This window comes from Streptomyces sp. NPDC058697, from assembly GCF_042715345.1.
GTDB classification, from domain to species: Bacteria; Actinomycetota; Actinomycetes; order Streptomycetales; family Streptomycetaceae; genus Streptomyces; species Streptomyces liliifuscus.
This window is the reverse complement of the sequence record NZ_JBHXSU010000015.1, coordinates 1-57671: the sequence shown is the minus strand read 5'-3', so window position 1 is coordinate 57671 and position 57671 is coordinate 1. Positions and strand designations below refer to the sequence as shown.

At 70.1% G+C, this 57671-nt stretch carries 48 protein-coding genes, 1 tRNA gene and 1 riboswitch (1 of these 50 running past the window's edge); of the genes, 22 read left to right on the top strand and 27 right to left on the bottom strand.

The window, feature by feature from the left end; all coding sequences use genetic code 11:
* Positions 1-831 carry the 5' portion of a MurR/RpiR family transcriptional regulator gene (locus tag ACFWXQ_RS30230; RefSeq protein ID WP_383946111.1) on the bottom strand. The gene continues 51 nt to the left of window position 1, outside the view, so the window shows 831 of its 882 coding nt (coding positions 1-831); the start codon lies at positions 829-831; its stop codon lies off the left edge, out of view.
* Between the two features lie 74 nt (positions 832-905).
* Positions 906-2540 carry an aromatic amino acid ammonia-lyase gene (locus ACFWXQ_RS30225; RefSeq protein ID WP_383946079.1) on the bottom strand — a complete coding sequence of 545 codons (1635 nt, stop codon included), beginning with the start codon at positions 2538-2540 and terminating at the stop codon, positions 906-908.
* Between the two features lie 141 nt (positions 2541-2681).
* Between ACFWXQ_RS30225 and ACFWXQ_RS30220 the strand changes: the two genes are divergently transcribed.
* The 5 genes from ACFWXQ_RS30220 to ACFWXQ_RS30200 all read left to right on the top strand — a co-directional run bounded on the left by ACFWXQ_RS30220 (position 2682) and on the right by ACFWXQ_RS30200 (position 6615).
* On the top strand, positions 2682-3725 hold the full coding sequence (locus tag ACFWXQ_RS30220; protein WP_383946082.1) for an ABC transporter ATP-binding protein: 1044 nt from the start codon (positions 2682-2684) through the stop codon (positions 3723-3725).
* Positions 3722-4363 carry an ABC transporter permease gene (locus ACFWXQ_RS30215; protein ID WP_383946084.1) on the top strand — a complete coding sequence of 214 codons (642 nt, stop codon included), beginning with the start codon at positions 3722-3724 and terminating at the stop codon, positions 4361-4363. The genes ACFWXQ_RS30220 and ACFWXQ_RS30215 overlap by 4 nt, the downstream gene beginning before the upstream one ends.
* 1 nt (position 4364) lies before the next feature.
* Entirely contained in the window at positions 4365-5027 is a 663-nt protein-coding gene (locus tag ACFWXQ_RS30210) for an ABC transporter permease (RefSeq protein ID WP_055617529.1), read from the top strand.
* Positions 5028-5145: 118 nt separating this feature from the next.
* On the top strand, positions 5146-6084 hold the full coding sequence (locus ACFWXQ_RS30205; protein ID WP_383946087.1) for an ABC transporter substrate-binding protein: 939 nt from the start codon (positions 5146-5148) through the stop codon (positions 6082-6084).
* Positions 6085-6186: 102 nt separating this feature from the next.
* A complete protein-coding gene (locus ACFWXQ_RS30200; RefSeq protein ID WP_383946114.1) occupies positions 6187-6615 on the top strand; it encodes a hypothetical protein in 429 nt (142 codons plus the stop codon).
* Positions 6616-7114: 499 nt separating this feature from the next.
* On the opposite strand, the gene ACFWXQ_RS30195 is transcribed toward ACFWXQ_RS30200, so the two are convergent.
* Entirely contained in the window at positions 7115-8506 is a 1392-nt protein-coding gene (locus ACFWXQ_RS30195) for a cystathionine beta-synthase (protein WP_383946089.1), read from the bottom strand.
* 147 nt (positions 8507-8653) lie between these two features.
* On the opposite strand from ACFWXQ_RS30195, the gene ACFWXQ_RS30190 reads away from it, so the two are divergent.
* The 3 genes from ACFWXQ_RS30190 to ACFWXQ_RS30180 all read left to right on the top strand — a co-directional run bounded on the left by ACFWXQ_RS30190 (position 8654) and on the right by ACFWXQ_RS30180 (position 12364).
* Complete coding sequence (locus ACFWXQ_RS30190) at positions 8654-9685, top strand: SGNH/GDSL hydrolase family protein (protein WP_383946093.1); 1032 nt, start codon at positions 8654-8656, stop codon at positions 9683-9685.
* Positions 9686-10025: 340 nt separating this feature from the next.
* On the top strand, positions 10026-11246 hold the full coding sequence (locus tag ACFWXQ_RS30185; RefSeq protein ID WP_383954097.1) for an acetyl-CoA C-acetyltransferase: 1221 nt from the start codon (positions 10026-10028) through the stop codon (positions 11244-11246).
* A 326-nt stretch (positions 11247-11572) separates the two neighbouring features.
* Positions 11573-12364, top strand: a complete 792-nt coding sequence (locus ACFWXQ_RS30180) for a hypothetical protein (RefSeq protein WP_383954099.1) — start codon at positions 11573-11575, stop codon at positions 12362-12364.
* Positions 12365-12448: 84 nt separating this feature from the next.
* Here the strand turns inward: ACFWXQ_RS30180 and ACFWXQ_RS30175 are convergent, their stop codons facing one another.
* Complete coding sequence (locus ACFWXQ_RS30175; protein ID WP_266497275.1) at positions 12449-12760, bottom strand: hypothetical protein; 312 nt, start codon at positions 12758-12760, stop codon at positions 12449-12451.
* 102 nt (positions 12761-12862) lie between these two features.
* Between ACFWXQ_RS30175 and ACFWXQ_RS30170 the strand changes: the two genes are divergently transcribed.
* Positions 12863-13093: a DUF4287 domain-containing protein gene (locus ACFWXQ_RS30170; RefSeq protein ID WP_200396381.1), complete on the top strand. Its 231-nt coding sequence runs from the start codon at positions 12863-12865 to the stop codon at positions 13091-13093.
* Positions 13094-13188: 95 nt separating this feature from the next.
* Here the strand turns inward: ACFWXQ_RS30170 and ACFWXQ_RS30165 are convergent, their stop codons facing one another.
* From ACFWXQ_RS30165 to ACFWXQ_RS30155, 3 genes are all read right to left on the bottom strand, one after another.
* Positions 13189-14085, bottom strand: a complete 897-nt coding sequence (locus ACFWXQ_RS30165; protein ID WP_383954101.1) for a Bax inhibitor-1/YccA family protein — start codon at positions 14083-14085, stop codon at positions 13189-13191.
* Positions 14086-14270: 185 nt separating this feature from the next.
* The gene (locus ACFWXQ_RS30160) at positions 14271-15446 is read right to left on the bottom strand and encodes a 4-hydroxybenzoate 3-monooxygenase (protein ID WP_383954103.1); all 1176 of its coding nucleotides are present in this window, start codon (positions 15444-15446) and stop codon (positions 14271-14273) included.
* A 156-nt stretch (positions 15447-15602) separates the two neighbouring features.
* Positions 15603-15685 (bottom strand) — tRNA-Leu (locus ACFWXQ_RS30155).
* Between the two features lie 393 nt (positions 15686-16078).
* On the opposite strand from ACFWXQ_RS30155, the gene ACFWXQ_RS30150 reads away from it, so the two are divergent.
* The gene (locus ACFWXQ_RS30150) at positions 16079-16849 is read left to right on the top strand and encodes an ABC transporter ATP-binding protein (RefSeq protein ID WP_383954104.1); all 771 of its coding nucleotides are present in this window, start codon (positions 16079-16081) and stop codon (positions 16847-16849) included.
* A gap of 365 nt (positions 16850-17214) precedes the next feature.
* Positions 17215-19752, top strand: coding sequence for an ABC transporter permease (locus tag ACFWXQ_RS30145; protein WP_383954106.1), 2538 nt, complete (start codon positions 17215-17217; stop codon positions 19750-19752).
* An 83-nt stretch (positions 19753-19835) separates the two neighbouring features.
* Here ACFWXQ_RS30145 and ACFWXQ_RS30140 read toward each other — a convergent pair whose 3' ends face one another.
* The 3 genes from ACFWXQ_RS30140 to ACFWXQ_RS30130 all read right to left on the bottom strand — a co-directional run bounded on the left by ACFWXQ_RS30140 (position 19836) and on the right by ACFWXQ_RS30130 (position 24644).
* Positions 19836-21125, bottom strand: a complete 1290-nt coding sequence (locus tag ACFWXQ_RS30140) for a class I SAM-dependent methyltransferase (RefSeq protein ID WP_383954108.1) — start codon at positions 21123-21125, stop codon at positions 19836-19838.
* A gap of 342 nt (positions 21126-21467) precedes the next feature.
* A complete protein-coding gene (locus tag ACFWXQ_RS30135) occupies positions 21468-22901 on the bottom strand; it encodes an NAD(P)/FAD-dependent oxidoreductase (protein WP_383943929.1) in 1434 nt (477 codons plus the stop codon).
* A gap of 435 nt (positions 22902-23336) precedes the next feature.
* A complete protein-coding gene (locus ACFWXQ_RS30130) occupies positions 23337-24644 on the bottom strand; it encodes a recombinase family protein (protein ID WP_383943932.1) in 1308 nt (435 codons plus the stop codon).
* Between ACFWXQ_RS30130 and ACFWXQ_RS30125 the strand changes: the two genes are divergently transcribed.
* From ACFWXQ_RS30125 to ACFWXQ_RS30095, 7 genes are all read left to right on the top strand, one after another.
* Positions 24643-24846 carry a hypothetical protein gene (locus ACFWXQ_RS30125; protein ID WP_383943935.1) on the top strand — a complete coding sequence of 68 codons (204 nt, stop codon included), beginning with the start codon at positions 24643-24645 and terminating at the stop codon, positions 24844-24846. The genes ACFWXQ_RS30130 and ACFWXQ_RS30125 overlap by 2 nt on opposite strands.
* 16 nt (positions 24847-24862) lie before the next feature.
* Positions 24863-25291: a hypothetical protein gene (locus ACFWXQ_RS30120; protein WP_383943938.1), complete on the top strand. Its 429-nt coding sequence runs from the start codon at positions 24863-24865 to the stop codon at positions 25289-25291.
* A 1035-nt stretch (positions 25292-26326) separates the two neighbouring features.
* On the top strand, positions 26327-26554 hold the full coding sequence (locus tag ACFWXQ_RS30115) for a hypothetical protein (RefSeq protein WP_383943941.1): 228 nt from the start codon (positions 26327-26329) through the stop codon (positions 26552-26554).
* A gap of 714 nt (positions 26555-27268) precedes the next feature.
* Positions 27269-28069: a hypothetical protein gene (locus ACFWXQ_RS30110; protein ID WP_383943944.1), complete on the top strand. Its 801-nt coding sequence runs from the start codon at positions 27269-27271 to the stop codon at positions 28067-28069.
* A 10-nt stretch (positions 28070-28079) separates the two neighbouring features.
* A complete protein-coding gene (locus tag ACFWXQ_RS30105; protein WP_383943946.1) occupies positions 28080-29180 on the top strand; it encodes a radical SAM protein in 1101 nt (366 codons plus the stop codon).
* 16 nt (positions 29181-29196) lie between these two features.
* Positions 29197-29325, top strand: a complete 129-nt coding sequence (locus ACFWXQ_RS30100; protein WP_383943949.1) for a hypothetical protein — start codon at positions 29197-29199, stop codon at positions 29323-29325.
* An 86-nt stretch (positions 29326-29411) separates the two neighbouring features.
* Positions 29412-30212 carry an aminoglycoside phosphotransferase gene (locus tag ACFWXQ_RS30095; protein WP_383944001.1) on the top strand — a complete coding sequence of 267 codons (801 nt, stop codon included), beginning with the start codon at positions 29412-29414 and terminating at the stop codon, positions 30210-30212.
* Between the two features lie 253 nt (positions 30213-30465).
* On the opposite strand, the gene ACFWXQ_RS30090 is transcribed toward ACFWXQ_RS30095, so the two are convergent.
* The 7 genes from ACFWXQ_RS30090 to ACFWXQ_RS30060 form a co-directional block, all read right to left on the bottom strand.
* A complete protein-coding gene (locus ACFWXQ_RS30090) occupies positions 30466-31428 on the bottom strand; it encodes an exopolyphosphatase (RefSeq protein WP_383943952.1) in 963 nt (320 codons plus the stop codon).
* Positions 31425-31955, bottom strand: a complete 531-nt coding sequence (locus ACFWXQ_RS30085) for a DUF501 domain-containing protein (RefSeq protein WP_383943954.1) — start codon at positions 31953-31955, stop codon at positions 31425-31427. The genes ACFWXQ_RS30090 and ACFWXQ_RS30085 overlap by 4 nt, the downstream gene beginning before the upstream one ends.
* A 110-nt stretch (positions 31956-32065) precedes the next feature.
* A complete protein-coding gene (locus tag ACFWXQ_RS30080) occupies positions 32066-32542 on the bottom strand; it encodes a septum formation initiator family protein (protein WP_383943957.1) in 477 nt (158 codons plus the stop codon).
* 142 nt (positions 32543-32684) lie between these two features.
* Positions 32685-33965, bottom strand: coding sequence for a phosphopyruvate hydratase (eno, locus tag ACFWXQ_RS30075; RefSeq protein WP_186001238.1), 1281 nt, complete (start codon positions 33963-33965; stop codon positions 32685-32687).
* Between the two features lie 468 nt (positions 33966-34433).
* On the bottom strand, positions 34434-35135 hold the full coding sequence (locus ACFWXQ_RS30070) for a transglycosylase family protein (protein ID WP_383943961.1): 702 nt from the start codon (positions 35133-35135) through the stop codon (positions 34434-34436).
* Positions 35136-35139: 4 nt separating this feature from the next.
* A riboswitch (cyclic di-AMP (ydaO/yuaA leader) is annotated at positions 35140-35310 on the bottom strand.
* A gap of 225 nt (positions 35311-35535) precedes the next feature.
* Complete coding sequence (locus ACFWXQ_RS30065; RefSeq protein ID WP_383943963.1) at positions 35536-36468, bottom strand: transglycosylase family protein; 933 nt, start codon at positions 36466-36468, stop codon at positions 35536-35538.
* Between the two features lie 212 nt (positions 36469-36680).
* On the bottom strand, positions 36681-37976 hold the full coding sequence (locus tag ACFWXQ_RS30060; protein ID WP_383943965.1) for a cytochrome P450: 1296 nt from the start codon (positions 37974-37976) through the stop codon (positions 36681-36683).
* 508 nt (positions 37977-38484) lie between these two features.
* Here ACFWXQ_RS30060 and ACFWXQ_RS30055 point away from each other — a divergent pair.
* The gene (locus ACFWXQ_RS30055) at positions 38485-39705 is read left to right on the top strand and encodes a globin domain-containing protein (RefSeq protein ID WP_383943968.1); all 1221 of its coding nucleotides are present in this window, start codon (positions 38485-38487) and stop codon (positions 39703-39705) included.
* A gap of 103 nt (positions 39706-39808) precedes the next feature.
* Here the strand turns inward: ACFWXQ_RS30055 and ACFWXQ_RS30050 are convergent, their stop codons facing one another.
* The 5 genes from ACFWXQ_RS30050 to ACFWXQ_RS30030 all read right to left on the bottom strand — a co-directional run bounded on the left by ACFWXQ_RS30050 (position 39809) and on the right by ACFWXQ_RS30030 (position 46016).
* Entirely contained in the window at positions 39809-40801 is a 993-nt protein-coding gene (locus ACFWXQ_RS30050; RefSeq protein WP_383943971.1) for a nucleoside triphosphate pyrophosphohydrolase, read from the bottom strand.
* Positions 40802-40856: 55 nt separating this feature from the next.
* Positions 40857-41504, bottom strand: a complete 648-nt coding sequence (locus ACFWXQ_RS30045) for a SurA N-terminal domain-containing protein (protein WP_383943974.1) — start codon at positions 41502-41504, stop codon at positions 40857-40859.
* A 184-nt stretch (positions 41505-41688) separates the two neighbouring features.
* On the bottom strand, positions 41689-43170 hold the full coding sequence (locus tag ACFWXQ_RS30040) for a protein kinase (RefSeq protein ID WP_383944004.1): 1482 nt from the start codon (positions 43168-43170) through the stop codon (positions 41689-41691).
* A gap of 38 nt (positions 43171-43208) precedes the next feature.
* Positions 43209-43799, bottom strand: coding sequence for a hypothetical protein (locus ACFWXQ_RS30035; RefSeq protein WP_383943977.1), 591 nt, complete (start codon positions 43797-43799; stop codon positions 43209-43211).
* Between the two features lie 153 nt (positions 43800-43952).
* On the bottom strand, positions 43953-46016 hold the full coding sequence (locus ACFWXQ_RS30030) for an N-6 DNA methylase (RefSeq protein WP_383944008.1): 2064 nt from the start codon (positions 46014-46016) through the stop codon (positions 43953-43955).
* Between the two features lie 190 nt (positions 46017-46206).
* Here ACFWXQ_RS30030 and ACFWXQ_RS30025 point away from each other — a divergent pair, with 190 nt between their 5' ends.
* Both ACFWXQ_RS30025 and ACFWXQ_RS30020 read left to right on the top strand, forming a co-directional pair.
* Positions 46207-46929 (top strand): hypothetical protein, encoded by a 723-nt coding sequence (locus tag ACFWXQ_RS30025; RefSeq protein WP_383943980.1) that lies wholly within the window; start codon positions 46207-46209, stop codon positions 46927-46929.
* Between the two features lie 177 nt (positions 46930-47106).
* Positions 47107-47853 (top strand): hypothetical protein, encoded by a 747-nt coding sequence (locus ACFWXQ_RS30020; RefSeq protein ID WP_383943983.1) that lies wholly within the window; start codon positions 47107-47109, stop codon positions 47851-47853.
* Between the two features lie 188 nt (positions 47854-48041).
* On the opposite strand, the gene ACFWXQ_RS30015 is transcribed toward ACFWXQ_RS30020, so the two are convergent.
* From ACFWXQ_RS30015 to ACFWXQ_RS30005, 3 genes are all read right to left on the bottom strand, one after another.
* Entirely contained in the window at positions 48042-48785 is a 744-nt protein-coding gene (locus ACFWXQ_RS30015; protein WP_383943986.1) for an N-acetyltransferase, read from the bottom strand.
* A 170-nt stretch (positions 48786-48955) separates the two neighbouring features.
* Positions 48956-49696 (bottom strand): HNH endonuclease family protein, encoded by a 741-nt coding sequence (locus tag ACFWXQ_RS30010; RefSeq protein WP_383943988.1) that lies wholly within the window; start codon positions 49694-49696, stop codon positions 48956-48958.
* A 296-nt stretch (positions 49697-49992) separates the two neighbouring features.
* Positions 49993-50895 carry a hypothetical protein gene (locus tag ACFWXQ_RS30005; RefSeq protein ID WP_383943990.1) on the bottom strand — a complete coding sequence of 301 codons (903 nt, stop codon included), beginning with the start codon at positions 50893-50895 and terminating at the stop codon, positions 49993-49995.
* Positions 50896-51002: 107 nt separating this feature from the next.
* On the opposite strand from ACFWXQ_RS30005, the gene ACFWXQ_RS30000 reads away from it, so the two are divergent.
* Positions 51003-51710: a TetR/AcrR family transcriptional regulator gene (locus ACFWXQ_RS30000; RefSeq protein WP_383943993.1), complete on the top strand. Its 708-nt coding sequence runs from the start codon at positions 51003-51005 to the stop codon at positions 51708-51710.
* A gap of 38 nt (positions 51711-51748) precedes the next feature.
* Here the strand turns inward: ACFWXQ_RS30000 and ACFWXQ_RS29995 are convergent, their stop codons facing one another.
* Together ACFWXQ_RS29995 and mfd are read right to left on the bottom strand one after the other, a co-directional pair.
* Positions 51749-53833 (bottom strand): NACHT domain-containing protein, encoded by a 2085-nt coding sequence (locus ACFWXQ_RS29995; RefSeq protein WP_383943996.1) that lies wholly within the window; start codon positions 53831-53833, stop codon positions 51749-51751.
* Positions 53834-53869: 36 nt separating this feature from the next.
* A complete protein-coding gene (mfd, locus tag ACFWXQ_RS29990; RefSeq protein WP_383943999.1) occupies positions 53870-57424 on the bottom strand; it encodes a transcription-repair coupling factor in 3555 nt (1184 codons plus the stop codon).
* Positions 57425-57671: the final 247 nt, after the last annotated feature.

Genomic DNA, 57671 nt, shown 5'->3' with positions numbered 1-57671 from the left:
GCGTGCCTGCGCCTGGGGCAGCCCGTCGCACATCGCCTCCAGGAGCACCCGCCCGAGCAGCATCGGCGCGCACGCCGTGTCGAAGGCGAGCCCGGTCCCGACAGCGGCGGGCAGCAGCAGGTCGGACACCTTGGCGACCGGCGCGAACGCCGAGTCCGCCACCGTGACGACGGTCAGCCCGGCCTCCTTCGCGTAGGCCAGCGTGTCCACGACCTCCCGCGGGTGCCGGGGCAGCGCGAAGCACAGCAGGGTCGTGGCCCCGGCCCGTACGGCCGAGTCGATCCGGTCGTGGACCATCGTGCCGCCCTCGTGCAGCAGCCGTACGTCCGGATGGACCTTGGCGGCGAAGTACGCGAAGCCGTAGGCCTGGGAGGCGGCCGCCCGCAGTCCGAGGACGGGCAGCGGCCGTGAGGCGGCGAGCAGCCGTCCCGCCCGCTCCACGGGACGCGGGTCCGCGAGCACGGACGCGAGATGGCGCAGGTTCTCAATCTCGGCCTCGACGGCCTGCTGGTACTCGTTGTACGAGCCCGTGTCCGCCGCGGGTTCGGCGGGCGTGACCTCGCGCAGGTGCTTGCGGAGCGCCGGATAGCCGTCGAAGCCGAGGGCCACGGCGAAACGGGTGACGGACGGCTGGCTGACCCCGGCCAGCTCCGCGAGCTCCACACTCGACAGGAACGGCACGTCGGCGGCCCGCCGCACCATGCTGTGCGCGATCCGCCGCTGCGTGGGGGTGAGCCGGTGGCCCTCGAAGAGCGTCTGCAGACGCCCGGCAGGACTGTCCGTCACACCCGCGCTCCCGTCGCCCGCACCCGCCCCGCCGGCCGGGCCCATCTCCATGTCCGCGCCCATGCCCGTGTCCATGTCACTGTCCATGCCCATATTCACGCTCATGCTCCCGTCCACGCTCATGCCGTGCTCCCCCTCCAGATGTCCGTGAACCGGTCGAGCAGCGCGGCCGCCGCCGTCACGTCGTCCGTGAGCGGGCGGTCGGTCGGGTCCGCGTCGAGCACCGACTCGGCGAGTTCCAGCGCCCGCGCCACCGGCAGCTCCGGGTCGGGACGCAGCTCGCGCTGACGCAACGCCCGTACGGCCGCGACGAGTTCGCAGCCCACGACGAGCCGGTACGCATCGCACGCGCGCAGCGTCTGACGGGCGGCGAGCGAGGCGAAGCTGGCCTGCTCCTCGACGCCCCGGGAGAGTACAGCGTGGCCGAGCGAGGCGGGCGCGGAGAAGGCCCGCAGATCACCGAGGGCGGCCCCGGCGGCGTACTCCAGGATCATCACGCCGGAGGAGGCGGGCTCGTGGTCGGCGAGGAAGGGCCGCAGCCGGGTGTAGGCGGGTTCGTTGAGGGTCGACAGGCGGGAGGTCGACAGCCGGGCCACCTGGGTGAGGGAGAGCCTGAAGTGGTCCAGGGCGAGGGCGAGTTGGGCCTGGTAGAAGCCGCCGTGGTGGTAGGCGGCCATGTCCTCGGCACAGATCAGCGGGTTCTCGGCGGCCGCGTTGATCTCGACGGCGAGCACCTCCTCCAGGGCGTCGGCCGCGTCGTGCGCGGGCCCGTGGATCTGCGGCAGACACCGGAATCCGTACGGGTCCTGGATCCGGCCGAGCGGCGGCGTCGGGTGGTCGGCGGCGCCGATCAACTGCCGCATGCGGCGGGCCACTTCACTCGAACCGCGGTGCGGACGCGCGGCGTGCACGGGCGCGGCGTACGCCTCGTACGAGCCGTCCACCGCGACCAGTGACAGCGCGGCGACGACCTGCGTGGCCCCGATGAGCCCGCGCAGTTCGTGCAGCGCGAGGGCCGCCTGTCCGAGAGTGAGGGCGTTGCTGCTGATCAGTGCGAGGGCGTCGTTGTTGTCCAGCGGCTGGGGCTCGGGCGCGCCCACGGACTCCGGCGTACCGGTCAGCGCACCCGTGGCCGCTCCCGCGATCGCCCCGCCGAGCACACCGCCGCCCACACTTCCCGAGGCGCCGGCGCCGACGACCGCGCGCACACCGGTCGACGCGTCCGCGCCCCGCCAGGGGTGCTCCCCGGCCAGCGCCAGCCCGAGCTGCGCGAGCGCCGCGATGTCCCCGGTCCCCACCGAGCCGAACTCGTTCACGACGGGATACGCACCGGCCTCCAGCGCCTCGCACAGTGCCGTGACGACGGTGGGCCGCAGGCCCGCGCCGCCCGCGAGGAGCTGGTTCGCGCGGACGGCGAGCATCGCCCTGACCTGCCGGGCGGGCAGTTCCTCGCCGATGGCGCCGGCGTGGCTGCGCAGCAGGCGCAGACCGTGCTCGGCGGCCGCCTCGGTCGGCACGTCCTCGTTCCGGTTGGCGCCGACCCCGGTGGAGCGGCCGTACACGCGCCCGGTCGCGGCGATCCGCCGGGCGGCGTCCCAGGATTCCTCGACGCGTTTCATCGCCTCGGTACCCGCGACCGGCCGTGCGGTCCCGTCGGCGAGCCGTACGACGTCGGCCACTCCGGTGCTGCAACCGTCCAGCACCACGAGGCCGGTGGTCACCACACCAGGTGTGTCCACATCCCGAGACGACATAGAGCGCGAACTCCCCTCAATCCGGACGTTGGATCTTGCCTGACGGTCATAAGTAACCGGCGATTAACACCGAACCGTTGACAACCTATTCAGATACAGAGAACTCTGCATGACGATATGCAGCCGGGCAAGGGACACCTCATGATCCAGTTCGACGCGGTCCACAAGCGCTTCCCGAACGGCACCACAGCGGTCCACGACCTCTCCCTGGAGATGCCAGAAGGCGGCGTGACCGTCCTCGTGGGATCTTCCGGTTGCGGCAAGACGACCACCCTGCGAATGATCAACCGAATGGTCGATCCGACCTCCGGGACCATCCGGGTCGGCGGCCGTGACGTACTGGACCAGGACGCCGCCGACCTGCGCCGTTCCATCGGTTACGTCATCCAGCAGTCGGGCCTCTTCCCGCACCGCACGGTCCTCGACAACATCGCGACCGTGCCACTGCTCCTCGGCCACGGCCGCCGCAAGGCACGGGCCCGGGCCGCCGAGCTCCTGGAGACGGTCGGCCTGACCGCCGAGTCCGGGAAGCGCTATCCGCACCAGCTCTCCGGCGGCCAGCAGCAGCGCGTGGGCGTGGCCCGAGCGCTCGCCGCCGACCCGCCGGTACTCCTGATGGACGAGCCCTTCGGCGCGGTCGACCCGGTCGTGCGCACCCAGCTCCAGGACGAACTGCTGCGGCTCCAGAAGGAGTTGAGCAAGACGATCGTCTTCGTCACGCACGACATCGACGAGGCGGTACGGCTCGGCGACCAGATCGCGATCTTCCGCACCGGTGGCCACCTCGTCCAGTGCGCGACCCCCTCCGAGCTGCTGGCCCGCCCGGCGGACGACTTCGTCGCGGACTTCCTGGGCGCCGAACGCGGCCTGAAGCTCCTCTCCCTGACGCCCCTCAAGGGCATACCGCAGGCGCCGGCCCCCGAGGGCGGCACCTGGGAACTGACCCTCGACGAGGCCCGCAGGCCCCTGCACTGGCGCACCAAGGACACCGGGGACACCGAACTCCCCGTACGCCCGCTGCGCGACACCGACTCGCTGCTGGCCGCCCTCAACGAGTCCATCGCCTCCCCGACCGGACTCGTGGCCCGCGTCGACGCCGACGGCATCCTCACCGGCGTGACCTCGCGCGACGAGATCCACCAGCACGCGGGCCAGGCCCACGCGGAAGCCCGGGTGGCCTCGTGACCGTCGACTGGTCGTGGATAGGCGACCACACCGACGACCTCACCACCCTGACGCTCTCGCACCTCCAGGCGGCCCTGTCGGCGGTCTTCTTCGGCCTGCTGATCTCCCTGCCGCTGGCCGTGGTCGCCCACCGGATCCGCCCCCTGCGCGGCGTGCTGCTGGGCCTCTCGAACATCCTCTTCACGATCCCGTCGATCGCGGTCTTCGTACTGCTCCTCCCGGTCTCCGGCCTGACCCGCACCACCACGGTCATCGGCCTGACGATCTACACCCTCGTCGTCCTGCTGCGGAACACGGTCGAAGGCCTCGACTCGGTCCCCACGAAGACGAAGGAGGCCGCGAAGGCCATGGGCACGCGCCCCCTGCGCGCCCTCCTCACGGTCGAGCTCCCCCTCGCGCTCCCCGTGATCATGGCGGGAGTCCGTATCGCCACCGTCATGTCGATCTCACTGGTCTCCGTGGCCACGTACATCGGCGACGGCGGCCTCGGCCAGCTCTTCACGGACGGCTTCCAGCGCAACTTCCCGACCCCGGTCATCGTCGGCGTCGTCCTGACGCTCCTGCTGGCCCTGGTCGCCGACGCGCTGCTGGTGGCCGTCCAGTACGTACTCACCCCGTGGACGAGGCGGCGAGCCTGACATGTACGAACTCTTCAAGGACCTCGGCGACTGGCTGGTCAGCGGCGAGCAGTGGACCGGCCCCGACGGCATCGGCCACCGCCTCGCCGAACACCTCCAGTACTCCCTCCTCGCCACCCTCGTGGCCGCCGCGATCGCCCTCCCCGTCGGCCTGCTGATCGGCCACACGGGCAAGGGCGCGTTCCTCGCGATCAACCTCGCGTCCTTCGGCCGCGCCCTGCCCACCGTCGGCCTGGTCGTCCTCGTCTTCCTGGCGAGCGGCCTGTCGATGTGGCCGGTGTACGTGGCACTGGTCGCCCTCGCCGTCCCCTCCATCGTGACCAACACGTACGCGGGCATGACCGCGGTCGACCCGGACGTGAAGGACGCGGCGCGCGGCCAGGGCATGCGCTGGCACCAGGTCCTCTTCCAGGTCGAACTGCCCCTCGCACTCCCGCTGATCATGACGGGCCTGCGGCTGGCGCTGATCCAGGTGGTGGCCACGGCAACGATCGCGGCGTACGTCTCTTTCGGCGGGCTGGGGCGGTACGTGTTCGACGGGCTCGCCCAGCGGGACCTTGTGCAGGTGCTGGGCGGGGCGGTGCTGGTGGCTCTGGTCGCCGTTGTGCTCGACCTGGGGCTTAGCGGGCTGCAGCGGGTGCTGTTCCGGCATCGCCCGGCGTAGACGCGCCCTGGCTGCCGCCGGCTGCCGTTCTCGATCTGCGGGTCCGTCGTGGCTGGTCGCGCAGTTCCCCGCGCCCCTGAAGGCATGAAGGGGCACCCCATGCTTAAGGAGTCACCCAATGAATCGTCGTACTCTCCTCGGTGGGCTTTTTGCCGCCGCGTCCGTTCCCGCTCTCGCCGCTTGCAGCAGCGGGATCACCTCGCTCGACGGCGGGGGCAGTTCCGGTGGTGGGGGCGGGTCCAGCAAGGACGGTGTCACCATCGGCACCGCCAACTTCACCGAGAACCAGGTGCTCGGCTTCCTCTACGCGGCCGTACTGGAGGCCGCCGGTGTGAAGACGAAGGTCCGCCCGAACCTCGGCACCCGCGAGATCCTCATCCCCGCTCTCAAGGGCGGCGACATCGACCTGCTCCCCGAGTACCAGGGGGCCCTCCTGCACTACCTCTCCCCCAAGGCGGAGGCGACGGAGGAGGGTGAGATGCAGAACGCCCTCGCGATGGCCCTGCCCGCCGGGCTCCAGGTGCTGCCGTACGGCATGGCCGAGGACTCGGACGCGTTCGTCGTCACCCGGGAGACGGCCGACAAGTACGGGCTGTCGTCCCTCGCCGACCTGAAGAAGGAGAACGGCAAGCTCGTCATCGGCGCCGCCCCCGAGGTGAAGAAGCGCGAGGTGGGCTCGGTGGGCCTGAAGGACGTCTACGGCGTCGAGTTCAAGGAGTTCAAGTCCCTCGACTCCTCCGGGCCACTGGTGAAGGGCGCCCTGAAGAAGGGCGACGTGGACGTGGCGAACCTCTTCACCACCGACACCGACATCGTGGCCAACAAGTGGGTCGTCCTCACCGACCCCAAGAACCTCATCCCCGGCCAGCACATCGTCCCTCTCATAGCCGACCGCAAGGCCGACTCGACGGTCCGCAAGGCCCTCGCCGAACTGGGCAACGTCCTCACCACCGCGGATCTCACCGAGCTGAACCGCCAGGTCGACAAGGACAAGAAGGACCCGGAGGACGTGGCGAACGCGTACGCGAAGGAGAAGGGCCTGACGAAACAGGCCTGACGCAGCAGGGCCCGGCCTGGTGGGGAACAGCCCAGCGAGGACAGGGGGGCTAACCCCCGTGCCAACCCGGCTCCGGCTCTCTACCGTTGAGATATGACCGGTATGGAAGCCCGCGACGCCGAACTCAAGAAGGAACTCGACGCCACCTTGCACGCACGCAAGGAACTGGGCGAGGAGTACGAGTCCGCGCTGGTCGACTCGTTCCTGGAAAAGGTCGAGCAGCGCCTGGACGGCGCGGTCGACCGCCGGGTGCGGCGTCAGCTCGCGGAACAGCAGATGGTGGTGGCCCGGGGCTCGCGCTCCCCGCAGGGATCCTCCGATTCCTTCGGCGAGCGCTTCGGCTTCGGCATCGTCTCGATGGTCCTCGCGATCCCCCTGTCCGCGATCGGCGGCGGGGTCGCGGACCTGCCCGGCCTCCTCGTCGCCTGGGCGGGCATCGTCGGCGTCAACGTGGTCCAGGCCGCACGCAACTCACCGAACTTCTTCACCCGCCGCCGCAAGTCCTCCCAGGACAGCGACTGGGAAGAGTGAGCCACCGCCCCACAAGGGGCGCGGGGAACTGCGCAACCAGCCCCCACCGACCCGCACACAAGGGGCGCGGGGAACTGCGCGCCCAGCCCCCACCGGCCCGCAGCAGGCAAACGACGCAAGCGGAACCCACACGCAAAAGGGGCCCGGTACCGCCAGGTACCGGGCCCTTCGCGGGCTTGCGCGGGGACCGCCGCACCCCCGTTGCCGGGGGGCGGGACGACGGCGGTCCCCGCGAGGGACGCGGGCCGGGTCAGGGCCTGGCTTACGCGTCCGTGGCGTCCATGGAGGTCCGGGAGCCGCTCCGGAGGTCCTTGGCGCCGTTTCGGTGCCGGCCGGGGCGGGGAGCCGCTCCCGCCCTTGCCGACATCCACCAATGTGCCGGACGCGTGTTAAGCGTGTGCTGCGCGGACGTGACGCGCTCGTACCACTTCCACGAAGTTCCGCCGTGATCGCTCACACCGGAAGTTCCCCTCCGGGGCGCGCAGTTCACCGGACGTTCCTACTGCCGTCCACCTTTGGCCAGGAAGGACAACAGGTCCTGCCGGCTGACGACACCGGTGGGCTTGCCCTCGACCAGGACGATCGCCGCGTCGGCGGCACCGAGCACGGTCATCAGGTCGCCCACGGGCTCACCGGAGCCGACCTGGGGCAGCGGGGCCGACATGTGCTTCTCCAGCGGGTCGGAGAGCGAGGCCCGCTGGGTGAACAGCGCGTCGAGCAGCTCGCGTTCGACGACGGACCCGACGACCTCGGCGGCCATCACGTCGGGGTGACCCGCGCCCGGCTTCACGATGGGCATCTGCGAGACGCCGTACTCCCGCAGCACCTCGATGGCCTCGCCGACCGTCTCGTCCGGGTGCATGTGGACGAGGGACGGGATGGCCCCGTGCACCTTGTCGCTCAGGACGTCGGCGACGCGGGCGCTGGGCCCCTCGTCCTCCAGGAACCCGTAGTCGGCCATCCACTCGTCGTTGAAGATCTTGCTGAGGTATCCGCGCCCGCTGTCGGGCAGCAGCACGACCACCACGTCGTCCGGCCCGAGCCGCTCGGCGACACGCAGCGCGGCCACGACGGCCATGCCGCAGGAGCCGCCGACGAGCAGCCCCTCCTCCTTGGCGAGCCGCCGGGTCATCTGGAAGGAGTCCTTGTCGGACACGGCGACGATCTCGTCGGCGACGGTCCGGTCGTACGCGGTCGGCCAGAAGTCCTCGCCGACGCCCTCGACGAGGTACGGGCGCCCGGAGCCGCCGGAGTACACGGACCCCTCGGGGTCGGCGCCGACGACCTGGACCCTGCCGTCGCTGGCGTCCTTGAGGTACCGCCCGGTCCCGGAGATGGTGCCGCCGGTCCCCACGCCCGTCACGAAGTGGGTGATGCGCCCCTCCGTCTGCTCCCACAGCTCGGGGCCGGTGGAGTGATAGTGCGAGAGGGGATTGTCGGGGTTGGAGTACTGGTCGGGCTTCCAGGCTCCCGGGGTCTCCCGCACGAGCCGGTCCGAGACGTTGTAGTACGAGTCGGGGTGCTCGGGATCAACGGCGGTGGGGCAGACGACGACGTCGGCGCCGTACGCCCGCAGGACGTTGATCTTGTCTGTGCTCACCTTGTCGGGGCACACGAAGATGCACTTGTAGCCCTTCTGCTGAGCCACGATGGCAAGGCCCACACCGGTGTTTCCACTGGTCGGCTCGACGATCGTGCCGCCCGGCTGCAGCGCGCCGCTCTTCTCGGCGGCCTCGATCATGCGCAGGGCGATGCGGTCCTTCACGGAACCGCCGGGGTTGAAGTACTCGACCTTCGCGAGGACGGTCGCCTGGATGCCGGCGGTCACGCTGTTGAGCCTCACCAGCGGGGTGTTGCCGACGAGACTGATCATCGAGTCGTGGAATTGCACCGTTGTCTCCGGAGCTGAAAAAGAAGTGATTGAGGTGGTGTCGTCAGCCTAAGCCCCGTGTCGGGCGTTCACGTCTCGTTGAGATTGGCCGACGGTCTGTACGGGGCAAGCAGTGGGTGTACGGCAAAGAGGAGGTGGCGGCTACGCATGACGAGCTTGTCGAGAGCGAGGGTGGCACGCCGGATCGCCGCGGGCGCCGCGTACGGCGGCGGCGGGATCGGTCTGCTGGGCGCGGCGACGGTCGGAGTGGTGCTGGCCGAGGTCCAGCTGGCGAAGCGCCAGGTGGGGAACGGCCACAGCCCCCGTCCGCCGAGCGCGGACGGGCTGTACGGGTATGTGTACGCCGGCTCCGAGGAACCACTGCGCCTGACGATGCTGGGTGACTCCACGGCGGCGGGGCAGGGCGTGCACCGGGCCCGTCAGACACCGGGGGCGCTGCTCGCCTCCGGGCTCGCGGCGGTCGCGGAGCGGCCGGTGCGCCTACGGAACGTGGCGCTGCCCGGCGCCCAGTCCGACGACCTGGACCGCCAGGTCGCGGTGGTTCTCGGGGAACCGGACGGGATCCCCGACGTATGCGTGATCATGGTCGGTGCGAACGACGTGACGCATCGGATGCCGGCGACGCGCTCGGTCCGTCACCTCTCGGCTGCGGTACGCCGGCTGCGTACCGCCGGTGCCGAGGTGGTCGTGGGCACGTGCCCCGACCTGGGCACCATCGAGCCGGTCCAGCAGCCGCTGCGGTGGCTGGCACGGCGGGCCTCGCGGCAGCTCGCGGCCGCCCAGACCATCGGGACGGTGGAGCAGGGCGGGCGGACGGTGTCGCTGGGCGACCTGCTGGGGCCGGAGTTCGCGGCGAATCCGCGTGAGCTCTTCGGGCCCGACAACTACCACCCCTCCGCCGAGGGCTACGCGACTGCGGCGATGGCGATGCTGCCCACGCTGTGCGCCGCGCTGGGCCTTTGGCCGGCGGAGGAGGAGCGGCCGGACGTCTCCCGCCGGGAGGGGTTCCTGCCGGTGGCCCGGGCTGCCGCGGAGGCCGCGTCCGAGGCGGGTACGGAGGTCACTGCGGCCATGCCCACGGGTCCGCGTGCCCCTTGGGCCCTCCTCAAACGCCGCCGCCGCCACCGCGTCCCGGCCACGGACCCGTCCCCAACGACGACCCGAGAACCGTCCGCCTGACCGGGCCTTTCTCGCCCCCGCCGCCCCTACCCATTCCCGTCCCTTTCGGGGGCCAGCCCCCGAACCCCCGCTCCTCAAACGCCGGAGGGGCTGAAGATTTCGCGGCCCGGGCCGACACATTCAGCCCGTCCGGCGTTTGAGGACGAGGCCGTTCAGGCCGATAGCGGGGGTCTGGGGGCGGAGCCCCCAGGGACGGGACGGGTAGGGGCGGCGGGGGCGAGGAAAGCAAGCGCTTAGACAAATGCGGCCCGAGTCACACGCCAACACCCGTGACCTCGCCCATACGTACGGGTAACTTCCCAACCAGGTCCGCCTACCCCCGTACGCCAATGGAGCCGTCATGCCGGAAGCCGTAATCGTCTCGACCGCCCGCTCCCCCATCGGCCGCGCTTTCAAGGGCTCCCTCAAGGACCTGCGCCCCGACGACATTACCGCCACGATCATCCAGGCGGCCCTGGCCAAGGTCCCGGAGCTCGACCCCAGGGACATCGAGGACCTGATGCTCGGCTGCGGCCTCCCCGGCGGCGAGCAGGGCAGCAACCTCGGCCGCATCGTCGCCGTACAGATGGGCATGGACCACCTCCCGGGCACCACCATCACCCGTTACTGCTCCTCCTCGCTCCAGACGACCCGCATGGCCCTGCACGCCATCAAGGCGGGCGAGGGCGACGTCTTCATCTCGGCGGGCGTCGAGATGGTCTCCCGGTTCGTGAAGGGCAACTCCGACAGCCTCCCGGACACGCACAACCCCCTCTTCGCGGACGCGGAGACCCGCACCGCCGAGGTCGCCGCCAGCGAGGGCGCGAGCTGGCACGACCCGCGCGAGGACGGCATCGTGCCCGACCCGTACATCGCGATGGGCCAGACCGCGGAGAACCTCGCCCGCATCAAGGGCGTCACCCGCCAGGACATGGACGAGTTCGGCGTCCGCTCGCAGAACCTCGCCGAGGAAGCCATCAAGAACGGCTTCTGGGAGCGCGAGATCACCCCGGTCACGACCCCGGACGGCACGGTCGTCTCCAAGGACGACGGCCCCCGCGCCGGCGTCACCCTCGAAGGCGTCCAGGGCCTCAAGCCGGTCTTCCGCCCGGACGGACTCGTCACGGCGGGCAACTGCTGCCCGCTGAACGACGGCGCCGCCGCCGTGGTGATCATGTCCGACACGAAGGCCCGCGACCTCGGCCTGACCCCCCTCGCCCGGGTCGTCTCGACCGGCGTCACCGGCCTCTCCCCCGAAATCATGGGCCTCGGCCCGGTCGAGGCGTCGAAGCAGGCCCTGGGCCGCGCCGGCCTGACCGTCGACGACATCGACCTGTTCGAGATCAACGAGGCGTTCGCCGCCCAGGTGATCCCCTCCTACCGCGACTTGAACATCCCGCTGGAGAAGCTGAACGTGAACGGCGGCGCGATCGCGGTCGGCCACCCCTTCGGCATGACCGGCGCCCGCATCACCGGCACGCTCATCAACTCCCTCCAGTTCCACGACAAGCAGTTCGGCCTGGAGACGATGTGCGTCGGCGGCGGCCAGGGCATGGCGATGGTCATCGAGCGCCTGAGCTAGCACCGGGAGCCACCACGGCAGCCACCGCAGGAACCGGCGCCCGAACCGAAGCGCCGCACCTGTAACAGCCGTTGAACTCAGCGTGACCGAATCGGCCCGGAACCCCGCAACCACCGGGACTACGGGCCGATTTGTGATCCAATCTCCCCCAGGATGTGACCTATCTCCCTCTGGAGAGGGATTTACGCAGGTCAGAGCCGTTACGCAACCAAACATCAGGGCTAAAGTCCTGTCCCTTTCGTGACGTTACGCACTGACAGCTGGTTAGTCCGCCCTTCAAGCTGATGTAGGAAGTCGGGGGTCGACTTTGAACCGGGAGTACGTCAGTGAGCACCACGTCTCTTGCTCTGCTGCTCGCCACAGCCACCACCACGGCCGTGGGCGTCGCCGTTCTGCGCACCCTGCTGGCGCTGCGCCGACAGGTGGCAGCCCTGCACACCCAGCTCGCCGAGAACCGCGCCACGGCCGTCCGCGGTCTCGTGCCGTCCGCGCGCTCGACCACGGACACGGACGAGATACGTGCCGCAGTGGCCGAGGCGCTCGCCGAGGAGCGGGAGCGGGAGCTTGCCGAGGCCCGGGCCTTCTGGGCCGCCCAGGAGGCGCGTGACGCCTCGGACTCGCCCACTCTGCTCGGACTCCCGGACAGCGATCTGTTCCTGCCGCGCCAGTCGGACTTCGCGGGCCTCGAACACCTGGAGCCGGTGACCGAGCCGGCCGCCGACGCCGACGAGTTCGCCGGGGACTCCCCCGAACTGGCCGCGGCCCGCCGCCGTCACCCCTCGCACCCGGACTTCGTACCGGTCCAGTCACCGGTCGTGAACGACCACGAACGCACGGTGTCCTGCCTGGAGGAACTGGCCGAGTCCCGCACGGAACTCACCGACATCCGCCCCGGCCCCCTCGGCACCCTCGACGTCTACGTCTTCGCCGACGGCACCACCCTCTGCATGACCCCGGGCCACCGCGAAACCGCCGAACGCCTCGCCGACTCCCTCCGCACCGGCCACCCCCCGGTCCTCCTGGGCGGCTCCGGAGTCTCAGGCGCCTACGCCCTGACCTTCGAATGCGCGAACGAAAACGTCTACGTCCTGGCGGACAGGGTCATAGCTTCCCTGTAAAGCACGCCCCGACATTGAGCGCCCCGTCAGGGGCGCGGGGAACTGCGCGACCAGCCACATCCGGCCGACAGTCGCCAACGAACCTCAAACCCCCGCCCTCTTCTGCGCCTCCTCAACAACCCGCACAGCCTCCACGACCTCATCCACCGTGGTCAGTACAACCGCCAAGTCATTCCCAGCCAGAGTGATCTGATCCGCCGCGGCGAACATCCCCGCATCCGGCATCTCCAGAGGCTCCCGCAAGGGATCCTCCAACCGCTGGGCACGCAGTGCCAACTCCCTGGCCAGCCCCAGCGCTTCCGCGGCGGCCCCCCGTTGCAACCGGCTCTGCGGAGCGGCCCGCAACCGGTCGGCGAAATGTTCCACGGCCCGCGTCAAAGGCGTCGTATCAAGCACGCGCCGACCCTACGCGCCTCATCTGGACTGTTGCCAACAGGCCAACGCTCAGGCACGGTGACTTGAAGGACCGGCTTACATCCCATGCGTCCGGAGGCGCCGATGTCCCAAGTCTTCTCCGAGGAGACCCATCGCAATCTGCTCGCCCGCATCCCCCATTGCACCGGTCGTGAGATCTCCGACTGGCTGCGCACCGTCGACGAAGGCCCCGCCCTCTTCCGCTTCGAGGAGAAGGTCAGCTGGCTCCGTGCCGAGCACGACCTCGCGTACGGCCACGCCAAGGCGATCATTCACGAGTACGACCTGAGGAGGGCCGCGCGCAAACTGCGCTGAGCGGTTTCGCTCTGCTCCAGCACCCGAAAAAAACGGAAGGGCCCGCGAACCGAGGTTCGCGGGCCCTTCCTACTGCTACTGCTACTGCTGTCCTGCTAATCGTTGCCGCTGAAGATCGCCACCAGGCGCAGCATCTCCAGGTAGATCCACACGAGGCTCATGGTGAGGCCGAAGGCGGCCAGCCAGGACTCGTCGCGCGGGGCGCCGTAGGCGATGCCGTCCTCGATCTGCTTGAAGTCGAGCGTCAGGAAGAACGCACCGAGGACGATCGCGAGAATGCCGACGATCGCGCCCAGCGGGCCCATGCTCCGCAGCCCGCCGTCATCGGCGACACCGAAGACGACCAGCAGCAGGTTGACCGCCATGACGAGCACGAAGGCGATGGCGATGGCCATACCGATGCGCGCGTACCGGGCGGTGACGCGGATCCAGCCCGCCTTGTAGATCAGCAGGGTGGCGCCGGACACCGCCATGGTGCCGAGCACGGCCTGGAAGGGCGCGCCACTCCACCGGCTGTTGAACATCTCGCTGATCACGCCGAGGAAAACGCCCTCGAAGGCGGCGTACGCCAGGATCAGCGGGGGCGAGGCCTTGCGCTTGAAGGCCTGGACGAGCGCGAAGACCATCGCGATCAGCGCGGAGCCGATGGCCAGGCCGAAGCTGCTCGACGTGACCGGCAGCAGGGCCCACGCGAGCACGGCACCGACGGTGACCGTGCCGAGCGTCATGGCCGTGCGCGAGACGACGTCGTCCATCGTCATGCGGCCGGCGGCGGGCGGGGCCTGCGGCGGCGCGCCGTGCTGGAGGTCCTGCGGGGCGTAAGGATTCTGCGCGTACGGGTTGCCGCCCTGCGGGGCGTGCGGGGTGCCCGCGTACGGGTTCCCCTGCGTTCCGACAGCGGGGCCCCCGGCCTGCGGCGCGGTGTTGAAGCCCGCGTAGCCGTTGTCGCGGCTGAACCCCCGTCGCGAGAAGACCGGGTTGCTGCTCCTCATTTCACTCCTCCATGGCCACCCTGCGTGGCCTTGGCTCAAGAGTAATGGGTAGGCAAAAGAAAGCCTCTAGTGCCTGGGGAGGATCTTTCCCCTCTTGTGACCGGGAACGCCAGGCCGAGACCCGGCATTCCCCGCACCGTTACAACGCCGGTACGCACTGTTCCGGTTCCCTCTTCCGGGGCATCTCACTCCAGGGGGAAGCCCGTGTATCCCTCGGCGAGGTCCTGCTCGGCGGCCCGCGAGGCGGCGATCCGCGCCAGCCGGGCGAGCTGGATCCGGTCCTCGAAGGGCGTCGCGTCGGCCGTCCGGTGCAGCAGCGTCGTCATCTCGTACGAGAACCGCTCGGCCTGCCACACGCGCCGCAGACAGGTCTCGGAGTACGCGTCGAGCAACTCCGCCGACCCGGTCTCCTTCTCGTACGCCAGGGCCCGCGCGAAGGTGACGACGTCGCCGACCGCGAGGTTGAGCCCCTTGGCACCGGTCGGCGGCACGATGTGAGCGGCGTCACCGGCCAGGAAGAGCCGCCCGTACCGCATGGGCTCGTGCACATGGCTGCGCATGGGTGTGACGGACTTCTGGGTGATGGGCCCCCGCTCCAGCCGCCACCCGTCCCCGGTCTCGAACCGCCGCTCCAGCTCGTCCCAGATCTCCTCGTCGGCCCATTCCTCGGCGTCCGTGCCCTCGGGCACCTGGAGGTAGAGCCGCGAGACGACGGGCGACCGCATGGACAGCAGGGCGAAGCCACGGTCGTGCCGGGCGTAGACGAGCTCGTCGTGCGAGGGCGGCACATCGGCGAGGATCCCGAGCCACCCGAACGGGTAGGTCCGCTCGAAGACCCGGGTGAGCTCGGCGGGAATGGCCTTGCGGGCGACCCCCCAGAACCCGTCGCACCCGACCACGTAGGAGCACTCCAGCACCTCCTCACGCCCTTCATGCCGAAACCGCACCCGCGGAGCGTCGCCGCCCGCTCCCTCCACGGCGAGGGCCTCGGCCTCGAAGAGGAGCGGCCCGCCCTCCTTGAGCTGAAGGGCGATGAGGTCCTTGCACACCTCGGTCTGGGCGTAGACCATCACGGACCGCCCGCCGGTCAGGGCGGGAAAGTCGACGCGGTGCCGCCGCCGGTCGAACCGCAGCTCGATGCCGTCGTGCCGCAGCCCCTCACGGTCCATGCGCTCACCGGCGCCCGCGGCCCGCAGCACGTCCACGGTCCCCTGCTCCAGGATCCCGGCCCGCTGCCGATGCTCCACATAGGCCCGGTCCCGGCTCTCCAGCACGACGGAGTCGATCCCCGCGTTGTGCAGCAGCCGCGCCAGCAGCAGCCCGGCCGGTCCGGCCCCGATGATCCCGACGGTGGTACGCATCGACTCGCTCCGTTCGCCCAGTGAAATTTAATTCACCAAATCACTACGCTGAGTTTCCGACGGACAGAACCCACTGTCAACGGTTGCGAGGTGAAGTCTTCAATGAAGGGTGCACCCTTCATTGGGATACGCCGGAAAAAGCAGAAGTGTCGGAGGTGCCCGGAACCGGACTTGAACCGGTACGCCCGCGAGGGGCAGCGAGGTTTAAGCTCGCCGTGTCTGCATTCCACCATCCGGGCAGGCCATGGGCTCCGCGTCGAGTGTTCCGAGCCTATCGGGACAGATCCCCCGAACAGCGGAAGGGCAGCCCGATGTTGTCTTATTTTATTGACGTCTGAGGGTGCATCAGCCCACGGTACGCGCCATCAGCACATGCCAAATGCCGTTCGGCCGAAGCTTGACGGCGTATGGGGAATGACGTGATTTCACCGCCCGAACGAGCGGAACCTGACGAACCGTCGCCGATTCCCCCTCAGGGGCGGCCGTCATCCCCAGGTATGACACGGGCCCGCCGGGTGCGACCCAAGGCTGTCTTCGGAACCGGAACAGCGGGTGACTACACGGCGCCGATCGGCACAGACGATGGAACGGTCGTCCTCACTCGTCGTCGTACCGACAAGGAGCACCCTCCCGTGACCACCATGCCCCTCGCCGACCGTGCCACCACGGTGGCAGCCCGCGCCTCGGAACTGTCCAAGGTCTACGGACAGGGGGAGACCCAGGTGGTCGCCCTGGACCGGGTCTCCGTCGACTTCCGTCAGGCCGAGTTCACCGCGATCATGGGCCCCTCCGGCTCCGGCAAGTCCACGCTGATGCACTGCGTGGCCGGCCTGGACAGCTTCTCCTCGGGCTCGGTGCGCATCGGCGACACCGAACTCGGCTCCCTCAAGGACAAGCAGCTCACCAAGCTGCGCCGGGACAAGATCGGCTTCATCTTCCAGGCGTTCAACCTCCTTCCGACTCTCACGGCCCTGGAGAACATCACTCTTCCGATGGACATCGCGGGCCGCAAGCCGGACAAGGCGTGGCTCGACAACGTGATCCGGATGGTGGGCCTGGCCGACCGCCTCTCGCACCGCCCCTCCGAGCTCTCCGGCGGCCAGCAGCAGCGCGTCGCCGTGGCCCGCGCGCTGGCCTCCCGCCCGGACATCATCTTCGGCGACGAGCCGACCGGAAACCTCGACTCCCGCTCGGGCGCCGAAGTCCTCGGCTTCCTCCGCAACTCCGTACGCGAACTGGGCCAGACCGTCGTCATGGTCACCCACGACCCGGTGGCCGCCGCGTACGCCGACCGCGTCATCTTCCTGGCCGACGGCCGCGTGGTCGACGAGGTGCACACCCCCACGGCGGACGCGGTCCTGGACCGCATGAAGCAGTTCGACGCGAAGGGTCGCACCAGCTAGGCGCGCTCTCCCTTGTTGCGTTCCGTCCGCGGGCCGCAAGTGGCTGATCGCGCAGTTCCCCGCGCCCCTGAAGGGGCACGACCCGCAGGTGTGACGCGATGGGCCATCGGCCCGCGGCCGCCCACCCGCGGGAGGGGACGGTCCGGGGGTGTCCGCCCGCAGCGGCTGGCGTGTCGACTCGGATGCCTTCTCAAGGCGACCGATTCCACGCCAGACCGAGGACGGATACCCCCGGGCCGGCCCCGCCCCCGTACCAACGGCAGGCGCACCACCCACCGACGAACAGTCGCAGGGGACCCGCACCACCAACGGGCCCCCGCGCCCCACCAAACCTCGTACACCTCGTACACCTGGACTGAGAAGACATGTTCCGAACCGCCCTGCGCAACGTGCTGGCGCACAAGGCCAGGCTGCTGATGACCGTGCTCGCCGTGATGCTGGGCGTGGCGTTCGTCTCCGGCACCCTGGTCTTCACCAACACCATCTCCGACGCGTTCCAGAAGAGCTCGGCGAAGGGATTCGACCAGGTCGACGTCGCCGTCCAGCCGGAATCCACGAAGGCCGAGGGCGACACGCTCGGCAAGGAACCGGAGCTCACCCAGGCGCTGCTGGACAAGGCCGCCAAGGCCCCCGGCGCCGAGTCCGCCATAGGCGTCGTCACCGGCTTCACCGCGATCGCCGACAAGGACGGCAAGCTGATCGGCGGCGGCTTCCAGTCGCAGGGCGGCAACTACTGGGGCGACAAGGACCCCCGCTACCCGCTCGACAGCGGCAAGGCCCCGACCGGCAAGAACGAGGTCGCGATCGACGCCGAAACGGCCGAGCGGGCCGGCTACAAGGTCGGCGACACCATCCGGATCTCGATCGACGGCCCGGTCCTCACCCCCACCATCACCGCCGTGTTCACCACGGACGACGGCAACGTCGCCGCTGGCGGCAGCCTCGCCCTCTTCGACACGGCCACGGCACAACAGCTGTTCCACAAGACCGGCACGTACGACGAGATCGACGTGAAGGCGGCCCCGGGCACCAGCCAGACCGCCCTCCGGACGAGCCTCGACAAGGTTCTCCCGAAGGACATCGCCTCCACGACTACGGGTCAGCAGCTCGCCGACGACCAGGCCGCCATGATCGAGTCGTCGATGAGCGGCCTCAAGACCGGCCTCCTGGTCTTCGCCGGCATCGCCCTGTTCGTCGGCACGTTCATCATCGCCAACACCTTCACCATGCTGGTCGCCCAGCGCACCAAGGAACTCGCGCTCCTGCGAGCGGTCGGCGCCTCGCGCAAGCAGGTCACCCGCTCCGTACTCCTCGAAGCGTTCGTGGTCGGCACGGTCGCGGCCGTCACGGGCCTGATCGCCGGCATCGGCATCGGCGCGGGCCTGCGCAGCCTGATGGGCATGCTCGACGCGACGGTCCCGGCGGGCCCGCTGGTCATCTCCCCGGGCACGGTCGTCACGGCGTTCGCCGTCGGCATCCTCATCACGATGCTGGCCGCCTGGCTCCCGGGCCGCCGCGCCGCGAAGATCCCCCCGGTCGCGGCGATGAGCAGCGTGCACGCGACGGCGACGACCAAGTCGCTCGTCCTGCGCAACACCCTCGGCGCCCTGTTCTCCGCGGTGGGCATCGCGGTGGTCCTCTACGCGACGACGATGAACGGCTCGGACGGTCAGGCCCCGATGGGCCTGGGCGCGGTCCTGCTGATCATCGGCGTCTTCATCCTCACGCCCCTCCTCTCCCGCCCGCTGATCGCCGCCGCGTCCCCGGTCCTGCGCATCTTCGGCGTCTCGGGCAAGCTGGCCCGCCAGAACTCCGTACGCAACCCGCGCCGCACGGCCGCCACCGCCTCCGCGCTGATGATCGGCCTCACGCTCATCACGGGCATGACGGTGATGGCGGGCAGCCTGCAGACGTCGATCGACAAGATGGCCACCGCCGCGCTGAAGGCGGACTACGTGGTCTCGATGGCGAACATGAGCTCCCTCTCCCCCGACGTCGAGAAGAAGCTCGACAAGGTGGAGGGCGTCACCGCCACCAGCCCCCTGCGCAACGCGCCGGCCCGCATCGACGACCAGACCGAGTACCTGACGGGTGTGAAGGGCTCCACGATCGGCGAGCTGACCGACCTGAAGGTCGACAACGGCTCCTTCAAGGTCGGCGGCACGCAGGTCGTCGTGGACGACGACACGGCCAAGGACCACGGCTGGAAGGCCGGTTCGACGTTCACGGCGTCGTTCGAGGACGACAAGAAGCAGCAGCTGACGATCTCCGGGATCTACGAGGGCAACGAGCTCATCCGGGGCATCATGATCGACACCGCGACGCTCGCCCCGCACCAGGCGGACCAGGCCGACCCGGCCGACATGCAGGTCATGGTGAAGACGTCCGGCGGCGCGTCCGACGCGACCAAGGACGGTCTGGAGAAGGCGCTCGGCGACAACCCGGCCATCAAGGTCCAGGACAAGCAGGACGTCTCGAACGAGATCGCGCAGATGTTCACGCTGATTCTGAACATGCTGTACGGCCTGCTGGCGATGGCGGTCATCGTCGCCGTCCTCGGCGTCATCAACACGCTCGCGATGTCGGTCTTCGAACGCTCGCAGGAGATCGGCATGCTCCGCGCGATCGGCCTCGACCGCAAGGGCATCAAGCGGATGGTCCGTCTGGAGTCCCTGGTCATCTCGCTCTTCGGCGGCGTGCTCGGCGTGGGCCTGGGCGTGTTCTTCGGCTGGGCGGCCGGTGAACTCCTGGCCGGCACGATGCCGACGTACGAACTGGTCCTGCCCTGGGGCCGGATGGCCGTCTTCCTGCTCCTGGCGGCGACGGTCGGCATCCTCGCGGCCCTGTGGCCGGCCCGCCGCGCGGCACGCCTGAACATGCTGACGGCGATCAAGTCGGAGTAGCACCAAGTCAAATCAGCAGTACGGCAGTTGGGGCCCGTTCCGCAAGGAACGGGCCCCAACTCTGTCTACGCCTAGGCCTGCCCTTAGTTCCAGCTACGAGCCCGAAGAGGCATCCCCGAAGCCCCCGACTCGGGCGTCCGCACCGCCAGCACCTGGTTCACCCCGATCCGGTTCCGCTCGAAGGCGAGGGCGGAGGCGGCCATGTAGAGCCGCCAGACGCGGGCCCGGCCGGGGCTGGTGAGCCGGACCGCGTCAGGCCAGTGAGCCTCCAGGTTGGCGACCCAGCGGCGCAGTGTGAGCCCATAGTGCTCGCGGATCGACTCGACGTCACGGACCTCGAACCCGGCCGTCTCCAACTGGCTCACGGTCCCGCCGATCGGAGCGAGCTCGCCGTCCGGGAAGACGTAGGCGTCGATGAACTCGTCGATCTCGTACCCCGATTCGTCGCGCCACGGCCGACGGCCGATCTGGTGGTTGAGGAGCCGCCCGCCCGGTTTCAGAAGGGCGAACAGATCGCGCGCGTACTCCAGATAGCGGTCGCTCCCGACATGCTCGGCCATGCCGATGGAGGAGATCGCGTCGTACGGGCCGTCGGTGACGTCGCGGTAGTCCTGGACGCGGATCTCGATCCGGTCGGTGAGCCCTTCCTCCGCGACGCGTTTACGGGCGTACGCGGCCTGTTCCTGGGACAGGGTGACGCCGACGACGCTCACGCCGTACTCGCGGGCGGCGTGGATGGCCATCGAACCCCAGCCGCAGCCGACGTCGAGCAGGCGCATGCCCGGCTTCAGGTCGAGTTTGCGGGCGACGAGTCCGAGCTTGTCGCGCTGGGCGTCCTCCAGGGTGCCGTCCGGGGAGTCCCAGTAGGCGCAGGAGTAGACCATGGACGGCCCGAGGACGATCTCGTAGAAGTCGTTGCCGACGTCGTAGTGGTGGCTGATCGCCCGTCTGTCGGTGCGCTTGGTGTGCAGGTGGGAGTGCCTGCGGACCTCCTCGCGGGGCGGGGCGGGGGGCAGCGGCGGCCCCGCCATCCGTACGAGCCCCCACACGGCGGCCCGCACCTCGGGATCCCGGAGGGCCTCGCGCAGGGTCCGGGCGTCCTCGCCGCGCTCCCACACCAGCTCGGCCATGACGTCCAGGACGGCGTACAGATCACCGTCCACGGTCAGGTCTCCGGCCACCCAGGCGCGGGCCATGCCCAGTTCGCCAGGCTTCCAGAGCAGCCGGCGCAGGGCCCGGCGGTTCCGTACGACGAGTACGGGGCTCTCGGGCGGGCCCGCCTCCGAGCCGTCCCAGGCGCGAATGCGCACCGGGAGCGGGGCTCCCAGCAACTGCTCCATCAGCGCCTTCAGCCGCAGCGCCGCGTCCTGCATGACGCACACCTCCGTGACGACGGATCCCACAGACTCCAACACCACGTAAACACCAACGGGCCCGATGCGCAGTCCCGCCAAAGTGTTACTTCTGAGCAAAATACATGCACCCAACACGCACCCTGCAGCCGTGACCGCCCCCTCCTCGAGGGCTCCGCGCAACCACTAGCCCGTCCGGCGTTTGAGGACGAGGCCGTTCAGGCCGACAAGGGGGGTCTGGGGGCGCAGCCCCCAGGGACGGGACGGGTAGGGGCGGCGGGGGCGAAGAAAAACCCCGAAGGGGGCCGCCCGCACCACGGATGGCGGGAGGCCCCCTTCGGGGTCAAAGCAGGTGACCGGAGGTCAGGAGGCCTTGGCCTTCTCCTCGGTCTTGGCGGCCGAAGGCGCGGACGCCGTCTCGGCCTTCGCACCGGCAGCCGCAGACGCAGCCGCACCCGCCGGCGCCGGCTTCGCAGCCTCGTAGAACTCCTCACGAGGAGTCTCCATGGCCCCGAGCGACACAACCTCACGCTTCAGGAACATCGCAAGAGTCCAGTCCGCGAAGACCCGGATCTTCCGGTTCCAGGTAGGCATGGCCAGCCCGTGGTACCCCCGGTGCATGTACCAGGCAAGACGACCCTTGAGCTTGATCTTCATCTTGCCCATGACGATCATCGCGACGCCCTTGTGCAGGCCGAGCCCGGCGACCGCACCCTTGTTGGCGTGGCTGTACTCCTTCTGCGGGAAGCCCCGCATACCGGAGATCACGTTGTCACCGAGGACACGGGCCTGCCGCAGCGCGTGCTGCGCGTTCGGCGGGCACCAGGCGTTCTCGTTGCCGGCCTTGCGGCCGACGAGGTCCGGCACCTGGGCGTTGTCGCCGGCGGCCCAGACGTAGTCCGTGCCCTGCACCTGGAGCGTGGTCTGCGTGTCGACGTGACCACGGGGACCGAGCGGCAGACCGAAGCGGGAGAGCACCGGGTTGGGCTTGACGCCGGCCGTCCACACGATGGTGTTGGAGTCGACCTCGAGGCCGTTCTTCAGCGCCACGTGGCCGTCGACGCAGGAGTCCATGGACGTGGAGAGGTAGACCTCGACCCCACGTCCTTCGAGGTGCTCCTTGCCGTACTGGCCGAGCTTCGGACCGACCTCGGGAAGGATCTTGTCCGCGGCGTCGACGAGGATGAACCGCATGTCCTCGCGCGACACGTTGTTGTAGTACTTGGCCGCGTCCCGGGCCATGTCCTCGACCTCACCGATGGTCTCGGCACCGGCGAAGCCACCGCCGACGAAGACGAAGGTGAGCGCCTTGCGCCGCACGTCCTCGTCGGTCGTGGAGTCGGCCTTGTCCAGCTGCTCGAGCACGTGGTTGCGCAGGCCGATGGCCTCCTCGATGCCCTTCATGCCGATGCCCTGCTCGGCAAGGCCGGGGATCGGGAAGGTGCGCGAGACCGCGCCCATCGCGATGACGAGGTAGTCGAAAGGCAGCTCGTACGCCTCGCCCACGAGGGGGGCGATCGTGGCGACCTTGCGGTCCTGGTCGATGGTCGTGACCCGGCCGGTCAGGACTTCCGCCTTGGGCAGCACGCGTCGCAGCGGGACGACGACGTGCCGAGGCGAAATGCTGCCGGCGGCTGCTTCGGGGAGGAAGGGCTGGTAGGTCATGTACGACCGGGGGTCGACGACCGTGACGGTCGCCTCGCCGTAGCGCATCTTCTTGAGAATGCGCCGAGCTGCGTACAGGCCTACGTACCCACCGCCTACTACGAGGATCCTGGGACGCTCCGTGGTGCTCATGCCATCGAGTATCCACCTGCCCCAGGGGGGTGGCTCGTGCGCCCCTTCACAAGCTTCTTCACACCCTCTGCTACACTGCGCGGCCCACGTGAGCGAGGTCATGGTCAGGCAGGGGAACCAGCGCGTGGTGCGACCCGTTGTCAATGCCGCGTGAGCTGCCGCTCCGGCCGTTCAACCCCGCCGAACCGGCCCCCTTTTTCATACGATCGCAGCACTCACCGAACACCCTGTTGATCATGCTGCGAGGCCACTCTGACCCCCCGGGGAACCCGTAAGGACGAAAACCTCGCCCATCAGGCCCGATTCTCTTGTGAAGAACTTCACGAACTTTCCCGACGGGGCGTCCCCGGCGCCGTTTCCAAGACCGTTCAGAAGCCCTCCAGAGCGCTCAAACGTTCTCCGACCTGCTCAGTCGAGGAAGGCTCCAGGCCGGCTCTAGGCGACGGACCACGCGATCCCGTCGAGCATGTCCTCTGTATGGGCACAGGGCTCATGCTCGCTGGGAACGCGTGGTACGGCGGCATCTGCCGTGCTCTTGTTGTCTGCGTCCCACACTGTTGCTTCGTCCTCCCACACCGGCACGATGCGCGCTCGGGTCTCGAAGCGCGACGGGCGGGGCGACACGAGGATGTGCCGGATCAGCTTCCGAAGGAACAGGTTGTGTTCCACGGTGGTGAACGAGTCCCACTCTGGGAGCAACCCCACTACGAGAGGGCGGAAGTCGTCCAGCTTGGGTTTCACCTCCTCTTCCTTCTCCCTGATCTTGTCCAGCTTCTCGGCGACCGCGTTCCGGTCCCGTTCGAGGTTGTGGCGCGCGGCGTCGTACGCCTGACCCGGGTATCGGCCGGGGTTCATCGCAAAGTCCGTGACCAGTCGGGTAAGCGCCCCGTCCAACTTGGTCAGTTCGATGGTGAGCGCGGCGCGGTCCTCGACAGGCCCGGTGCCCTCGGTCTGCGGCGGCGCGACGATCAGTGTTGCCGGCGCTTCGTCGACACCGTTCGCGACCTTCACGAGGAACCGGCGCACCTCGGCGAGAAGGTCGGAGTGCGTCGAGGTGACGCCCTCGCAGTCCCCTCCACCGTCCGCCTTCGCGCACCGCCAGTAGACAGCTCCGGGCTTGGGTCGCCCCGACATGGAGCCACGGCACCAGATGCACCGCACGAGGCCGGTGGTGTCGTACGAGGCCGAGCGCGCGCGGGGTGGCATCTTGGCCTTTGCCTGCCGGCGCTCCCGGTACTCCTCCCACATCTCCTCGGAGTCGCCCCGGTTGGGAAGATCGAAGTTGATCACGGCGTCGTGAGCACCGCGGAAGCGTCGCCAGTGACGGCATGAGGATGCACGGCTCTTGGGGCAGTCGCACGAGTCGCGGACTTGGAGGTATCCCGCGGCAAAGCCGGAGTCCATGAACCGCAAGAGGGTGTCTTGCTTCCATGCACGCCCTCGGGTCGTCCTGAATCCCTGCTCGTTGAGGTAGCGAGCGAGGTCGACGAACCCAGTGCCGTTTATATAGGAGTGGTAGCAGTACGCGAGGGCCGCCGCTTCCTCGGCGCGTGGCTCGTACCGCTCGGCTTGAAGGCGGTAGCCGGTCGGTTCGTTCGGGTCCGGCACGCGCCTCGGGTACCAGGCGTATCCGAACCGCTTGCGTCCACCGGACGGCAGCAGCAGGCCGAGCCTGTGGGCGTGAATCTCCTTCCACTGCTCGCCGATGCGGTCGGACTCGAACGCGGCGAACTCCAGCGTCATGCCGCGTTTGACCCGCATCCCCGACGCCGTCGCCGACGTCCTGCTCGCCCGCTTGCGGCGGGGCGTAAAGGCCGACCGGTACTGGACCGCATGGCTCGCATGCCGCCGCGACCGTCGCGCCGACCGCGCCGCCATGGCCGCCGAGTTGCCCGACGTCCTCGCCGGACAGCAGGCCCGCGCAATCGCCCCCGCCGCCCAGTGACCCGGAGAGACGCACCATGACGACCGTCACCGCCCCGACCGCCGGCCGCCGCGCCGCCGTCGACCTCGCTGCCGTGCGCGAGCAGTGGGGCGACCTGCTCGCCGCCATCGGCCGCCGAGTGGCCGCCCCGGGAGTGCGCCGGATTCCTCGACCAACTCGCCGCCGACGACCGCGCCGAGGACGACGACGTGACGCCCGTCGAGGCCGTCGTCGGCAGACTCCCGCTCACCATCCGCGAGCACCCTGCCCCCTCAACGCAGCCCTCGCCGTCGAGCGCGACCTGTTCGCCGATGCCGATGCCGAGCAGGTACAACGCCCCGCCGTCGACCAGGACGACCGCGACAACCTCGCCCGGTGGCACCTGCCCACGTCCCACGACATAGGCGCGGCCGCCGCCGCCTCGCCCGGATCCCGCGCGTACGGGCTGCATTGGGCTGCCGTATAGCTGGAGGGACGCGCCCTCGACGAGATGAGCGGCGACCTGTTCGAGCCGATGTCCGCCCGCCTACTCGACCACCTCGCCACAACCGCTCGCCAGGCTCGCCGGACCATCGAGCGCGCTCTCGGTCGCGAGAGCCGCACGCCCCCCTCGACCGACCATGCCCCTGGTGCGCCGGACAGCTCACCGGCCACATCAAACCCGGCGGCGTGCCAGCAGTCACCTGCTCAACCGGCGAAACGTGCGGGGCACCGACCGGTCTCAACCACCGGCACTGGCGGATGTGGCGGGGCGCCGAACTGGTCGCTCTGTGGGCCGCACTCGATACCGCCCGTCACACATGACGAGGCGGGCCCCGGAGCGTTCGCTCCGGGGCCCGCTGGTGTCTGGTGGGAGATACCGCCTAGCTCTGCACCTTCTGCGGCTCCAAGGAAGCACCCTCCCCGCGGACTTCCTGACGGAGGGTACGCAAAGCCCGTACGGCCTCGACAGCCTTTGCGCTAAGGGGCGGTACCTGCTCGAACAGGTACCGAAGAACACTAGCCGCTCCGCCGATCACAAGAACCGCGAAGGTAGCCCATCCCATGGTCGCCATACGCACACCCCATCCGACGCCTCAGCGTCTATCGGACCCCAGCTGCCACCCGGTTACGGGCAGAGTTCTCCCGCAGGCAGCCGACGTCTTGGGGTATGGGGCTAGGTCATGGGACTACCTCCGATAGGTGGGAGTGGCAGAGGCCGCAGATGCGGCGCACAGCAGCACGTTACCCGCGGCGTTCCGCCATGAAACCGCCAATACGTACTTCAGCCTGGCGAGTTGGCTTCCCGAGGGGGGTCGCCCGTTGCCGCGGCCGGACCGGCCTAGTCCCACGACTGCCCCGGATGCTGCTCAGGGACTGCCGACCAGCCTTCGCCCGGCCAGACCTACGGGACCACGTCCGAGGAATCAACACGTCGACGAGCACCGCAAGTTGACCAGCACCGTTTCCGCGATCACATTTTGCACTCAGTACAGTACTCAGTGTCGACGGGATCCGGTCCGTGGCCGCCCTGCTCGCCGCCGACCGCCTGCTCGTACACACATCGTGCGCCGGCCTGCTCGACGAGCTGCCCGGCTACCGCTGGGACCCCAAGGCCACCGAGCGCGGCGAATACGCCCCGCTCAAGATCGATGACCACAGCGCGGACGCAACCCGCTACGCCGTCCACTCCACAGCGCACGAGTGGCGCCAGTTGCTCACCACCTCCACCGCGATAGCGGGACCTTAATCGTTCGTCCCGCATCCCACTTGCTGATGATCATGCTGTACCGGGCCCATCCGATCGCAGATATAGCCCCGTACATGAGCCCAAGAACCGCATAGAGCACGGGCACTACATGCGTGAGCCCCAGGGCCACCGTCACGCCCGCAATCGCCAGCAGCACTGCGGCCCTACGTCGCTTGCGACGGCAAACGCGCACGTACTCATTGGCCCTGCGCTGCGACTCTGCCCTCTGAGCATCCTCCGCGTCGAGGATGCGACGCCGTCGCGCATCCCAACGGCGGCCTGTCTCCACCGACTCCCGATCCCGTGATTCGGCGGACGAGTTGATCACCACGTCGCCATGGATGGCCCCGGATTGCACCACGTGACCCCTGACGTCGCCGCTCAACTCGTTGCGTACCGACGGCTGTTCACTCATGAGCCGGAAGATACGCCCGCCGCCTACAAGATCACCATTGGAGGTCGCATGCCCCTGCCTGCCAACGGCGCCAGGTGGCCGCCGCCGCAGTGGGCCCCTCACGACGCCGAAATGCGTGTCGATGACGCTTGGTACAGCGGCGACCGGAAGCGCCTCGCTCGCGTGTACGGCCACCACCCGCGGTCAAGCGAACGGCGCCAGCTGTGGGGGCGCAGCGTCGACAAGGCACCCGGACGGCCCGAGCACCGGCTACACGTGCCCCTCGCCGGCGATATCGCGTCGACCTGCTATTCGCCGACATGCCGACAGTCAAGGTCGACGACAAGCCGACGCAAGAGCGGCTAGAGCTTCTGCTCGACGAAGGACGCGTGCAGCAGACCCTTTTGTCAGCCACCGAGCAGGCCGCCGCCCTGTCCGGCGTGTTCCTGCGGGTCACGTGGGATCGGGAGTTGGCCGACCGGCCACTACTCACCGGGTGCCAACCCGACGGAGCGATCCCAGAGTTCCGATTCGGCATGCTGCGCGCTGTCACCTTCTGGCGTGAACTGCCAGGCTCGACCGAGGCACTCGTGTGGCGCCACATCGAGCGACACGAGTCCGGCCGCATCCTGCACGCCCTGTACCAGGGCACGCGCGACAGCATCGGCCGCGCCGTCCCGCTCACCGAGCACACCGAGACGTCCGACCTGGTCGACTCGCTCGGCGAGGACGGCGTCAGCGTCCCGACCGGCATTCGCGACCTCACAGCCGCCTATGTGCCCAACACGCTGCCCAACCGCCTGCACCGTAGGAGCCCCCTCGGGCGCAGCGACTACGCCGGCGTACACGACCTGTTCGACGCCCTCGACACCACGTGGACAAGTTGGATGCGCGACATCCGCCTCGCCCGCGCACGGCTGATCGTCCCGGATGGATACCTACGCGACCACGGCCCCGGCAACGGGGCATCGTTCGACGACGACCGCGAGGTCTGGCACTCCCTCAAGATGCCGCCCAACGAAGGCAGCGGACGGGCCGCCCCGAGGTGGATTGGACCCCGGGCCGACCTGCTGACGCCGAGCGTAACCGGACAAGACCTCGCCATGTCCCCCCTGACCTGATGGAGGCGCCATGTACGACCTGATCACAAGCCCGTTCCTGGACGACTACTTGACACTTCGCCCCGGAAACACAGCCGGGTTGAAGATCCCGGCGCACCGGTACCTCGAACTGCGCGCCGTGGCATCGAACGACACGATGCCCTCATGGCTGTCCAACCGTGTTCAGCGCACATGGGGACTCGACATCAGCCACCGCAGGCCCGGCGAGGCCCTGCTGATTCGCGAGCCATCCCCGTACGGCCACGGCCGCGCCTCATACGAGGTCAACAACGGATGCAACTGGAACTGTGGCCACTGCGTTTACGGCGACAAGGTGCACGAGGGTCTCTCATGGGAACCCCGCGAGCGTCTGCTGCACATCCTGCGCGACGCCGGAATCGTGTGGCTCGAACTCGGCGGGGGCGAGTGCACCGTCGACCGGCATTTCCCGGAGACGTACGCGCTCGCGTACGACCTCGGAATGATGGTCGAGATCCTGACGAACGGATCCACCCTGTACCGCCCGAAGATGCTCGAACTACTCACCACGCGCCGGCCGTACCGGGTAACGCTCAGCGTGTACGGCGCCACAGCAGAGACGTTCGACGGATTCACACGACGCCGCGGCGCGTTCGACCACTTCATGCGCGGCCTCTCCGCCGCCGGCGAGGCCGATCTACCGCTCTCGCTGAGCGTGATCATCACGCGTCGGAACGCCCACGAGGCCGACGCCATGCGGGCACTCGCACACCGCTACGCCCCACGGGTCCGCGAGTACGGCAACATGTCGCCCACTTTCGATGGTGGCGCCGACCCCCTCGACGAGCAGGCCCCCGAGCACATCCGCAACGAAACCCCCTTCACCGGATGCGACGCGGGCCACACGTCCTTGAACGTGAATCCCTTCGGCCTGGCGACCGTCTGCAAAGTCTCCCGTGACCACCCGATACCACTGCTCAAAGAGGGTGTCGCGGGATTGGCGCGGCTCGGCGGCGTCGCCGACCGAGCGCTTCAGCGTCAGGGCGCGTGCACCGGCTGTGCGCTTCAGAAGAAGTGCACCAAGTGCATGCCCCTCGTGAAGATGTACCGCCGCGCCGACGCACCACTGAACCGCTACTGCCAACACGCCTGAGAGAGGAACTACGCACATGACCGCAACCGCTGTAGAGATCACGGCACGACCGGACACCGAAGAAGAGGTCGAGGTCGTCGACCTCGACGCCGTCGCCGGCGGCGACGTCATGAGGGGCTGCGGGGACGACAACCCTTACAACTGACCCCCTTCGATCCCGAGGGCCGCCCGCCCAGCGCGGGCGGCCTCGGCTGCCCCGCCTGACCCCCTACACTCCCCGCCGTGGTGACCATGAGACTGCAATGGGATGACCTGCCCGCCGCCACCCGCGAGGCCGTCGAGGCCCGCACCGGCCCTGTCTACGCAACAGCCACCGCCGACAAGGGACTCAACAGCGAGGTTGCCGCCACCCTCGACACCCGCGCCGGCCGCGTCTTCGTCAAAGGGATGAACACCGATCATCCTCGCGCGTGGACACAGAACCGCGAGGCCACGATCAACCCTTCCGTGGCCCCCCTCGCCCCCCGCCTGCTCTGGCGGATCAACGACGGCACTTGGGATCTGCTCGGTTTCGAGTATGTCGAGGGTCGGCCCGCGGACTACCGGCCGCAGTCCGACGACCTGCCACTCGTCGCCGAGGCGATCATCACGCTTTCCGGCGTCCGCGCCCCGATCGATCTGGAACTGAAGCACATCGAGCAGCGGCTCGCCGAGTACATCGACAACCCCGACGACGCCGACCTGTTGCGAGGCGAAACCCTGCTGCATACCGATTGGCACCCCGACAACGTGCTGATCAGCAACAACGCCGCTCGCGTCGTCGACTGGGCATGGCCGACACGCGGCGCGGCATGGATCGACGCCGCCTGTTGGGTCGTCTGGCTCACCTCGGCCGGCCACAGCCCTGCGGACGCCGAGCAGTGGGCCGCCAAGACGCCCGCATGGTCCACCTCGCCCCGGCGGGCCCTCGACATCTTCGCGACCGCCCAAGAACGGCTGTGGGCCGGTATCGCCGCAGACGCGCCCGACGTCGTATGGATTCAAGACGTTGCCACAGCAGCCGCACGCTGGGCCGCCCACCGTCGCCCGTAACGAGGGGCGCCCATGCCTGACCCGCTCTTTCCCGCGCACGAGCTACTCACCCCCTGACCGCCGCGCCGCCCCTGATCCCCCGAAGGGGCGGCGCGGTCCCCTGGGCACACGAAGGCCCCGGTTCCTCCGAACGAGATACCGGGGCCGTCGTCGCACGTCAACGCGTTGCGATCAACCTGTTTTACACGTGCTGTCCAGCAACTAGACGCGTAAAACAGGTGGCTGCGCGGAGTAACGACGCAGATCAGTCGCCCTACTTACCTGCCTCGACCTCTTCTGCCACTTTGTAGGCGATGCCGTCGAGGATGTCGTGCTCGCTCACGACCACCTCGGCCGCCCCGATCCGCTCCATGACGGAGAGCAGTACGAGGGCGCCGGCGCCGATGACGTCGACCCGGCCCGGGTGCATCGAGGGGATCGCGGCACGCTCGGCGTGGGTGGCGGACAGCAGCCGCCCGGTGATCTCGCGGACGCGTTCGTAGGAGACCCGGGAGTGGTGGATGGCCTCAGAGTCGTACTCCGGGAGGTCCTGGGCGATCGCCGAGACGGTGGTCACGGATCCGGCGAGCCCGACGAGCGTACGGGCCTCGCGCAGCGGCACCGACTCCTCGGCGAGGTCGAGGGCCGCCTCGATGTCGGCGCGGATCGCCTCGACCTGCTCCGGGCTCGGCGGGTCGCTGACCACGCCGTCGTGCACGAGGTGCCGTTCCGTCATCCGTACGCAGCCGATGTCGACCGAGCGGGCGGCGCGGACGCGGTCCTCACCCACGACGAACTCCGTGGAGCCGCCACCGATGTCCACCACGAGGTAGGGCTTGGCCAGGTCGTCGCGACCTGCCAGCTCCTTGGTGGCACCCGTGAACGAGAACTCCGCCTCCTGGTCGCCGGAGATGACCTCGGGCTCGACTCCCAGGATGTCCAGTACGCCGCGGACGAAGTCCGCCCTGTTCTCGGCGTCCCGGGAGGCGGAGGTGGCGACGAAGCGGACCCGCTCCGCTCCGTGTGCCTTGATGGCTGCCGCGTACTCCCGGCACGCGGCGAAGGTCCGCTCCAGCGCGTCCGGTGCGAGGCGGCCCGTGCGGTCGACGCCCTGGCCGAGCCGGACGATCGTCATCCGCCGGTCCAGATCGACGAATTTGCCGGTCGCCAGGTCCACGTCGGCGACGAGGAGGCGGATCGAGTTCGTACCGCAGTCGATGGCGGCGACCCGGGTCACTTGGCGTCCTCCTGCACGGCCGTCACGCACGCCCCCTTGCGCCACCACTCCGGCAGTAGCGCGAGCGCCTCGTCGCCCAGGGGGTTCACCCCCGGCCCGGCGGCCAGCGAGTGGGCGACCAGGACGTGGAGGCACTTCACCCGGTCCGGCATACCGCCCGCGCTCGGAAAGCCCGCGAGCACCTCGATGGAGTCGCGCCGAGCGATGTAGTCCTCGTGCGCCGCGCGATACGCGGCCGCCAGCTCCGGATCCGTGGCGAGCCGGTCCGTCATCTCCTTCATGACACCGTTCGCCTCCAGCGTCCCGATGGCGGAGGCCGCCCGGGGACACGTCAGGTAGTAGGTCGTCGGGAAGGGAGTCCCGTCCGGGAGACGGGGAGCCGTCTCGACGACGTCCGGCTGCCCGCACGGACAGCGGTGCGCGATCGCGCGCAGCCCGCGCGGCGGCCGCCCGAGCTGCTGCTTGAAGGCCTCGACGTCCGCGTCGGTGGGCTCGGTGCGCGGGGTGGGCGGCGGGGGCGTTTCCATGCCTGTGGGTAAGTCTCTCTAGTCAGTTCTCTGAGTGGATCACCGGCGAAGGACCGGCTGGGTCGCCGGTCGGGTCACCTGTCGGGCCACCGGGCGGGTCACCCGTCGGGTCACCCGTCGGCGGCGTCTGCCTTGTCGACGCCGTCCCAGACGTTGGCGTACCAGGCCCGGTCGGCCGCCGTCTGATCCGTACGCGTCTTCTTCGCCGCGTCGGGGTCGATCACGATGTAGCCGGTCTCGCCCGGCATCACGTAGTGGAGCCGCTCCCGGATGCGCTGCTCGGCGTACGCGTCGTCCTGCCACCGCGCCTTGAGGTCGCGCAGCTGCTCGACCCGCAGGCGGGCCTCCTCCCGCCCGCGCTGGAGGTCGGCGACCTCGGCGCGCTGGGAGACGTACTGCCTTATGGGGTAGGCGAGCGCCACCACGAGCGTGCACAGGACGAGGGCGAGGAGTGCCGCCCGGCCGGTCAGCCGTGAGCGGCGGGCCTGGCGCTTGGTCTGCGAGCGGTAGACACGGGCGGCGGTCTGCTCACCGAGCAGCCGCAGCCTGGTCGAGGTGGAGAACCGGTCGCGGTCCTTCACGGCCATCTGTCCCGCCTCCCCGGTACAAACCCGTTGAATACACCGGGCCCGTCGGGCCCTTCACGTGCGTACGTCCCCGCACACGGTACGGGACCGAGTACGGGGACGTACGTACGACGGGGCTGTCACCCCGGCCGAAGGGCCGTGCTCAGCCCTTGAAGCGCGGGAAGGCCGAACGGCCCGCGTACACCGCCGCGTCGTCGAGGATCTCCTCGATGCGCAGCAGCTGGTTGTACTTGGCGACGCGGTCCGAGCGGGCCGGGGCGCCGGTCTTGATCTGGCCGCAGTTCACCGCGACGGCGAGGTCGGCGATGGTGACGTCCTCGGTCTCGCCGGAGCGGTGGGACATCATGCACTTGAAGCCGTTGCGCTGGGCCATCTCGACGGCGTCCAGGGTCTCGGTCAGCGAGCCGATCTGGTTGACCTTGACGAGCAGGGCGTTGGCGGAGCCCTCCTCGATGCCGCGGGCGAGGCGCTCCGGGTTGGTGACGAAGAGGTCGTCGCCGACGATCTGGACCTTGTCGCCCAGCTTCTCGGTGATGACGTTCCAGCCGGCCCAGTCGTCCTCGTACAGCGGGTCCTCGATGGAGACGAGCGGGTAGGCCGCGACGAGCTCCTCGTAGTACTCCGTCATCTCGGCGGCGGAGCGCTCCTTGCCCTCGAAGAGGTACTTGCCGTCCTTGTAGAACTCGGAGGCGGCGACGTCGAGCGCGAGGGCGACCTGCTGGCCGGGGATGTAGCCGGCCTCCTTGATCGCGTCGAGGATCAGGTCCAGGGCCTCGCGGTTGGAGCCGAGGTTCGGGGCGAAGCCGCCCTCGTCGCCGAGGCCGGTGGACAGGCCGCGGCTCTTCAGGACCTTCTTGAGGGTGTGGTAGACCTCGGCGCCCCAGCGCACGGCCTCGGAGAAGGACTCCGCGCCGATCGGGGCGATCATGAACTCCTGGATGTCGACGTTGGAGTCGGCGTGCGACCCACCGTTGAGGATGTTCATCATCGGGACCGGCAGCAGGTGCGCGTTCGGTCCGCCCAGGTAGCGGAAGAGGGGGAGGTCGGACGCCTCGGACGCGGCGTGGGCGACGGCGAGCGAGACACCGAGGATCGCGTTGGCGCCGAGCGAGCCCTTGTTGTCGGTGGCGTCCAGGTCGATCATGGCCTGGTCGATGAGGCGCTGCTCGGTGGCGTCGTAGCCGACGAGCTCCGGGCCGAGCTGCTCGATGACGGCGAGGACGGCCTTCTCGACACCCTTGCCGAGGTAGCGGTTGGGGTCTCCGTCACGGAGCTCAACAGCCTCGAAGGCACCTGTGGAGGCGCCGGACGGAACGGCGGCACGACCCGTGCTGCCGTCGTCGAGGCCGACCTCGACCTCGACCGTGGGGTTGCCTCGGGAGTCCAGGATTTCCCGGGCTACGACGACGTCGATGGACGGCACGAGCATCTCCTTCTGGGATGTGACGCAAGCTGTTCCGGGCCGGAGGCCCGGTCGGGTGCGGACCTGTGGTGGCCCCGCGGCATGAGCCTAACCGGCTGCCGGGGTTCGGCCAGCCCTCGACCGCCTCCTGGACAGAACCGAGAGTAAATTGTTTCCGAACGGAACAAAGCGAGAGGGAAGCGCGGGAACGCCGAAGAGGCGAGCCCGGGAACGAAAAAGCCCCGCCCCGGTGCGTACGGGGGAACACGCACCGGAGCGGGGAGCCCGTGGGGGACGGGGGTGGCCCTCACGAGGCCTCCACTATGGGGGACACGGATGTGAGGGCGCTGTGGTTCAGCCGCGATTCGATTGTGGGTCCGGAGATCCGGCTGTGGGCCGGAGATCCGGCCGAGGCTGAGCGGCCAGGGCCTCGGCCGGGACGTGACATGACGTCCGGACAATCGAAGTGGGGGTCGCGGCCGACGGGTGTCAGCTGAGGTGCAGCTGCTGGCCCGGGAAGATGAAGTCGGCGTCGTCGACGATGTCGTCGTTCAGCTTGTACAGCTTCGCCCAGCCGCCCTTGACGTTCTTCTTCTCGGCGATCTCGCTGAGGGTGTCACCCTTGACGACCTTGTACTCGCCGTCGCCCTTCTCGACCTTCTTGCCGGTCGGGGTCTCGACGGTCTTCTTCGCGGCCGGCCGCTCCTGGGAACGCGAGGCGCGCTCCTCGGAGGACTTGGTGCTCTGCTGCGGCTGCGACTGCGAGGTGCCCTGGCCGGAGTTGCCCGAGTTCGAGGGCGCCGGGGCGCCACCGGCCGAGGCGCCGGACAGGCCCACGCCACAGCTCGGCCAGGCACCCTTGCCCTGGCCCGCGAGGACCTTCTCGGCGACGGCTATCTGCTCGGACTTGGAGGCCTGGTTGGCGGTGGAGGCGTACGCCGTGCCGCCGTACGCGGCCCAGGTGGAGGCCGAGAACTGCAGGCCGCCGTAGTAGCCGTTGCCGGTGTTGATCGACCAGTTGCCGCCGGACTCGCACTGGGCGACGGCGTCCCACTCGGAGGCGGTGGCGGCGGAGGCTCCCGTGGCGCCCATCAGCGGGACGGCGACGGCCGCGGTGGTGACACCGGCGAGCGTGGCGAAACGGGTGGCCTTGGACGGGCGGCGGTGCTTGCCCTTGCTCGAAAGCAGCATGAAGTGATCCCCTCACCGACGCCTGCGAGGTGAGCTGTCGGGTTCGGGCCGAGTGAGTTGCCCGGCCGCGCGACACTGCTGTCACGCGGCTTAACCCCAAGCCGTACCTGGCCTCAACGACCGGGTCCGGCACTTACCTTGGGTCCCCCGCTCCTGCCTACGGCGCTTGACGCGACGACTGTTCCCGTACGGCCGCTGGCAGGATTCGGCGTTGCGTCCGTCGGGGCTCACCAGTGGCGAGCGGTCACGACCGTAGACACGCGATCCGCCGAATTTCAAAGACGATCAGGGTCTTGAGATCCATGTCTCACTTTCACCAAATCGGACATTCAGCGCGAACTACCGCTGTTTTTCGCCCGATTCGACGCCTTGATGACCACATGGCACACCGCGCGGACCGCTACTTGTCGGCCGTCTGCAGGCCCTCCACGTCGAGGCTCTGACCGGGGATGATGAAGTCCGGGTCGTCACCGACGGCTTCCTTGTTCTCGGCGTAGAGCGCCCGCCATCCGCCCTCGACACCAAGGGAGTCGGCGATCCCCGAGAGGTTGTCTCCGGAACGCACGGTGTACGAGCCCTCGGCGGCGACGCGCGACTCGCTGTCGCTGCGCGAGGCGTGCCGGCCGGCGGAGTCGTCCGCCCGGGTGTCGGTGGCGCCTTCGTCGGCACTGCCACCGCGGTGACGGCCGGAGCCGGTGTCTTCCGTTCCGGAATCCTCGGCCGAAGCCTCCCCGTTCTGGGAGGACTTGTCCGGGTCGTCACTCTTTGCGGTGGCGTCCGAGGAGGAGCTGTCGGAATCCTGTGAGTCCGCGCTGTCGCCACTGCCACTGGACGAGTCGGACGAACTGGATGAACCAGACGTGTCGGACTTCGTCCCGCTGCTGTCCCCCATACCCAGGCCGGACAGCGGAGTGGAAGATTCCTCCGCGACCCCCGTGTCGACGTCGGCCGAGTCGGAGTTCTGCGTCAGACCCGCGACGAGCCCGCAGGTCGCCCAGGCGCTCGTGCCCTGCTTCGCGAGAACCTTCTCGGCGACGGCTATCTGCTGCGAACGGCTGGCCTGGTCGGCGCTCGGCGCGTAGTCGAGGCCGCCGTTGTCCTCCCAGGTCTCCTGGGTCATCTGGAGGCCGCCGTAGTACCCGTCGCCGGAGTTGGCGCTCCAGGAGCCGCCGCTCTCGCACTCCGCGACCGCGTCCCAGGTCGTACCGCTTGCGGCGCTCGCGCCGGTCGCGCCGAGCAGAGGGATCGCGATGGCCGACCCGGTCACACCCGCCGCGACGAGGAGAGCCGGAGCCTGACGGGGGCGACGGTGACGACCGTTCCCGGAGAGCATGCGGTTGCCTTTCGCGTGACAGCAAGGACTGCGCACAGCGCACAGCCCGACGACTGCGCTTGTGACTGCTGCGGCAGGTGGGACCGGCCGCATTGATGGGTGAACGTATCGGCAGTCGAACTCTTGTCACAAGTCGATGCAGCGCAGATAACGTGAAGATCACAAACTTGACGGAGTCTCATGTTCCGTCGACTCCGTCTGCTGGATACCCGCTAGTCCGTACGCACCTTCCCGGAAGGGGTGAACTCCACCGGAAGCGTGCGCAATCCGCGCATGATGAGCCCGCCACGCCATCGCAAATCGGCGGAATCGCCCGCGAGTTGCAGATCGGGGAGGCGGGTGAGGAGCGTGGCCAGCGCGGTCTGGCCCTCCAGCCGGGCGAGGGGTGCGCCGAGGCAGTAGTGGATGCCGTGGCCGTAACCGAGGTGCTGGTTGTCACGGCGGGAGAGATCGAGGGTGTCGGGCTCGGCGAACCGTGCGGGGTCGCGGTCGGCGGCGGCGAGTACGACGAGTACGGGGTCGCCGGCGGCGATGTCCTGCCCGCCGATGCTCAGCGGCTCGGTGGCGAACCGCCAGGTGGCCAGTTCCACGGGCCCGTCGTAGCGGAGCAGTTCCTCGACACCGGTCGCGAGAAGGTCCGTACGGCCGGCCGCGAGGGAGTCCTGGAGCTGCTGCCGCTGTTCGGGGTGGGTGAGCAGTGCGTACGTGCCGTTGCCGATCAGGTTCACAGTCGTCTCGAACCCGGCGAACAGGAGGATGAAGGCCATCGCGGCGGCCTCGTTCTCGGTGAGGTGCTCGCCGTGGTCGGAGGCCCGGATGAGACCGGAGAGGAGGTCCTCGCCGGGCGCGGGCCGCTCTGTCAGCTCCTCGCGCTTGCGGTGGATGAGCTCGGCGAGATAGCCACGCATCTTCTTCACGGACCGCGCCACGCCCCCGCGCGGGCCTCCCCCGTGCCGGATCATCATCCCGGCCCAGTCCCGGAAGTCGTCCTGGTCCTCGCTCGGGACGCCCAGCAGATCGCAGATGGCGTAGATGGGGAGCGGGAACGCGAACTCGTGAATGAGGTCGGCCTCTCCCTTCTCCACGAAGGCGTCGATGAGCCGGTCGGTCAACTCCTGCACCCGGGGGGCGAATTCGGCCACTCGCCGCGGTGTGAACGCCTTGCTGACGAGCCGCCGGAGCCTGGTGTGGTCCGGCGGGTCGATGTTGAGGAGGTGCGTCATCAGCTCGGCCTTGCGCTCGCCGGGGATACCGGTCTTCCCCTTCGCGTGCGCGGGCTCGTCGTGATGAGCGGGGTTCTTGCTGAGCCGACCGTCGGCCAGGGCCTCCTTGGCATCCGCGTACCGGGTGACCAGCCAGGCCTCCACTCCGCTGGGGAGTTTCGTCCGGTGCACGGGGGCGTGCTCCCTGAGCCAGGCGTACGCCGGGTAGGGGTCGGTAGCGAACTCCCAGGTGAAGAGTTCCGGGGCAGGTTCCCCGGCGGGGGTCTTGGCAGGCGTTTCCGTCACGCGTCGACCGTATCGGGAGGGGTGGGGGGAGGCGGTTCGGCGGGGTGGCGCGGGCAGGCCCGGCGGGGTGGCGGGAGCCGGTCCGGTGGGTGGCGAGGGCCCGGCCCGGCGGGTGGCGAGGGCCCGGCCCGGCGGGTGGCGAGGGTCGGTCCGGTGGATGGCGAGGGTCGGCTCGACGGGGTGGCGAGGGTCGGTCCGACGCATGGCGAGGGCCGGTCCAGTGGATGGCGAGGGCAGGCTCGGCGGGGTGGCCAGGGCCGGTCTGGTGCGTGGCGAGGGTCGGCCCGGCAGATGGCCAGGACCGGCTCGACGGATGGCCAGGGCCTGCTCGGCGGGGTGACCAGGGCAGACCTGGTGCGTGGCGAGGGTCGGCCCGGTGTCGGCGTGGTTCGTCGTGGCTGCTCTCCGAGCCGGGCTTCGCCCCCCAGCTTGCGTTGCTTATCCTGGAACATCCATGAATCACCTGCTCCTTGACCCCACGAGCCGGAAACTCCATACATTCGCGCCCGTGGACTCCGATCTCCTCCGGACCAGTTTCGCGGTCGTCGAAAGGCGAGCCGAATTCGCGGCCAAGTACTTCTACTCGCACCTCTTCTGGCACCACCCCGATGTCCGCGCCCTGTTCCCGCTGGATTTCCCGGAGGACATGGAACGTCAGCGGGACCGTCTGTTCGCCGCGTTGACGCTGGTCGTGGGGCGGCTGGGGGAGCCGGGGATGCACGAGTACCTGTGGGAGCTGGGGCGGGACCACCGGAAGTATCTGGCGCGCCCGGAGCACTACGCGGCGGTGGGCACGAGCCTGATCGCCGCGTTCGCCGCCGTGTCGGGAACGGCGTGGAGCACCGAGGTGGAGAAGGCCTGGGACGAGGCGTACGCCGTGATCGCGGACGCCATGATGGACGGCGCGTGGGAGGCGGAGAGCCGGGGGGAGCCGCCCTGGTGGGACGCCGAGGTGCTCGGCCGCACCAGGCACGGGGACGACCTCGCCGTGCTGAGGCTGCGCCCCCACCGCCCCCTCCCCCATCTGCCCGGCCAGTACGTGAGCGTCAACAGCCCCCGCATCCCGGGCGTCTGGCGCCCCTACTCCCTCGCGAACGCACCCCGTCCCGACGACACCGTCGACTTACATGTCAGCCTCGTCGAGGACGGTGTCCTGTCCACCGAGCTCGTCCGCCGCACCCGCGAGGGAGACACCCTGCGCCTCGGCACGCCCGGTGGCCGGCTGACCCTGCGTACGCCGGTGGAGCGGCCCGTCACCTTCATCGCCGCGGGGACCGGCTGGGCCCCGGTGAAGGCGCTGCTGGAACAACTGGCGTGGGAGCCGGGCTCGTACGACGAGGCGCGGCTGTTCGTGGTCGCCCGGGACACGACGTACCTGTACGACCGGGCCTCATTGGGAGAGTTATGCACGCGGCTGCCGCATCTCGACGTCACCGTCATAACGCCCGCGCCCGGCCGTCCGAAGGACCAGGCCACCGGCCGGCTGCTGACAGCGCTGGGCAATCGGGCCAACTGGGCCCGCCATGACGTCTATCTGGCCGGCCCGCCCAGGCTGGTGGACGAGACCGCCGAGGTCCTCCCCGTTCTCGGCGCCGACCCCGAGCACGTCTTCTGCGACGATCTGCCGCCCACCGGTCAGGGGCAGGCCCGCCCGCTCGGCCCGGGTGAGTGGCTTCTCCACCGCCCCCGCCCCCACTGGCACAACCCGTCGGCCCGCGCCCCGGACTGAGCCCGCCTTGAGCGCCCCGTAAGGGGCGCGGGGCGATATCAATGTGCGGCTCCGCCGCGTGGGCGCGACCAGCCACAGTCGGCCCGCACTTCCCAATCCGCACTCAGCGAAGCGCTTCGCGCATTCGTATCGCATCCCGGTAAGCCCGCGCCGCCACCCGGAGCGCCGCCTCCGGGTCCACCCCGTCCGTCTCGGCGCGGACCGCCAGCGCCAGCAGTTCGTAGCCGACGCCCTCGCCCTGGGGCAGCGGCACCTCCAGGCCCGCCGTACGCGCGCGGGACGCCAGCTTGGCGGCGAGTGCGAGGCCGGGCTGGCCGAGTGGGACGCCCTCGGTCACGGACGTCCGCTGCTTCTCGACGGCCTTGGTGCGCAGCCAGTGCTCCTTGACCTCCTCGGGGGTCGAGGCGGTCTCGTCGCCGAAGACGTGCGGGTGGCGGTGGATGAGCTTGGTGACGATGCCGCCCGCCACGTCGTCGATGGAGAAGGGCTCCTCCCCGTCCTCCGGGCGGCCCTCCTCGGCGATCCGGGCGTGGAAGACGACCTGGAGCAGCACGTCACCGAGCTCCTCGCGCAGCTCGTCGCGGTCGCCCTCCTCGATGGCCTCGACGAGTTCGTACGCCTCCTCGATGCCGTATTTCGCCAGGCCCTTGTGGGTCTGCTGGGACGACCAGGGGCACTCGGCGCGGATGCGGTCCATGACCTGGACGAGGTCGAGGAGGCGGGCGCCCGGGAGGTCGTACGAGGCGGGGAGCAGTTCGAGGTCGGGCATCTGGACGCGCCCGGAGCCGGCCAGCCGGGCCAGGCCGTCGGTCAGGCGCGGCTCGCCCTCGCCGGTGGCCACGACGACGACCGTGTGCCCGCCGGCGCAGGCGTCGACCAGGCTCTCCGCGGTCGGCGCGGCCTCGTCGACCTGGATGCCCGCCTCGCGCAGATACGGCAGCTGGGGGTGTGTGCCGTCCGCGCACAGGACGCGGTCGGCGCCGTGCAGCGCCTGCCAGGCGGGCCAGGACAGGAGTCCGGGCGCGACTCGGTGGCTGGTGGTGAGCAGGACGATGCGCCCCGGGCTGGATGCGTTCACACACCGAACGTAACCCACGCCACTGACATCGAGGTCACGTGCCGTGGGCGAGGAAGGATCAGGACCGGACCGGCTACGCCGTCTCCTTGTTTCCCGACGAGGTGACCTCGCGCAGCCAGGGCAGCTTGGCGTCGACGCGGCTGCTCTTCTCCACGTCCCAGTCGCCGTAGCGCGGGTTCAGGTCGACGTCCATCTTCTTGGACGCCTCGGACAGTGCCTTCCAGAAGGCGGGCTGGCTGGTGTCCGTGCCGAGTGCGGCGGCGAGCTTCTGGGCCTCGATCTGGACGCGGAGGTTGTCGTCGAGCCGCTCGGGTGCGACGCCGTACTGCTGGAGCCAGGCCACTTCCAGTGCCTTCGCGTCGCCCGCCTGCTTCTCCAGTTCGCCGCGGAAGCTCTGGACCTCCTTGCGGGTGACGGTCACGCCCGCGTCCTGTGCGGCCTGGTGCAGGACACGGTCGAGGACCATGCCGTGCAGGGTGTCGCGGGTGAGGCCGCCGGACTTGGCGATGGCCTGTTCGTACTGCGCTTCGCCCGTGGTGGCCGCCCGCTGCGCGGACCGTACCTCGTTCACCCGGTTCTCCAGCTGGGAGACGGTGATGCGGTCGTCGCCGACGACGGCCGCGGCACCGGGATGCGCGTCGTTGCCGCAAGCGGAGAGGAGGGGGGCCGCGGTGACGAGCGCGGCGGAGAGGAGGAACGCGGTGCGACGGCGGCGGTGCAAGGAGACCTCCTGTAGGAGCTTGTGCGACGGTGCACAAAGTCTTGCGGTGATCGATGGTAGGCAGGGGACCGGCTCTCGGCCACCCATTCGACCCAACGATTCGCCAGGACTTCGGGCACCGTCCCCGGGCCGTCTCCATCCACACGCCGCACAGTGGCCCCGTCCGGTGGCCGCGTGTATGCGGTCAGCCGCGGACCTGGCCCAGCCACTGGAGGGTTCGGCTGACCTCCGCGACGAGGGGATGGCCGGGGCCCCGCAGCCGTTCGACGTCGTACTGGAGGCGGGCCAGTGTGTCGTGGGCGGCGGCGCGGTCGCCGAGGGCGAGCAGCAGGTGGCCTATGCGGCGGCGGACTTCGAAGGAGAGCTCGGCGTCCTGGGCGACGTACTGGTTCTCGTAGTACGGGAGCAGCGCGCGGTACTCGGCGAGCGCGGCGGCCGGTTCGCCGAGCTGTTCCAGGCACTGGGCTGCCTCGTAACGGAAGCGCAGGGACTGCGGGTCGGCCTGGCCCGCCTCGGCGGCGCGCTCGTCGGCGAGGAGGCGCAGTTCGGGCAGGGCGCGGCGGTACTGGCCGTCGTCCATCAGCGTGGCCGCGTACTGCTTGCGCAGGGTGCGGACGACGGGTGAGTGCTCGCCGTGCTGGGCGGCGGCGGCCGGGAGGATGCCGCCGAGGATGTCGACGGCCTGGGTGATGCGGCCCTCGCCGAGGAGGCGTTTGACCTCGTCGACGGCGCCCGCGACGTCGGGCTTCTCGGCGGCGGGGGTGGCCTGCGGCTGGGCCGCGGGGGTCCGGGCGCGGTCCGGCCAGGGGGCGTGCGGGCGCAGGAAGGGGCGGGTGGGGTCGAGCGGGCCGCCGGACGGGATCCCGCGCGCGGGAAGCAGCGGCAGCAGTTGCTCGTACGTCTCCTGTGCGGAGTCCGGGCGGTGCTGCGGGTCCTTGGAGAGCAGCCGCAGCACCAGGGCCTCCAGCGCTTCCGGGACCTCGGGGCGCAGGCGGCGGACCGGGAGGGGCGGTTCGTAGAGGTGGCGGTGGAGCACGCCGAGGGCGGTGGAGCCCGAGAACGGCACATCCCCGCTGAGGAGTTCGTGCAGCAGCACCCCGAGCGCGTACAGGTCGGTGTACGGGCCGACGGCGCCGCCCATCGCCTGCTCGGGGGCCATGTAGGCGGGCGAGCCGATGGGTGAACCGGTGTGGGTGAGGCGGGTGGTGTCCGTGTCCATGACCGACGCGACGCCGAGGTCGAGGACGGTGACCGTGCCGTCCTGCTTGACCATCACGTTCCGCGGCTTGAGGTCGCGGTGGACGATCGGCACGGCGTGCACCGCGGACAGCACGGCGCACAGCTGGGCGGCGACCGAGACGGCCCACTGCCAGGGGTACGGGTCGTGCTCGGCGAGGTGGTCGGCGAGGTCGGCGCCGTCGACGTACTGCATGACGAGGAACAGCTCCTCGCCCTCGCTGCCCGCGTCATGGACGGTGACCAGGCCGGGGTGGTCGACCTGGGCGGTGACGCGGCACTCACGCACGAAGCGGCGGCGCAGTTCGTCGGCCTCGGCGCCCGCGACCTTGTCGGGGCGCAGCAGCTTGACGGCGACGCGCCGGTCGAGGCGCTGGTCGTACGCCGTCCACACCTGGCCCATGCCGCCCTGTCCGATGAGCGTGGACAGTTCGTAGCGGCCGGTGATCACACGTCCCGACGCCACGGTCACCTGCCGTCCTCGTGCTTGCGGAGATAGTCACTCAGCTCGTCGAGCTCGGCGCGCACCTGGTCGATCCGGGCGGGCGCGGGGCGCTGCGGCGGCGGGGTCGGGGTGCCGGGCTGGGGTATCGGCGTACTCGGGGGCACCGGGGTGTGCGGGCCGGTCGCGGCGGTGTACGGCGACTGCTGCTGCGGGTAGCCGTACACGGGCGCCGGGGGCTGCTGGTGCTGCGCGTAGCCCGCTGTCGCGTAGTTGAGCTGGTGGAAGTGGCGGATGTCCGCCGCGAGGTAGTACGAGATCACGATCACGAGCGAGCCGAAGAGCAGGGCGAGGCCGAGCCAGCCGCCGGCGGTGTGGATCTCCTCGCCGGGCTCGGTGCCGAGCAGGACGAGGCCGAGGATCTCGGCCGCGAGGGTGGCCACGAACAGGCCCCAGTCGAGGGACTTGCGGGTCACGAGTGCCAGGCGCAGCATCATCGTCCAGCCGAGCAGGCCGAAGCTGCACACCGAGATCACCACGAAGAACACGCGCAGGAAGACCAGCAACCCGGTCGAGGGTGGCGGCTTCACCGGCTGCGCCTGGCCGTGGCCTTGCATGGTTGCTCCTGGAGGCCTGATGAGGGCGGACGAAGGTCGGACGGAGGACGAACCTACGAGTTGGAAGTCCGAGCGTATAGGCCGACAAGGACAACTGTTCCCGGGTTGTACCGAACCGTTGTCGTGCTGATCACTCCGTCCGCCCCAACCGTCTCAGCCGGGCTCGACCGTGCCGTCCGTCAGGCCGTCGTACATGCCGCGGACCAGCTGCTCGCCGAGGCGGCCTGCGAGTCGTAGCGCCTCCTCGAACTCGGCGAGCGCCCGGAACCGTTCGCCGTACGTGCGCTGCTGGTCCAGTGGCAGCCGGGGCACCTGGAGGCGGCGGACGTCGAGGCGGGTCGCGGTGGACGCGTAGCTGCTGGCCTGGCGGTTGTTGGCGGTGCCGCGCAGGAAGCCGGCGAGGAACCACGGGTCGATGGCGGCCGGGTCGGGGCGCAGCAGCGCGAGGTTGCGGCCGAGTGCGGCGCCCGCGGTCTCCTCGTCGACCACGCGCGCGATGGCGCCGCCGCCGAGCACGGGGACGACGACGTCTCCGGGCTCGGTGAGGACGGGTTCCTCGTCGCTCTCGGGCAGTGTTCCGGAGGGCGCTGTTCCGGCGAGGACGTCGTGGTCGGTGAGGACGGGCACGCGCGCGTGGCCGCCGTTTCCGCCCGTACGCAGCTGGAGTGCGCCCCCGCGCGCGAGTTCGCCGATCGTGGTGAGCGGCCAGCGGGTGGGCGGGCGCGGGTCGGCGGCGGGCGGGGTGAGTTGGCCGGTGCGGCGCAGGGTCTTGCCGAGGCGGTCGCGTACGTCGGCGAGTTGTTCGGCGCCGCCGCCCGCCGCGGGGGGTGGCAGATGGCGGGCCGGGGCCAGGTCCACGTCGTCGTCGAGGAGTTCGATGACCGGCACCGAGCGGCTGAGTCCCGGCTGTTCGGGCGCGGTGCCGGTGCGGTCGAAGGGGCGCCAGGCGTCGAGGACCGCGGTGCGCACGGCCTGCCAGTCGAGGCCGCCGCGGCCGTCGGCCGTGAACACACCGGTGTCGGCGAGCAGCACCTCGGGCTGTGCGGGATGCGCCGTGAGGGCGGGCCTGCGCAGCACCCACAGGTGCAGCGGGAGGTTGTACGGGGGTGCCGCGCCCGGCGGCAGGGCGATCACCGCACGCAGGGCGCCGCGGCGCAGCAGGTCGGCGCGGATGCGGCGGCCGGAGCGGCGGGAGGCGGCGGCCGGGGGCATCAGGAGGACGGCGATGCCGCCTTCCTTGAGGCGGGCCAACGCGTGCTGGACCCAGGCCAGTTCGGACTCGGTCCGGGCCGGGAAGCCGTACTCCCAGCGGGGGTCGTAGGCGAGTTCGTCGTGGCCCCAGTTGCGCTCGTTGAAGGGCGGATGGCACAGGACCGCATCGGCCGTGAGGCTGCCGTACGCGTCGTCGCGGAGGCTGTCGGCGGCGGCGGTGCGCACGGTCGTCACGGTGGCCTCCGCGTGGAGGGCGAGGCGCAGTGCGGTGAGGGCGGCCAGTTCGGGGGCGCTGTCCTGGCCGTACAGATGCTGGTCCTCGATGCCCGACGGGCCCTGCGCGGCGGCCACCGCGCGCAGCAGGGCGCCGGTGCCGCACGCCGGGTCGAGGACGGTCCTGGCGGGCCCCGCGAGGTCGGTCATCAGGGCGGCCAGGCCGGTCGGTGTGAGCGTGTACTGGCGCGGGTTGGCGTCGAGGTGCCTGCCGAGCAGGAACTCGTACGCCTTCCGGGTGCCCAGTTCGGCCGCGAGGTCGGCTGCGCCGCGCAACAGGGGGGCGGACGGGAGCAGATGGGCGGCGGTCGGCGTGGCGACGGCCCGTTTGCGGACCAGGCCGAAGCGCGGGGTGAGGACCTGGTCGAGAGGTGCGGGCAGCAGTTCGGCGAGGCGCGCGTCGGAGCCGGCGCTCAGCTCCAGCCAGACCGTGGGGCGGTCGTTGACGAGCAGGAGCGCGCAGCCGACGTGGACGAGGGCGGTGACCGGGCCCTCCGGGTGGCCGGCGAGCTGCTGCCATACGCGCTCGCGCAGGGGCACCTCGGCGAGCTTGCCCTGGGTGCGCAGCCAGGTCTCGACCTCGGTGAGCGCGAAGGAGGGGCTGGTCTCGGTGCCGCCGACGGGTTTGGGGAAGTCGGCGTGGCGGCGGCGCCAGTTGCTGACGGCGGCCCGGCCGACTCCGGCGAGTCTGGCGATTCCCGCCGCAGTGACCTCTGTCCCGTTCTCCTGCACCCGTCGGCTCCCCTCGTCCTGGTGTGTGGCGTCGAGCATACCGACGCACGTGACAACGACCCATTCACGGCCGTGTACTTACACTTCTACGTGAATCATGTTGACTCGGTTCACAGGCTCTGCTGTGATTGACCCATCGGATGAACGGCCGTCGAAGCGGCGGCCGTCATCTCTGGGGGAGGGGACTGTCATGGGCGCCAAGGGAAAGATCGCGCTGGGGGTTGTCGTGAGCGTCGTCGTCATCGGCGCGGTGTCGGCGAACGCGGGCGACGACGGGGACAGCGGTTCCGGCGGCAAGGCCAAGGACTCCGCGGCCTCCGCGGAGCGCGAGTCCGGCACGAAGTCCGACACCAGGTCCGGCACCAAGGCGGACGCGGGCTCGAAGAAGGACGCCAAGGCGGACAAGGCCGAGAAGGTGGCGTTCCAGGGCGACGGCGACTTCGAGGTCGGCACCGACGTCAAGCCCGGCACCTACCGGACCACGGGGAACACGGGCGGCCTCTGCTACTGGGAGCGCGCCAAGGACGCCTCGGGCGAGATGGACTCGATCCTCGCCAACGACAACGTCAGCGGCACCAGCTACGTGACGATCCCGGCCGGCGACAAGCTCTTCAAGTCGAGCGGCTGCAAGGACTGGGAGACCGTCGACGCGAAGGCCACCGGCACACCGGCCGCGCCGGTCAAGGGCGACGGCGGCATGCACAGAGTCGGCGTCGACATCGCTCCCGGCACCTACAGGTCCACCGGCAACACCGACGACCTCTGCTACTGGGAGCGCACCAAGGACGCCTCGCACTCCATGGAGTCGATCCTCGCGAACAACAACGTGTCCGGCACGGGCGTCGTGACCGTCGCCGCCGGCGACGCGTACTTCAAGACCACGGGCTGCAAGGACTGGAAGAAGACCGGCTGACACAGCCGCGCGCCGCCGTCCCTGCCACCCGCCCCACACCAGCCGCATCCGCGCCCGCGCGCGCCGTCTCTCTACCGCTCTGCGCGCCCACGCGCCTTCGCGCCCTCCTCTCTTCTTCTCTCTCCTCCTCTCTTCTTCTCTCTTCTTCTCTCCACCTCGACACTTCAAGGAACTGTCATGCGTCGCACCGCACTTGCCGCTCTCTGCCTCGCCGCCACGGCCGCCGCCTCGCTCACCGGCTGCCTGCCCGGGGAGGAGAAGGCGGACAGCAAGCCGAAGGGCCCGTTCGCCGGGCAGACCGGCGGCGAGATAGCCGACCGGGCCGTGAAGGCCACCTCGAACGCCTCGTCGCTGCGTATGAAGGGCGACATCAAGGACGACGACGGCAGCCGCGTCGGCCTGGACATGGCCCTCGACAGAAAGGGCGAGTGCGCGGGCACGATGAGCGCGAACGGCCAGGGCAAGGCCGACCTCGTCAAGACCGGCGACACCCTCTACATGAAGTACGACGAGAAGTTCCTGCGCGCCCAGAGCGACGGCGCGTCCAAGGAGGAGACCGACGGAGTGGTGGCCATGCTGGCCGGCAAGTGGACCAAGATGTCCGCGACCGGTTCGGACGCCAAGGACATCGCGAGCTTCTGCGACCTCGACACCGTGCTCGCGGACTTCAAGGACGTCAACTCCGACGCCACGCGCGGCAAGACGACCACGGTCGACGGCACCCCGGCGATCGTCCTGCACGAGAAGGACGGCAAGGACACCTACACGCTGTACGTCGCCACCGAGGGCAAGCCCTACCTGCTGAGGGTCGTCAGCAAGTCCGCCGAGGACCCGGGCACGGTCACCTTCGGCGACTTCGACACCCCGGTCCCGGCCGAGAAGCCCGCGGGCAAGGTCATGGACCTGGACGAGATGGGCGGCTGACGGAACGCCGCCCGGGCCGGCCGAAGCCGGTGTGGGGCGGAGGGAAGCCGATGGGGCGCGCCTTCCGGGGCGCGCCCATCGGGCGTGCCCCCTCTGAAGGCTCGCGTTTCGTCGGGCCCGCAGGAAATCCCGGCGCACCGGCGCACGTCAACCGGACACACCGGATGCGCCGGATCACCGCACGCGCCTCAAAGAGCGTGCCGTACCCACACGTTGGGCTCGACGTACACCGCGTATCCGCGGCGCGGCTCGCAGTGCACCGGCACCAGTGCGCCGGGCACCTCGACCTGGCCCTCCTCGTCGAAGGGCAGCCCCGTCCACGCCCGCCACTCGTCGAGCGACGCCGCCACGGTCATCGACGCCGGCGCCACCGCCTCGATGCGCGCGCCCGCCCGGACGTGGACCCGCAGCCACGGGTCGTGCGGCAACCCGTCGCCACGCGTCCGGAACGCGTACTCCGCCATCTCCGTACGCGGCTCCAGATGCTTCGCGCTCGGGCGCACCGGGGCGACGACCTCGTCGAAGCCCCGGGCCCGGGCGTTGACACGCATCGCGGAGAGCATGCGGGCCGACAGGCCGGTGCCCTGGGCGTGCGGGGCGACGACGACCGAGATCGCGCTCACCGTGTCCGGGGTGATGCCGTGGCGCCGGTCGGAGAACGCCCACACCAGCACCTCGTCCCAGCCCCGCGCCGGCAGCTCGCCCCGATCCTCGTCCGCGAGGGCGAACGGCACGCTGTAGGCGTGCGCGACCACCTCTCCGCGCTCGTCCTCGGCGAACAGCACGTACTCCGGCAGCTCGGTGGCGATGCGGCCGTAGTGCGCGTTGCCGACGGGGTCGTTGCGCAGGAACTCGGGCCAGGTGTCCGCCATGCCCGTCACCTGGTCGTACATCTCGGGCCGCTCGGCGAGGCTCGACACCTTCAGCTCCATGCGGGACACGGTAGGCGTCGACTCGGGCGGTGCGGAACGGAATTACCTGCGCGGACCCGACCCCACGACTCGCGCCACCCACTCGGCCCGCTCACCCCACTCACCCGGCTCACCCGGCTCGGCCAACTCAGCCGCTCACCCCAGTCAGCCCGCTGTCCCGCTCGGCCCACTCACCCCGCGTGGAACCGCTTCGGTGCCTGTGTCGAGGTCCCCCCGGAGGGGAGCTTCTGCCCTGGGCAGCCGGACAGGACCCGCTTCATGGCGTCCCGCTCGGCGGCGGTGACCCACAGCTCGTACTTCTTCTTCACGGCCACCTGCCGGGCCACATACGTGCAGCGGTACGCCTTGTGGGGCGGGAGCCAGGTCGCCGTGTCCCCGTCGCCCTTGCTGCGGTTGCGGCCGGCGTCGACGGCGAGGAGGTTCAGCGGGTCGTTGGCCAGCGCTATCCGCTTGCTCGCGTCCCACTTCTGGGCGCCCTTCTGCCAGGCGTCCGACAGCGCGACGAGATGGTCTATGTCGACCTCGCTGCGGCCGCCTCGTACGAAGGTGACGTCCTTGTCGGTGTACGGGTCGGGGTCGAGTGTCCCGGAGCTCACCTGACAGTCGCCGTCGCTGAACTTCACCTCCTTCAGGTCCCGTTTGAGGATGTCGTCGCGGGTGTCGCAGCCGTTCGTGTCCGTGTCGGCCCACGGGCTGCCGAACTTGTCCCGGTCGTATCCCGTCTTGGGCGCCCGCCCCTTGACGGTCAGTCCGTCGACGGCGGTGAGGGCGGCTCCGCCGGTGCCCGTGCCCCCGCCCGCCGTGCCCGCCGCCGTCTCCTCGGGGCCGGCCGAACCCGTTGTCTCCACGGTGCAGCCGGTCGCGGCGAGCAGCAGCACCGCGGCTCCGGCGACCCTGGTCCAGAGCGTCACGGCGCTCCCTCCCCTTGCTTGCCCCTGTCCGCCCCGAACGGGCGGTTTCCCTGGGCCTCACCGTACTGGCGAACGGGCTGCGCAATAACAGGCCGCGAACGGACTTCACCGGACTTCAACGGGCAAGTGGTGCACGACCGGCGTGACACCGGTGGTGACCGGCAGTCGGGCGTCCCCCACAGGCGGCTGCAGACGGCTGCAGGCGGCTGCAGCGCCGACCCCGCCACCGAGCTCCTCACGCCCCCTCACACTTCGTGATGCTCACACCTTCCCGATGCTCACACCTTCCGGATGCCTCACACCTTCCCGATCCCCAGCGTCGTCTCCGAGGGCAGCAGCCCCGACCCGAGGACCGCGACCCAGAACTCCCCCAGCAGATCGGCGAGTCGACCGGTGTCGTCCGGACCCAGCGCCCGCCAGGGTGCGGCGGCCAGCTCGTCGGTGTGCCGCTCCACCTCCTGGCGGAGGGCGCGGCCGGCGTCCGTCGCGGTGCCGTCCTCGCTCAACAGCCCCCGTGCCACGAGCCGTTCACGCGCGGCGGCCCACTCCTCCGCACTCCACCCCCGGCTCTCGAACCGCTCCACGGGCGCGGCGCCTATCGCCGCGAACGACACGAGCGACTCGACGGGGTCGAGGCCCGCGACGAGCAGCGCGGCCAGGTGTCCGTCGCCTCGGTGCTCGCGCAGGATCGTCGCCGCGTGCCACAACTGCTGATGCGGGGCTTCCGGCCAGGGCAACTCGGCGTTGGCGGCGGCCAAGGGGCGGCCGGCAGTGATGACCGACTCCGCCGCTCGGCGGGCGAGCGCGGCGGCTTCGGCAAGCTCGGGACTGTCGACGCGGTCGCCGAATATCGCGCGATACGCCCGGTCGATGCCCCGCTCCCTGGCCTCCAGCACCTTCCCGGGACCGGCGGTCCGCCACGCACGATCCATGTGCTCGGCGACCATGCGAGGGCTGAAGCTGTAGAAAGCGGAGGCGACACGCTCGCTCCCGACGGCGCCCAACGGGGCGGCACGCAAAGGGAAGTAGCTCGGCCAGCGGTCCGCGACGTCGAAGCCGAGCGCGGCCGCCTCCTCGAAGACCTCCGGCGCGTAATAGAGCACGGCATGCAGAGGCTCGATCAGATGCCACATCTGCCGCACCCTGCCGAGCTCGACCCCACCGCCGCCCAGCACCGCCTCGCCCGCATCCACAGACATGACGAACCCCCTTCGACCGTTCCCGACCGCCCGACAACTTGACATTGTCTAGATTGCATGACCGCACCAAACTTGTCAATGCCTAGATTGGGCGTACGCTTCAGACCATGCCGAAGAGCACCCACACGCCGTCCACCGGGCCGACCGGGTCCACCGGGCTCACCGGATCCCCCGAATCCCCCGGACTCACCGAGCCCTCCAGCCCGTCCGAACCGCCCGAGCCGCCCGAACCCTCAGCCGCCAAGTCCGGCGGACGCCGCGCCTACCACCACGGAGACCTGCGCCGCGCGATCGTGACGGCCGCGCTCGACGTCATCTCCGCCGAGGGCCCCTCCGCGCTGAGCCTGCGGGACCTGGCCCGTCGCGCGGGCGTGTCGCACGCGGCGCCGGCCCACCACTTCAAGGACCGCACGGGGCTGCTGACGGCGATCGCGGCGGAGGGCTACGGACTGCTGGCGGCCACGCTCGCGGAGGCCGCGGATCTCAAGGACGCGGGCGTGCGCTACGTCCGCTTCGCCCGCGAGCACCCGGCCCACTTCCAGGTGATGTTCACGCCGGAGCTGCTGCGCGGGAACGACCTGGAGCTGACGACCGCCCGTGCCCTCGCGGGCGAGCGCCTGCGCGACGCCGTCTCCGCCGTCCCGCCCGAGGGCCGCGGCACCGACGCCCGCCTCGCCGGCGTGGCCGCCTGGTCCCTGGCCCACGGCTTCGCCACACTGCTGCTCAGCCACAACCTGGACGGACCGGTGGGCGACCAGGACCCGGAGGAAGTGTTCCGCCTCCTGAGCGGCCTGCTGTTCCAGGACAGTTCCTGATCCGCACCTTCAGGAGAGCACCTCAGGGGGCGTGAGACTCAGGAGACGGAAGGATCCGGACTCACCGGCTCCGGATGCCGGACGAGCCATTCCTGGAACTCACGGTGACGGAACTGGTAGGCGACGCCCGACGTCCGCATCAGGCCCGCCGAGACGCACCACTCAAGGAAGCGGACCAGGCGGAAGGGCAACCGCGGGCGGTGCAGCAGGACAGAACAGGCGTGCTCGGCCCACTCATGCAGCAGGAACAGACCGAGGAAGACCATGAGGGCCAGCGCCCCCAGGATCCCGCGGCTCTGGCCACCAACCGTGAGGGCCAGGAACAGCAGCACTCCCGTCGCCACGGCATAGCCTCCCGCGCGCGACCATCCCGAAGGCCCGATGACAGCGGCGTCGAGGCACCCCGCCACCATGTCGGCCAGCAGAAAACCGAGAAAGGGCAGCAATGGCAAGACCTGGGGCAGGCCCCCCAGAGTCCCGTGCAGCGCGGGAAAGGACGCGGCGACCGGAGTCGACACCATGAGGACGATCAACCCGGCCGGGAACCAGCCCCACTTGTCCCGGAACGCCAAAATGGCCGCGACCCGCCACAGCGCACTCCCGAGCGCCGGCATGCGCCAGTTCTGCGATGATCGCCACGGCCCGGCGCGTAGCGTCCTGCGCACTCCCGCAACGGTCATCACCGTGAACCAGCAAGCAACGGCGGCCCCTGACCAGACGCTCGTCTCTTGTCGCACGAACACCGCGGCGCCCGCACATCCGCACACCAGGTACAGCACCCGCAGGATCCGCTTCGCCCGCTCCACTCCGAGTGCGCCACGAAGCCACCTGATCACCACTTCCGTCTCCGCCGCCCCCGGGGAGGAACCCACCGGGGAGGGCTGCGTCGAGGGCGGCACCACCGGGGAAGCACTCGTTGAGACCATGCAGGAGGCCAGCGCGGACAGCCACCGGTGGACGTCCTCCTCCCGGTGCCGCCCCGGCGCCTTCGTCGTGCTGCTGACCGCGGCGCCGATGAAACGGCCCAGCAAGAGGTCCGCCATCTCCTCCTCGGTCTCCGGCACCAGCAACTCACCCGGTTCGCCGGTGCGTTCATAGACGGCCGCCGCCAAGGTCAACCGCCAGGGCGTCGACAGCGATCGCGCGAGCACGCCTGCCGGACAGCACTCGATCCGGTCGAGCACGCCCTGCCACAGGGCAGGGCGCCTGGCGGCGCCGCGTCGTCCCAGGAAGGCGAGAATCTGCCCGGCCGTGAGCGAGGCGATCTCGATACGGGCGGCATCGATCATGTGGCTGCCGTCGGCCTCCAGGACGTCGTACTGCCGGGTGCGGCACGTAAGGACCAGGGGTGCGGGGTCCGTGCCGTGCTGATACAGGTCCAGCGCCTTGAGCGCCTTTCTCGCCCGCGACCGTTCGACAGGGACCCCGGCGTCGTCCATCTCGTCCAGACCGTCGAGCACCGGCAGAATCTTGTGTGCCTCCATGAGAGTGCGGGCCGTCTCCGCGGGCAGCCCGAAGTCGTGCTCCAGATGCCGCACGACCCAGTCGGTGAAGCGCTCCTCCCAGTCCCAGTCGGCAAGGGGGAGCAGCACAGGTACCGGATCGTCGTCGGAGCGCACGGCGATCAGTCCCATCGCCAGCTTTCTCGCCAGGACCGTCTTACCGCCTCCCGGCTCGCCCGTGATGACCAGCCGGCGGGGGCAGATCTCCCTGAAGTCCTCCACCACCCGGGCCAGCCGCCCCGTCGGCCCCGCGGGCAGTGTCGCGGCTCGCGCGGTGGCATAGGGGCGGAAGGTGAACGTGACGTCGATGGCTTCCAGATCGCCGCCGAGAGCGCGGGCCCATTGCTGCTCGCCGACCACCCGGACCGTGCGTGCCAGTTGGGCCATGACGGCCGCCTGCTCGCCGTTCCCTTCACCCGGCCGCCGCCAGAGCGCCGCCCCTGTCGCGATCACGCCGAGGACGGCGGTCGCCATCGCGATCAGGTCCGTGCGCTCGGACAACTCCAGGGAGCCGTCACCGGCGGCGAGCGCCCACAGCAGCGTCCCGGACACGAGTACGGGACCGCCCAGTCTCAGCGTCCACGACCGCAGGGCAAAGCGCCCGTTTCCCCCGTCTGCCATGCGGCCATCCTGCCGAACCCCAGAGGGACTTGGGTGTCAGGACCCCAGAATCGAAGCCAGGAACTCCCCCGTCCACCCCAGCAACTCCCGCCCGACCAGCGGCTTGCCGCCCACCTTTGCTGTCTTTGGGCGGGGGACCAGCAGCTGGTGGGCGGCCGGCTTGATGACGGTTCCCGGGTACAGCCGCTTGAGGCGCAGTTCCTGGGATTCCCTCAACTCCGCCGGTGCGAAGCGGATGTTGTTGCCCTGGAGGACGATCTCGCCGACACCGCACGCGCGGGCGAGCATCCGCAGACCGGCCACCAGCAGCAGGTTCTCCACCGGCTCGGGCAACTTGCCGTAGCGGTCGACGAGTTCCTCGCGTACCGCCTTCACGTCCTCCTCGGAGTTGACCGAAGCGATCGAGCGGTACGCCTGGAGGCGCAGCCGCTCGCCCGGGGCGTAGTCGTGCGGGACGTGCGCGTCGACCGGGAGCTCGATCTTGACCTCCAGGGCCGGCTCCTCCACGACGCCGCCCTCCAGAGAGGCGCGGTAGTCCGCGACCGCCTCGCCGACCATGCGTACGTACAGGTCGAAGCCGACGCCCGCGATGTGACCCGACTGCTCGCCGCCGAGCAGGTTGCCCGCGCCGCGGATCTCCAGGTCCTTCATCGCCACGTACATGCCCGCGCCCATCTCCGTGTGCTGGGCGATGGTCGCGAGACGCTCATGGGCCGTCTCCGTCAAGGGCTTCTCCGGGGGGTACAGGAAGTACGCGTAGCCCCGCTCGCGGCCTCGGCCCACCCGGCCGCGCAGCTGGTGCAGTTGGGAGAGGCCGAAGTTGTCGCCGCGCTCCACGATCAGGGTGTTCGCGTTCGAGATGTCGATGCCCGACTCGACGATCGTCGTGGAGACGAGGACGTCGAACTTCTTCTCCCAGAAGTCGACGACGACCTGTTCCAGGGACTGCTCGGACATCTGGCCGTGGGCGGTCGCGATGCGCGCCTCCGGGATGATCTCGCGCAGTCGCGCCGCCGCCCGGTCGATGGACTCGACGCGGTTGTGGATGTAGAAGACCTGGCCCTCGCGCAGCAGTTCACGGCGGACGGCCGCGCCGATCTGCTTCTCCTCGTACGGGCCGACGAAGGTCAGGACCGGGTGGCGCTCCTCCGGGGGTGTCGTGATCGTCGACATCTCCCTGATGCCCGTCACCGCCATCTCCAGGGTGCGCGGGATCGGGGTCGCGGACATCGTCAGTACATCCACGTTCGCGCGCAGCTTCTTCAGCTGCTCCTTGTGCTCGACGCCGAACCGCTGCTCCTCGTCGACGATGACGAGCCCCAGGTCCTTGAACTTCGTCTCCGCGGAGAAGAGCCGGTGCGTGCCGATCACGACGTCCACCGAGCCCTCGCGCAGGCCCTCCAGGGTCGCCTTCGCCTCCGTGTCCGTCTGGAAGCGGCTCAACGCCCGTACGTTCACGGGGAACTGTGAGTAGCGCTCGGAGAACGTGCCGAAGTGCTGCTGCACCAGCAGGGTGGTGGGGACGAGGACGGCGACCTGCTTGCCGTCCTGGACCGCCTTGAAGGCCGCGCGGACCGCGATCTCCGTCTTGCCGTAGCCCACGTCGCCGCAGACCAGGCGGTCCATGGGGACCGTCTTCTCCATGTCCTCCTTGACCTCGGCGATGGTGGTGAGCTGGTCGGGCGTCTCGACGTACGGGAAGGCGTCCTCCAGCTCGCGCTGCCACGGCGTGTCGCCGCCGAAGGCGTGCCCGGGGGCCGCCATCCGGGCGGAGTACAGCTTGATGAGGTCCGCGGCGATCTCCTTGACCGCCTTCTTCGCGCGCGCCTTGGTCTTCGTCCAGTCGGCGCCGCCGAGCCGGTGGAGGGTCGGGGCCTCGCCGCCCACGTACTTGGTGATCTGTTCCAGCTGGTCGGTGGGGATGTAGAGGCGGTCGCCGGGCTGGCCGCGCTTGGCCGGCGCGTACTCCACGACGAGGTACTCGCGGGTCGCGCCCTGGACCGTCCGCTGGACCATCTCGATGTAGCGGCCGACGCCGTGCTGCTCGTGGACGATGTAGTCGCCGGCTTCGAGCGTGAGCGGATCGATGGTCTTGCGGCGGCGGGCCGGCATCCGGGCGCCGTCCTTGCCGGCGGCCTTCTGGCCGGAGATGTCGGTCTCCGTGAGCACGGCGAGCTTCAGCGCCGGGTCGACGAATCCGTAGTCGATGGACCCGCAGGCCACCTGGACGATGGAGGGGACTAGCGCGGCCAGGTCCGACTCCAGGCGGGCCGCGATGCCCTCGCTGCCGAGCACCTCGGCCGTACGGGCCGCCGGGCCGTGGGCCTCGGTGACGAACACCGTGCGCCAGCCGTCCGCGAGCCACCCCTTGGTGTCGGCGAGGGCCTTCGCGGTGTCGCCGCGGTACGTCTCGGGCGCGTGCATCCCGAGCTTCAGAGTGTCCGCGTCCCCCGCCGCGCCACCGGCGTCCGTGAACGTCTCGTCGGCGGCGAACGGCGACACCGACCACCACATCATGTCCAGCTCGCGGGCCCGGTCCCGTACGTCCGCGATGCCCCACAGGGACGCCGCGTCGACGTCGATCGGGGCCTCGCCGCCGCCCGCCGTGGCCGCCCAGGACGCCTGGAGGAACTCCTGCGAGGTCGCCACCAGGTCCGAGGCGCGTGTACGCACCCGCTCCGGGTCGCAGACGACGGCCATGGAGCCCTTGGGCAGGACGTCGATGAGCAGTTCCATGTCGTCGACGAGGACGGGCGCGAGGGACTCCATGCCCTCGACCGCGATGCCCTCGGCGATCTTGCCCAGCAGTTCGCCCAGCTCGGGGTGGGCCTCGGCCAGCCGGGCCGCCCTCTCCCGTACGTCGTCCGTGAGCAGCAGCTCTCGGCAGGGCGGCGCCCACAGCCCGTGGGCGGCGACCTCCAGGGACCGCTGGTCGGCGACCTTGAAGTAGCGGATCTCCTCGACGTCGTCGCCCCAGAACTCCACGCGCAGCGGGTGCTCCTCGGTGGGCGGGAAGACGTCCAGGATCCCGCCGCGTACGGCGAACTCGCCGCGCTTCTCGACCAGCTCGACCCGGGCGTACGCCGCTGCCGACAGGGCCGCCACGACGTCACCGAGGTCGGCGGTCTGACCGGTCCGCAGCGCCACCGGCTCCAGGTCGCCCAGGCCCTTGACCTGCGGCTGGAGGACCGAGCGGACGGGTGCGACCACGACGGAGACCGGGCCGGTCTCCGGGTCGTCGGGACGCGGGTGCGCGAGCCGGCGGAGGACGGCGAGCCTGCGTCCCACGGTGTCGCTGCGCGGGGACAGGCGCTCGTGGGGCAGCGTCTCCCAGGACGGGTACTCCACGACTCCGTCGGCCGGCAGCAGCGACCGCAGTGCCGCCGCCAGGTCCTCGGCCTCGCGGCCCGTGGCCGTCACGGCCAGCACCGTGCGGCCCGCCTCGCGGGCCAGCGCCGCCACGGCGAACGGGCGGGCCGCGGGCGGGCCCACCAGGTCGACGTGCATACGGTTGCCGTCGCCGGCGGCCTTCACCGCTTCGGTGAGTGCGGCGTCCTTGACGACGGCGTCGAGCAGACCGTGCAGGCTCATGAAGAGGCTTCCATCCGAGGATCCGAGGGTGTGGGTGACGTGGGTGGGCAACGCGAACCGCCCGACACGTCTGACGGGCCGGGGGTGTCCAGGGTACGACGCCGTGCTCCCCCACGCCCGCCCCTGTGGACACCGGCACCTCTTCGCCCCCGCCGCCCCTACCCATTCCCGTCCCTTGCTCAGGGGCTTCGCCCCCGAACCCCCAAAAGACTGCGCAGTTCCCCGCGCCCCTGGGTGTACCCAGGGG

Bases quoted from the DNA above. Each gene is read 5' to 3' on its own strand.
- ACFWXQ_RS30005 (WP_383943990.1), bottom strand. From the start codon at position 50,895: ATGTCTGTGGATGCGGGCGAGGCGGTGCTGGGCGGCGGTGGGGTCGAG.
- ACFWXQ_RS30210 (WP_055617529.1), top strand. From the start codon at position 4,365: ATGTACGAACTCTTCAAGGACCTCGGCGACTGGCTGGTCAGCGGCGAG.
- ACFWXQ_RS30160 (WP_383954103.1), bottom strand. From the start codon at position 15,446: ATGCGTACCACCGTCGGGATCATCGGGGCCGGACCGGCCGGGCTGCTG.
- ACFWXQ_RS30200 (WP_383946114.1), top strand. From the start codon at position 6,187: ATGGAAGCCCGCGACGCCGAACTCAAGAAGGAACTCGACGCCACCTTG.
- ACFWXQ_RS30105 (WP_383943946.1), top strand. From the start codon at position 28,080: ATGTACGACCTGATCACAAGCCCGTTCCTGGACGACTACTTGACACTT.
- ACFWXQ_RS30120 (WP_383943938.1), top strand. From the start codon at position 24,863: ATGACGACCGTCACCGCCCCGACCGCCGGCCGCCGCGCCGCCGTCGAC.
- ACFWXQ_RS30110 (WP_383943944.1), top strand. From the start codon at position 27,269: ATGCCGACAGTCAAGGTCGACGACAAGCCGACGCAAGAGCGGCTAGAG.
- ACFWXQ_RS30165 (WP_383954101.1), bottom strand. From the start codon at position 14,085: ATGAGGAGCAGCAACCCGGTCTTCTCGCGACGGGGGTTCAGCCGCGAC.
- ACFWXQ_RS30130 (WP_383943932.1), bottom strand. From the start codon at position 24,644: ATGACGCTGGAGTTCGCCGCGTTCGAGTCCGACCGCATCGGCGAGCAG.
- ACFWXQ_RS30140 (WP_383954108.1), bottom strand. From the start codon at position 21,125: ATGCAGGACGCGGCGCTGCGGCTGAAGGCGCTGATGGAGCAGTTGCTG.
- ACFWXQ_RS30135 (WP_383943929.1), bottom strand. From the start codon at position 22,901: ATGAGCACCACGGAGCGTCCCAGGATCCTCGTAGTAGGCGGTGGGTAC.
- ACFWXQ_RS30185 (WP_383954097.1), top strand. From the start codon at position 10,026: ATGCCGGAAGCCGTAATCGTCTCGACCGCCCGCTCCCCCATCGGCCGC.
- ACFWXQ_RS30170 (WP_200396381.1), top strand. From the start codon at position 12,863: ATGTCCCAAGTCTTCTCCGAGGAGACCCATCGCAATCTGCTCGCCCGC.
- ACFWXQ_RS30220 (WP_383946082.1), top strand. From the start codon at position 2,682: ATGATCCAGTTCGACGCGGTCCACAAGCGCTTCCCGAACGGCACCACA.
- ACFWXQ_RS30015 (WP_383943986.1), bottom strand. From the start codon at position 48,785: ATGGAGCTGAAGGTGTCGAGCCTCGCCGAGCGGCCCGAGATGTACGAC.
- ACFWXQ_RS30225 (WP_383946079.1), bottom strand. From the start codon at position 2,540: ATGTCGTCTCGGGATGTGGACACACCTGGTGTGGTGACCACCGGCCTC.
- ACFWXQ_RS30145 (WP_383954106.1), top strand. From the start codon at position 17,215: ATGTTCCGAACCGCCCTGCGCAACGTGCTGGCGCACAAGGCCAGGCTG.
- ACFWXQ_RS30205 (WP_383946087.1), top strand. From the start codon at position 5,146: ATGAATCGTCGTACTCTCCTCGGTGGGCTTTTTGCCGCCGCGTCCGTT.
- ACFWXQ_RS30000 (WP_383943993.1), top strand. From the start codon at position 51,003: ATGCCGAAGAGCACCCACACGCCGTCCACCGGGCCGACCGGGTCCACC.
- ACFWXQ_RS30070 (WP_383943961.1), bottom strand. From the start codon at position 35,135: ATGCTGCTTTCGAGCAAGGGCAAGCACCGCCGCCCGTCCAAGGCCACC.
- ACFWXQ_RS30125 (WP_383943935.1), top strand. From the start codon at position 24,643: ATGCCGCGTTTGACCCGCATCCCCGACGCCGTCGCCGACGTCCTGCTC.
- ACFWXQ_RS30025 (WP_383943980.1), top strand. From the start codon at position 46,207: ATGGGCGCCAAGGGAAAGATCGCGCTGGGGGTTGTCGTGAGCGTCGTC.
- ACFWXQ_RS30035 (WP_383943977.1), bottom strand. From the start codon at position 43,799: ATGCAAGGCCACGGCCAGGCGCAGCCGGTGAAGCCGCCACCCTCGACC.
- mfd (WP_383943999.1), bottom strand. From the start codon at position 57,424: ATGAGCCTGCACGGTCTGCTCGACGCCGTCGTCAAGGACGCCGCACTC.
- ACFWXQ_RS30020 (WP_383943983.1), top strand. From the start codon at position 47,107: ATGCGTCGCACCGCACTTGCCGCTCTCTGCCTCGCCGCCACGGCCGCC.
- ACFWXQ_RS30085 (WP_383943954.1), bottom strand. From the start codon at position 31,955: ATGGAAACGCCCCCGCCGCCCACCCCGCGCACCGAGCCCACCGACGCG.
- ACFWXQ_RS30095 (WP_383944001.1), top strand. From the start codon at position 29,412: ATGAGACTGCAATGGGATGACCTGCCCGCCGCCACCCGCGAGGCCGTC.
- ACFWXQ_RS30190 (WP_383946093.1), top strand. From the start codon at position 8,654: ATGACGAGCTTGTCGAGAGCGAGGGTGGCACGCCGGATCGCCGCGGGC.
- ACFWXQ_RS30100 (WP_383943949.1), top strand. From the start codon at position 29,197: ATGACCGCAACCGCTGTAGAGATCACGGCACGACCGGACACCGAAGAA.
- ACFWXQ_RS30080 (WP_383943957.1), bottom strand. From the start codon at position 32,542: ATGGCCGTGAAGGACCGCGACCGGTTCTCCACCTCGACCAGGCTGCGG.
- ACFWXQ_RS29995 (WP_383943996.1), bottom strand. From the start codon at position 53,833: ATGGCAGACGGGGGAAACGGGCGCTTTGCCCTGCGGTCGTGGACGCTG.
- ACFWXQ_RS30065 (WP_383943963.1), bottom strand. From the start codon at position 36,468: ATGCTCTCCGGGAACGGTCGTCACCGTCGCCCCCGTCAGGCTCCGGCT.